Raw genomic sequence first — 53,875 nt, forward strand, 5'->3', positions numbered from 1 at the left:
TCACGAAGGATGTCGAGACAACAATCTCGTCATCCTGCGCATGGTTGATGATTGCCCATATCCGCAGAGTTCTGCGAAAAATCAATCAAACCGCTTTCTGATTCAGGCTCTTAGATATCTACTCATGCTTAACAAAAAGCTCCTCTTTCTGCGACCGTTACGCGATTTTTACCCATAACTCGCCGCCAGTCCCATTGTGATCTGGAATCTAGACTTTCGCAATGACCGGGATATGTTTACAGAGACCGTCACATATAGTTGAGTGAACGGCAGGAAACATCGTTTAGGCATTCCAAAGCGGCTATACTGCTCCGCCCCCTGAACTGCCTGTCAGCTCAGTAATATGGAACCAGACAGGCGGCAGTCGCCTCGTGGCTGTCTTTCATCTCACCTGTAACTTATTGCCAAAGCAGAAATTGAATGGCTCACCGCTAGAGAACAGAAAGATAAACAGTAAATTCCGTTAGGTTGGCCGGCCACAGATTATTTCTTATCTTTCCCATAGTCTATTATTTTACTTCATATTTACTGTGGCACGATCAGGTTCTGTGTGAACGAGAGGTGTGAGTATCAGACGATCTTGAAAAAACGCATCAGAAATTAGCTAAATTCCTTTTTTCACTGCAGATGGAACAACATGTGCCATAGCAGCGATAGCGTCTCGTGCCATGGCGCTAAATGCCTTGTCATTAGCAGCCTCGCGTCGGACAAGGTCGTGATAGATTGCTCGCCGAGCGGCGAGCGGGATGTCTGTCCTCAACACTTTGGAATAAATGCTCATTAGGTATTTTAGCCGATCTCCACGCTGTTCTATTAAAGCTGGCCGATCAAGGTCTAAGATGGCCTTTGTTGATTCGCCTGCGACTGTGCCACGTGGAACCGCAAAAGCTCCCAGAAAAACAATGTGAAGTTCTGGATCTGTATTATATGGATCGATGATTTGATTCGCGTTTGGATCTAAATTAGATTTATTTTGATTGCAGACCTCGCATGCTAAAGTTAGATTAGTCCATACGACAGTCTTCGATAGTTCTAATGATTTCGGCATAATATGCTCGACGTCGCCATGATGAATATGTTGCAGCTTACTCTCACAATAAGCACATTTATTGTTTGTCTCAGCTACTAATGCTGCCTTGATATCCGGATGTCGATAACGTGTTTTCTCAGTTTGAGTGGGCTCCGTGTTGGCAGCTGCTTTATCTAATAGTAGCTGGGTCCATTCCGCCTCATAGTCCACGAGAATTTGGGGCTTTGCTGATTTTTCTAGCGGTATCATGTTTGTCTTGCAACCTGGCTCAGCGCTTCAGGATAAAACTCCTCAAGCCCCGCTTCTTGAAGCCGTTGGCGGAGTTCACCGATGCTGGCTTCGGTTAGATCATTAATTCGGAAATCCAACGCTATTCGGTGCAATTCTTCTTCTGCCCACATTGGCATGGTGACAGGAACTCCCAAGGCCTCTCTAAGAATGTCACTTGCCGTTCCGGCCCGACTGAATTGATCAAGCAATAACGAGCTAACGGTACGCACGTCTCGACTTGACTCTACATCGTATCGCAAAACGTATACGAAAGCGTCTTTTACCGATGAAACTACAAATGGACTATGTGTGGCTATGATAAACTGAGCACATGGAAACGCGGTTACAAGACTCTGTATTATACTTCGTTGCATCGATGGATGCAGATGATTTTCTGGTTCGTCGAGAACGACTGTAAATTCTGACTTTCCCCTCGAATAGAGAAAAATCTGCCATACCAAATCTATTAAGGACATGATCCCGCCCGAGGAAGCATCCAAAACAAATTCGCCAGATACCGTAACTAATATTATGTCTGGAATTTTAACAATTAATCTCTGAAAGCCAAGGCTTTCAGGTAATACAACACGAAGCGCATCTTCAAAATCGCAAAATGTTTTTTCTAGTTCGGGATTGCCTGCCAGGTTTCTATTCCCAGGCCCGAATGTAGCCATCGATATGATAGCTTCTTTCATTCTATAGGTAGCACTGTACTGGGTATAGCCGGAATTATATCTCTGAAGTGTTTCTTGATGATACTGCTGGTATGCTTGCTGAGCGCCTATTGACGAAGTTGGAATATTTGTAACGGGCTGATAGCCCACAACAGGCCGGTGGGAACCTATAAATAGGCCTTCTACCGCTCGCTGTCGCGCAATTTGGACTTGATAAGTCGCGCCGCCGGAAGTGGGAACGCTAAGAACTGCCTCTTGGCCATCAGAGTAATTCAAATTACCAATTGGCGTTACAGTGGCCCGCCCTCCAACTTGTTGCGGAGTAGCAGGTATCTCCTCATCATCCCAGTCACGATACCAATAGCGAGAGGTTCCGCTTGCGTCGCGGCGAGGAGTGCCGAGAAGGGACGTCGCCCATCCAAAATGTTGCGATAGTATCCTCAGAAGCGTACTTTTGCCGGCTCCGTTAGCACCAGTGATAATCGTGACCCTCGAATGGAACTCGAGATCCACCTCATTAAACTGGCGCCAATGAGAAACCGTGAGCTTCGTAAACTTCATATCTGGCCGTTCCAGTCGCAAAAAAAGCGCGTCGTTAGGGACAGGCTGCCGCACGCTGCTCGTGCGATACAATCTGTTCGAAGAACATAATTGGGTCAATTGAATTTGGATGAATGGCTGCTTTGCTTATGTCTGTCGCCATAAGCCGACCAGCTGCCCCCCCCCCAACCCAGACATCACGTTACAAGATTGTCTTTCGGGTCAGGGGCATCCTGCCCCTGCTCACCTAGCCCCACGTCCAGCCTCACCTCGTCGTCCAGCGTCTTCCCTCTGGCGAGCCTGCGCCCGACTGCCTCAATGAACCCGTCATACCGCTCCCGCCCCTTGCTCTGCGCTGCGGCAAGGGCCGCATCCGGCAACGGCGGCGTACTGGTCAGCCAGAACCGGACGAACACGGCCAGAGACTCGTTGGCGATCGTCACCCGTCGCTCCATGCGCTCCAACTGCCGCGTCATCCGGTCGAGCCGCCGGGCGAGCGCCGCTTCCAGCCGTTCGGGCCCGTCTGGTGACAGGAAGGACGCCAGCGCCGTCTCCACGATCAGCGCCTGCGATACCTTCTTCCGGGCGGCGTAATCGGCTAGCCTGACACTGAGATCGGCGGGTAGCCGGATCGTGTGTTTGATCCGCATCCTGGTCATAGCCCCATCCTGTCGCCGGGATCGAGCGACACCTGCCGCGCGAGAGCCCGCTCCGCGTGTCGCAGGATTTGCCCCCGCGTCGCGTCATCTTCGGGCTCATCCTCGGGTGGGTCGAATTCATGGACCGGCTTCCTCGGCGCCTGCACCACCTCTTCCTGTTCCGGCAGTTCCGGCTCACGACGGATGCCCGCATTGGCCGGGTCGTCGTCTCCGTTATCCTGTGTCGCCGGCTGCACCACGTCGGCCCAGTCGCCCGACGGCTGCGGTCCGAGGGGCGGCGTTCCCTCTGGAGACGGCGGCGGCTCGAATCGGGGTGGCGGGAGAATGCGCGCGGCCAGTTCGGCATCCTCGAAATAGCGCGCCTTGCGTCCCCGGATCGGCGGGCAACCAGACACCAGCACCAGTTCCTCGTCAGGGGGAAGCTGCATGATCTCGCCGGGCGTGAGCAAGGGCCGTGCCGTCTCATGGCGCGTCACCATCAGATGCCCGAGCCACGGCGACAGACGATGCCCGGCATAGTTTTTTGCGTCGCGGATCTCGGTCGCGGTGCCGAGCGCGTCCGAAACCCGTTTGGCGGTTCGTTCATCGTTGGTCGCGAAGCTGACCCGGACATGGCAGTTGTCGAGGATCGAATTATTCTGGCCATAGGCTTTCTCGATCTGGTTCAGGCTCTGGCCGATCAGGAAGCTCTTGATGCCGTAGCCCGCCATGAAGGCCAGCGCGCTCTCGAAGAAATCCAGCCGCCCCAGCGCCGGAAACTCGTCGAGCATCAATAGCAGGCGATGGCGCCGCTTCGCCTCCAGTTCCTCGGTCAACCGGCGGCCGATCTGATTCAGCACCAGCCGCACCAGCGGCTTGGTGCGGCTGATATCCGAGGGCGGCACCACCAGATACAACGTTGCCGGATGGGTGCCGGCGACAAGGTCGCGGATCCGCCAGTCGCAGCGGCGCGTCACATGCGCCACGACCGGATCGCGATAGAGGCCAAGGAACGACATGGCGGTGGACAGCACGCCCGAGCGCTCATTGTCGCTCTTGTTGAGCAGTTCTCTCGCCGAACTGGCGACTACCGGATGCACGCCCTTCGCCCCGAGATGGGGCGTGGTCATCATGGCGCGCAGTGTGGTCTCGATCGCCCGTTTCGGGTCGGAGAGGAAATTGGCCACCCCGGCCAGGGTCTTGTCTTCCTCGGCATAGAGGACATGCAGAATGGTGCCGACCAGCAGGGCGTGGCTGGTCTTTTCCCAGTGGTTCCGCTTCTCAAGGGCGCCCTCGGGATCGACCAGCACGTCGGCGATGTTCTGCACGTCGCGGACTTCCCGCTCGCCGCGCCGGACCTCCAGCAGCGGATTGTAGGCGGCGCTGGCAGGGTTGGTCGGATCGAACAGCAGCACCCGACCAAAGCGGGAGCGCCAGCCGGCGGTCAGCGTCCAGTTCTCGCCCTTGATGTCATGGACGATGACGGAGCCCGGCCAGGTCAGCAGCGTCGGCACCACCAGTCCCACCCCCTTGCCCGAGCGGGTGGGCGCAAAGCACAGCACATGCTCCGGCCCGTCATGGCGGAGATAGGTATCAGCCGAACGGCCTAGCACCACGCCATCGGGCGCGAGCAATCCGGCGCGCCGGATCTCGCGCGGGTCGGCCCAATGCGCTGAACCATAAGTGGTGGCGCGTTTCTTCTCGCGGGCACGCCACACGGACATCGTGATCGCGACGATCACAGCAACAATCCCACCTGAGCCCGCAATGTAACCGCCGATGGTGAAGATGTCCGGAGCGTATGCGTCGTAGGCGAACCACCACCAGAAGAACTCCGGCGGATAATAGACCGGCCAGCCGAGCAGCGTGAACCACGGAGCACCAAGCTGCGTCTGGAAGCCGAGCCGCCATGCAGTCCACTGCGTCGCGGCCCAGGAGAAGGCGAGGATCACGGTGCTTACCGCACACACCGAGCCCCAGAGGATCTTGGTCTGGTTCATGACAGGAACCGACCAAACGGCTCGCTTCGCCAGCGTTCAAGATCTAATTATGACGTCTCGGGCCGCCGGATAGGCGCGGACAATAAACGGACGGCCTGCCTGTCCGCCTGCACGGCGGCAAGAATATCGAGAATCGTGCGCCTGCTGACGCCGCTTCGCTCGCCCTGTTCCAGCAACTCGACAAGCGTGCGCTCATCTTGGCGAGTGGCCGGATAACAGGTCGATGGCACCTTATTTCGCCCTGTCATGCTGAGAAACTCCGATCGCCTTGTCGTCGCATGTGGAGAAGAACCCGGTACGGTAAAAATGCCTCCGCCTGATGATCGCCTCCACGTTCTGATCGTCGTGATGGCGGCGAAGTTCATTGTCACTGGCGACGGCTGCGCGCGATCCTATGGGAAACCCCTGATTTTATGAGTCGAACACCTGCGGCAGATCCCGTGCGCCATGAAGCACACGGACGATGCGTACCTCGTCGGCCAGTTCACGGTAGAACAGCAGGTAGCGGCCGTGAACAATGACCCTCAATCCGGGACTGATCTCATCGCGCGCCGGAAAGCTCCCCGGATGCTCAGCCGCAACGGCGGCCTTCGCTTCTAGCTCGGCAACGAAACTCATGGCCCGATCGGGATTGTCTTCGGCGATATAGAGCGCAATCTCCAGAAGGTCGGCACGCGCTGCCGGAGCGAAGCCGAGCCGTTTCATCCCTGCGCGCGACGGCGAGCGATCACGTCACGCAATTCGGCGAAGACGGTCTCGGCCGGGATGCTCGACCCGCTCTCGTCGCCCATCCTGATCGCCTCGCGCAAGGTGTCGAGATCGCGGCGGTCGGTATCGCGCCGGCGCATCCATTCGCGCAATGCCTCCCGCACCACCTCGCTGGTCGAGGCATATTCGCCGCCATCGACGGACTGGCGCAGAGTCGCCGCCATCTCGGACGGCACGGTGATGGTTATACGTTCGATTGTGGACATAAGGCGGCTCCTCCCAAGCGAGCATATTTTATCATACTTATGAAGCACCCGCTTTGTCAGCCGAAAACCCGCAGGCGAGCCAGCCGACATCAAATCCCGAGCCCGCGCTTACGCCCGAAATTCCAGTCGACACCGCCGCCCGGCGACATAGTGCCGGAGATCTGCCGCCCGAGCTTCTGCTCCAGCGCCGGACGCCACGGCACGAGCTGGAAGCCCAGCCCGTCATCGACCATGGCGAACCGCCCCGAGGACAGGGCCACCCGCTGGCGATAGACCCCCGAGACGATCTCGCCTTCCTTCGCGGGCCGGTGTTCCAACCCGGTCTGCGCTGCCAATCTGGCGACCGCCTGATCGAGATCGCGCTGGCGCAGGGTACCGATCAGGTCGGGTGCAAACACCACACGCTCGCCCTGCCGCCGGACCAGCCCCTCGGAGGCGAGATGATCAATTCGTTGCGCCATCGCCGCGCGGACCTCCGCGCCGAAGCCCCCATTGGCTAGTGCCGGCTCTTTGGCGAGTAACTGGCGATCGAGCCAGGTTGCACCGGGTGCCGTCACCTGCTCGGCCAGCGTGAAGTCCGAACGCGTCGCCAACGACAGACGCTGCATGCCCTTCGTGTCTTCCCAACTCCGGGTCTCGACAATCGCGCCGATCCTGGCATCGCCGGTCAGGTCCAGATCAGGGAAGCGGACATGATGCGTCCGCCCATCGGTGCCGGCGATCACCACGTAACCGGAGCCCTTGAGTTCATCATCCAGTCCGCGCTCGACCAGCCGACCAAGAACGGGATCGGCCAGCGTCTCGCCATGGATCGCGAAACCCGCGACATCGGGTTCCGCCCCGCGGCCGGACATAGCGCGGTGCATGGTTTTGATGATGTCGCCCCGGATGGAAAGATCGCGCAGGGTCGCCTCCAGCCCCGGCTTGAGGGTCCAGCGTGCCACCCCGACCCGTTCGGCGAGGCCAAGCCCCTCCAGCTTGGTCGCCCGGCCGACCAGCAGGCGCCGCAGTTCCGGGTCTTCGGCACCCGCTCCCGGCCGCAGATCGACGATACCTCCGCCCTCGTCGCTGAGATCCTGCAACGCGCGATCGAGGCTGGTCCAGCGGTCGGCGGCAATCTCGCTCTCCAGGGCGGTGCGGATTTCCAGCTCGCTGCGCGGACCCAGTTCCAGCGTCACCCGTTCGGCGGCGCGGTCGCGCACGCCCTGGCTGATATAGGCACGACTGATCACCAGATCCTTGCCGTCATCGGCCGCCCCACGCACCAGGATATGGACATGCGGATTGTCCGTGTTCCAGTGATCCACCCCGACCCAGTCCAGCTTTGTGCCCAGGTCGCGCTCCATGTCCTGCATCAGTTCGCGCGCGAAGCCCCGCAGATCCTCCATCCGCGCTGCGTCCTCGGGCGAGACGATGAAGCGGAAATGGTGCCGGTCGTCTTCACAACGTTCCGCGAAGGCCTTGCTGTCCGCTTCGTCGGACCCGGCATCGAACAGATGGGCCCTGGCACCGTCACGGGTGACGCCCTCGCGCCTGAGGTAGGCGATGTGCCGGGAGAGCGGTGCGGAACGAAAGCGCGTGCCCTGCTGACGAACAACGCGCGCCTTGACCACGACCCGACGGGCATTGCTGCGCAGCCGCATGGACAGCGCCGCGCGTCGGCCGCGTCCGAAACGGGAACCACCGCCGCCTCCCCTGCCCTTCGCACCGAACCGGGTGCCGGTATGACCGGCCTTCTTCGCGGCCCGCATGACCTCACCGACGAAGGATTTCGGTCGTGCGCCCTGATTGCCATGCTGGATGCGTCCGGGCCGGACAGTCAGACTGTCATCGCGCGTCGCCATGGCCGGCTCTCCGCATCGATTTACGCCTGACGGCGCCCGGATCGTTGAAAAGATTAGGAAAATGGCACGGGCCGCCGCAGGCGGTGCGTGGTGAGAGGACAAATTCCCCAATCAAACCAACCACATGCAGCCCCGAACGGGCGCTGCTTTTACCTTGCCGTCCTTCCCTCCGTTGCCAGCCTCCCCCCAGCGCCCCCTCCCAAAGGCACCCATGGCCCGCCAACGCCCGATGGACCGGAACGGGGGTCATCGACGTGCTTCCCCATGCCCTGAGGCGATGAACAGCCCGACCGACTGCGGTGCGAGTGCCGTCCAGTCTGTCGGGCGAGCGTCATCGGCATGCACCGGATCATGCGCGCTCTCGCCATGCCGAGGGGCATTTCCTGTGCGCAGGAATGACGCCGGAAAGAGTGAAGATCTCTGCCAGGACGGTGTCTCCGAAGCACCGATCACGATGTCATCGGCAGGCGGAAGAGCCAGCCGCGCGCTGACCGATGCAACGTAATCCCGCGTCTCGGCAGGCAGTGGTCGGCCGGTTGCGAGATGCTCGTCATAGCGCGCGGGACCGGCATTATAAGCAGCCAGAAATCCGGCTTCGCCATAGCGATCCCGCATCCAGCGCAGATAGGTCGCACCAGCCAGAATGTTGTCACGCGGGTCGAACGGATCGTCGCCGAGGCCGAGCGACGTACGCAGGCTGGCCCATGTTCCGGGCATCACCTGCATGAGCCCCATCGCACCCGCCGACGACACGGCATGCGCATCGCCCCTGCTCTCCGCGTGCAGCACGGCAGCAATCCATGAGGCCGGAATCTGCGCGCGCGTGGCGGCTTCCGCGATCATGTCGGCGTAGGGATCGGCAACCGCATTATGCGTCGGCACCGTCAATGAAACGACGGCCGGAAGCACGACACCGAGCAGACGGAGCGCCGCCTTACCGCCGGTCATCACGCTTCACCGGGCGGCTCCAGACCAGATGGAAGGCACGCCCCTGACGATCGGACTGGAACAGATTGGCGCGGATCGGCTGCGCCAGCATGGGGTCGTCGAGAACCAGCGAGAGATAGGTGCCCGCCTTCTCGCCGGTGCGTTTCCAGGCCGCGCCGACCTCTGGTCCGGCATCGGCGTCACCGAGATGGACGCGATAATCGGGCGCATGCTCGGCGTCCGACGATGTCGCCGGCACGATCGTTAGTTCGACGTCGAGGGCGAGCGTGCGCAGCCGACCGGCGAAGCCGTCAGCCGTGCGTGTAAAAGTTCCGATCTGGGCCATGTCAGCCTCGTTTCTGCTTGGGGGTGGGAGACATCGGTGACGGCACGAGCCACAGCGGCTGCGCGCGGCCGAGCACCGCAGCGACCGGCAGGATGCCGAAATAGCGACCGTCAAGACTGGTCGGGACTGCTGCGTTCATGACGAAAATCTGGCCGGGCAGGACGTGCCGACAGCCTTGCCAGATCGGCAGCGGACGACCGCGATGATCGTAGGCGAGTGCCTCGCCAAGCGCCTTGCCGTCGACCGAAACAGCAGTACCGATCCGGCAGACCAATTGCCCCGGCAGTGCGGCAACCGGCTTGAGCAGCGGCACACCGAGGGGCAGATAGCCGCCGTGCGCCAGCATCGTGGCAATGTCGGCCGGTGGTCGGATCGCGATCAGGTCGTCGACATGCAGGGTGCTTACCGATTGCAGGCGATACAATCCGACCGGTGTACTGGCGGTGGCATTCCAGATCAGCCGGGGCGCCGGATGAATCGCCACTGACGTGCCAACACCGAGTATTGCGAAATACGTGGTGAAGAACCAACCAAGGCGCGTCATGACACCGCCCTCCGGCGCAGCCAGGCCTGATGGCGGTCGCGCGTGTAGGAGCGTGCCGCCTGCCCGGAGAGCATCCGATTGTGCAGATGCCGCCAATGCTCGGGCGCCACGTCGACGGGGTCGATGCCGATAGCTTCGATACGATCGACAGCTTCGAGCACCAGACGGACCTTCGGCCAACCGCTCTGGCGCAACAGGCTCTCCCCGCCGGGGCGCACGAACGGCACCGTCTGATACGGCTCGCCGGGACGGGTGACGCGCACGATGTCGATGCAGGACACCACCGTGCCGTAATCGTTCGCTGCCCAGCGCAGGAAGGCGAATACGGTGTCCGGCGGAAAGCTCAGTATCCGCCGACGACGATCGAGAATCTGCTCATGGGCGACAGAGCCGAAGCGGATCCAGTGCTCGATGCGCTTCTCGATCCAGGTCAGTTCGACATGAGCGAGGGTGTCGGTCATGGCACATCTCCAGCAGTATCGGGGAACTCGCGGGCCAGCAGCGCGCGCAGCATGTCGGCGACCGTGATGCCGCGCTGGAACGCCGCGACCTTGAGCCGCGCGCGCAGCGCCGGCGTGACGTCGATGGTCAGCCGGGCGGTAAAGCGGTTGATGGTCGAAGGCTTGTCCGGCGCCCTGACCCAGCGTTCGGGATCGGCGGGACGCGCCGCGAAGCCGGGCGGCGTGCGACGTTCCGTCATGGCGAAATTCCTTCGCCGAGCGGCAGCACGGAGGCGATGCGGTCGCGCGCCTTTTGCGCCATGACAGGATCGATCTCGCAGCCGACATAGCGCCGACCGGCGAGCCGGCAGGCGACACCGGCCGCGCCCGAGCCGGCGAACCAGTCGCCCACCAGGCCACCTGGTGGGCAGCTCGTGCGGATCAGGATCTCCAGTAGGGCTACCGGCTTCTCGGTGGGATGGATGGCGCGCCCATGCGCATTGCGGACCGGAATCACGGAGCGCATCAGGCGCGGGCCGCCATCCTCGCTCACGTAATGGCCGGCATCGATCCGGCCCATGTGGGGCGGCCGGTGTCTCCGCCTTACCGTGCGCGCCCGCGCATCGGACGTGGTGGGAACAACATTGTAGACGGCGCGCCAGGGCGTATCGTCGCGATAGAACTGGACGATCAGTTCATGCACGCGGCGGAAGCGATCGGCATGGAAGCTGGAACCGTTCTGCTTCTCCCAGACCAGTTCCTGAGCATATTTCCAGCCCGCATTCCGAAATGCCGCGTTGGATGCGAGAAAGCTCCGCAGGGAGCCGAAGACCCAGAGCGAGCCGCTCGGTTTCAGGGCGGCGAGTGCCTTGCCGGGCCAGTCCGCCACGCGCCGGTCCCAGGCGAGCGACGTATCGCCATAGGGCGGGTCGACCAGGATCATGTCGTAGGGGCCGTGCCAGGGCATCAGGAGCGCGCTGTCGCCGGTCAGGAGGGTCATGGCACCAGCCCCCCGATCTCGGCCGTCAGGGCGGCGATTTCGCGGGCGGCAATCCCGTGCGGGCGCAGGTCGCAGACCAGGCGGCCGGTGCGCGCGGCGTCGGCGAAAGCAACCCGCTGGCCGATCCGCGCCGCTAGAGCGGCAGGCTCATGCCCCATCAGCGCCAGCCGGGTTTCGCGGGCGATGACCGTGCGCGCGGCGCAGCGGTTGAGCACGAAGCGGGCCAGCAGGCCGGGACGGAAGAAGCGCGCGTCCTCCAGCAGCCGCAGCATCTCGGCCGAAGCCCATCCGTCGAACGGCGAAGGCTGCGCGGGAATCAGCACCAGGTCGGCAGCCAGCAGAGCGGAGCGCAATAATGCCGCCACCCGAGGCGGACCGTCGATGACGACGTGATCCACCCCCTGAGCTAGTTGGGGCGCCTCGTGGTGGAGTGTGTCGCGTGCCAGCCCGATCACGCCGAACAGCCGGGGCAGTCCTTCCCGCGCGCGCTGCGCCGACCAGTCCAGCGCCGAACCCTGCGGATCGGCGTCGATGACCGTCACGCGCTGGCCTTCCCGAGCCCATTGGCCGGCGAGATGCAGCGCCAGAGTCGTCTTGCCGACGCCGCCCTTCTGGTTGAGGAAAGCCACGATCATGGCCCCTCTCCGGGGGTTTTCCACGGATCGGCAGGGGGGCCAACATCCTTAAAGTTAGACTCTTTTAAGTTAGAATCTAAGTTAAGGGCGTCGTAACCAATTGATTCAATGTCATGATTCGGCGTTTTCCGCAAACGATAGCACGGATGCCGTGGCAGTGATGGCACGGATAAATCCACAACTGATAGCACGGATGAACTCACAGCTTGTCCACAGACGCCTGTGGATAATTTGACAGGTGCAAAGGCCAGCGTGTCATTGCCGTTGCGGTCGGGACGCACCGACAGCCGATAGCCGGCAAAGGGCTGCCGCTTCGCCATGTCGCGCAGTTCGAAGGCAAAGCGCCGATAGGGGGAAAGACTGGCGGATTTTTCGTAGAGATGGCGCAGGCCGAAGGCCCAGCCCGCACGCTGGCGACCGCCATGCTTGCGCACGATGCGATAGAGCCAGCGCTCCAGACCGCCGGTGAGGCCAAAATAGGCCGGGTCGATGGTCAGCACGAGCGCGTCATCGAGAACCGCCTGGTAGAACCAGTCGGGCAGGATCAGTTCGATCACGCGGGTGCGCCCTTCCCGCGCGGTATGCCGTTTCCATTCGTTGATCCAGGAAAAGCGGTGCAGTTGCCCCTTGCCGGTCTGCCGCAGCGACGTCTTGATCGTGGTGGATTGCAGCCGGTCGAAGGCCGCTTCCAGCCGCTCATAGTCCCGCGCGCTGTCGCCCCGACCGATGAAGGTCAGGATCTCGCGCGGGCTGGCCACCATCAGCCGCGACGTGCGCCGACCGGCGTCACGCGCGGCAACGAGATGGCTGGCGGCCCAGATCAGCACGTCAGCATCCCAGATCGTGGCCATGCCATGTTCGGCAGACGCCTCGACCCGGATGGTGACGTCCGGGGTCCGGTAATCGATCGGGACCATGCGGGGGGATTTGGCGAGGCTGAAGAACGGAAACGCCATCAGATCCTGTGCGTCACGAGGAGCGAAATCTCCCGCGATAGCGTGGAAGAGTTCCAGTTGCTCGCGCTCGGAGCGCGCCCTGCCGGGCGGAGGCATCAGCGACGGCTCCCGCGTGATGTCGGCGGAATCAGCGGACTTTGCCGCGCGGCCGCCGGCACGACGCCGGCAGTGGTGTCCGAGGTATGGGCGCGGGCACCACTCTCGACCCAGGCCTGCAACTCATCCACCCGATAGACCACGCGGCCACCGAGCTTCGAGTAGCGCGGTCCGGTGCCGTAGATCCGGTGTTTCTCCAGTGTGCGAATAGATAGTCCGACGAAGCGCGAGGCGTCGGGCGTGCGCAGATAGCGCGGCGGCAGATCGCTGTAATTGGCGGACATGAGGTGGCTCCGTGGTCGCTGGCTGGGGCCGCGGGACAGATGCGGCCAGCAGGGATCAGCGTGGCGGAGCGAGGTCTTCCGGGACTAGGACCGATCTCATCGGGGGGCGAGATCGGTCCTTGACTGGCGGGAGATGGCGACGCGGCCGCCTCGAACCGGGCGACCGAACCAACTGGATTTCGGCTTTCGCCCTCGTCCCAATCATACAAAGTTCTGCTGAAGGTTTCGGTAAGCGGACATCATGCTGCGATGACACGAGCCAGTCTGCCAGTTTCTGAACCATAACCCATGCCATATGGTCTGCTCTCAGCAAATTGCGAACTTAGCCCATGCCGGGCCCCATGACCCAGTAGCCAAGGACATGGGGCCTGGACCGCTTACTGCATCGTGTCGCCGTCCGGTTCAGCCAACAGAGAAAGAAAGCCGGGTTCAACAGTGGGGCAGCGGTCTACAGTCCATACGTTCTGGGACGTTGGGATGTCGGTCCTCACAAGACGATCACGCCATTGCAGCAGTCAACGTTGTGTTGGCTGGTCTGTCTTCTCGGGTTGCATCGACCTCACGACCTGACTACCCTGCAAGCACCATTGCCGCGTCGGGCCACAATACGACGAAACCTTATTGAGCGTGCTTACTACCTAGAGAGGTTTCGAAAAAACGCCATGAACTTTGCGACTTATCGGTCGCAGTGGGCTTATAACCCGCTGCGCGAAGTGCTGGCCGGAATGGTCGGCACCTTCGCCCTCATTCCCGAGGTCATTGCTTTCTCCTACGTTGCCGGCGTCTCTCCCGCCGTCTCCCTTTTCGCGTCATTTGTCATTAGCGTCGCCATTTCCATCACCGGTGGCCGCCCGGGAATGATCTCAGGGGCGGCGGGTTCCGTGGCCCTCGTAGCCGCGGCCCTCGTGCATAGCTACGGGCTTCAATACCTTCTCGTCGCGACATTACTGGCTGGCGGACTACAGATCATTTTCGGTGCGCTTGGCTTTCAGGTCATTATGCGCTTCGTATCGGCTGAGGTCCGCACCGGCTTTGTGAATGCTCTCGCGATCCTGATCTTTTCGGCACAGTTACCACAAATGCTTCATGTGACGTGGCACACGTATGCACTGATTGCCCTTGGGCTTGCCATCATCTATCTCATGCCACGGATATCAACCCTGATACCGTCGCCCCTGATCTGTATCGTAGTTCTGACAGGCATCACGATGTGGTATCCAATGCCGGTGCACACTGTCTCTGATCTGGGCACGCTGCCGACAGGCCTTCCTGCTTTTACGATCCCCCACGTACCATTCAATCTGGCCACACTGAAAATTGTGTTTCCCTATGCCCTTGCGATGGCATCTGTGGGCCTCCTTGAATCTCTAATGACAGCAGGTGTCGTGGATGATGAGACCGACACGCACGGTGATCCCAGAATGGAATGCGTAGGTCTTGGTGTCTCGAATGTGTTTGTAGGACTGTTCGGCGGCATCGCCGGGTGCGGTATGGTAGGGCAGACAGTCGGCAATCTTCGGTACGGCGGCCAAGGACGTCTGTCGACCTTTACTGCCGGCGCTTTCCTGCTGTTTCTGATGGTCATGCTGCATACTTATGTCGCCCGCATTCCAATGGCTGCCCTTGTCGCCATTATGTGCATGGTCTCAATCAGCACATTCTCGTGGTCATCCCTGCGTGATCTTGCGCGTTTTCCAAAGCTCTCAAGCCTCGTCATGGTCGTAACCGTTGCCGTGACTGTCGCATCCTCGGATCTGGCTCTAGGTGTGCTCGTCGGTGTTCTGCTCAGTGGTGTGTTCTTTGCCTGGTCTATGACGCATTTGATGCACGTCAAAAAGATCAGAGAAGAGGGTACGGATATCTACGAGGTTGAGGGACAGGTTTTCTTTGCTTCGTCTGACCTTCTTCACGATCAGATCGACTTCAGGACCAATGCGCGCCGGGTCGTCATCAGGCTGAACAACGCCCATTTCTGGGACGTGACCTCGGTGGCTATGATTGAGAAGATCGTATCCAAACTCAAGGCTCGCGACATTGAAGTTGAAATCGAGGGCTTGCATGCGCTCCGGCATGGCATCGTCATGCGGTTGACCAGTGAAAAGCTCCTGACCACCTGATAAACTTCGAATAAATGTCCGGAAAAATTCGCCGTCAGGCCAATTTTTCCGGGCAGGTTTTCCATATCTGGGTTGCGGTATTCGATTACAAAATAACTGCCCCTGCAGAAACATTCCCGATGCAAACATGCGATGGCTCGTGTCAACGTTATCTTTTGACGTATAATGTTCAGGAATGGACTATTTTCTCCTTATGTATCTGAAGCCTCACTTCTTCTTTTCAACGAACCGTCACGCGTCTCCAATAGCGGACCATTTTCGGTTTTCCTCGACACAAAGCACCGGAGCGGCCAGCAGTGAGGCCATGGATACTATCAGCCTCCTTGTTCTGTTCTTCCGGCCCTACAAGACATTCATCATCCACTATCGTCCCCGAAACGGGTGCAGTAGCAGGCGCCGATATCCTCCGTCAGTCAGTCCCCGCGCAAAACGCACCAGCCGTTTCATGCGGAAATGCAGATCATGGGAGAGCCAGTCCCCTGCGGAAACCTCCCGACCGAACAGGACGCCGGCGATCTCGCGCTGCGACACCCCGTCGTCCAGGCCATCGAGCGTCCGGAGCGCCAGGATCAGCCTGCGGATGCGATCGGATGACAGGCAGGCCGGATCACGACCGGGACGCCGATCCATCAGCACGCGCCAGAGCCGCAGGGCGGCCTGGACACGCACCTCGAACAGCGCGTCGAGCGGCAGGAGCACGCCGAGCTGAGCCCCGTCAGGCGGCAAGACGTACAGCCGCAGGATCATCTCCCCCTGCTCGACCAGCACTTCTCCCGCCATATCAGGCGGCAGTTCTGCCCGAGCGAGGGAGACCGGATGATACGCCGCGTCAGCCAGTGCTGTCGGCAGGCGGACAACCGCAATCACGGCCGGCGATACCGCAACAGTCCAGCGGGCGGTACGCGGATTGAGGGCCGTGCGGACACTCTCGAAATCGCAACCCCCAGCGCCGGGCGAAGGCTTCGGCGTCTGACGTGGACAGCGCGGCCCGGAGCGCGGCGCGCTGAAGGGCGGCACGATCACGGATAAAGTCCCGATTGCGACTGACAAACTGCAAGGCAAAGGCAGGAGCGTCGAGCGACCGCAGGCCCTCGTACGCGCCCGCCGACCGCCAGTTGGCGCGGCTCATGGCGTCGTCTCCGATGCGTAACGGGTGGGAACAGGGCAAGTACTTGCTCGCGAGAGTATGCCAGACCGTCCCGTTGCCCGCTACGCCCCGCACCTGCAACAGGTCTTGCAGGTCACGCAACGATTCAGGGTGTCAGTGGGGCGCGCCGCCGCGCAGCAGATGCTGGTAGCCATGCTCGGTCATCCAGTGCGCCCGCGCCAGATGACTGTGCCAGCAGCGGTGGACGCCCTCGGGGTCAACCACCGGGTCGCGGTGGAGCACGATGCGGGCGACCTCGCGCCAGTCGGCGCCGTCGGCCTCGGCATCCAGCAGGCGGAGATAGGTAATCAGATGCTGTTCGTCGTAGCCGGTGAGACAGGACGCTTCCGGAGCGCTGTCGGCGACAGACGGGTCGAGCGGGGGCTTCTGCATGATGGAGTCGATCAGGTCGGAGAACGAACGCGACGCACCCTAGCCTGCCGCGTTTCGATGCCGGAAGTCTCGTTAAGAAACATGACGCCACGCCCTTGTCCGGACTCGATGAACAGGATGCCCGCCGCTTCCAGCGCGCGGCGAACCTGGTCGGTCGTGCCCTCATGAACGCCGAGACCGCGTTCGGATTCAAGGCGCTTGAGCGCGGTCAGTGCTACGAGGGCTTTTTCAGCGAGCATCTCCTGTGTCCAGTTCAGGAGTGCCCGTGCCGCCCTTACCTGTCGGCCAGTGATCATCCATGATCACATCCGACACGCGGGGCATGCACACCAGTAATACGACTATAATAGTCGTGTTAGAGAGATTCAACAACGTTCTTTCAGGAGGATGGCAAAGTGGAATCGGCGCCTGGATATCCGATGGCACGGGCGACCATACGAAAAGCCCCCCGCTCTATGCGGGGGGGGGTCTCGTCGTATCGGTCCGCCGCGAATTGCGCGCATGCCAGCTTCAGTTCTCGTTCGATCCGTCGGCGCTCCCCGTGGCTCAGGTAAAAGCTGGTCAGTTCGGCGCGCAGCATCTGGATATGGTCGTGTAGCGTGGTCATCGTCCTGCTCCTTTCGTTTCTCGAAGACAGGACTCCGCCTCATGCACGCGGGAGCCGGGTCAGGGATCGCCGCAGGCGACCGCGCCAGCGGCGCCCGGGGGAGCCGATTTTGTCCGGTGTGCCCGTAGGGTGCGCCGGGCAAAATTGGGGGGACCGCGCGTCCTTGAGGCGGTTCACGCCGGGCATGGTATAATGGGAAGACTGAGGGAAGCCCTGTTCCCCTTTCTTGCCCGCACCCCGGCAGATCGAGAGGAGCGCGACTGCTGCGCACGCCCGCTGGTTTCCAACCGGTCATGCGAAGGCCCCGCCCGGACCGGCCGGGCGGGGATCGCGGGCACTTCAGTCGCCGTTGCGGCGACCATTGGGGCGGGACCAGATCAGGCTGTAACCCTCGCCGTCCTCGTCATCGAAGAGATTGGCGAAGATCGGGGCGTTGAAGCTCGGATCGTCGAGCTTGAGGCTCAGATAGTCGCGCCCCTCGTTGGAGCGCCGGGACCAGGCCGCCCCGATCTCCACCCTGCCTACGAAGACGCGGTGGCTGGGGGCGTTGTCGTTCGCGCGCGTGGTCTCGGGAGCGATACGGACGTTGGGGGTCTGGAGCGAGAGGGTGACGATCTCGCCGTTATACCCGTTGCCGACTTTCTTGAAGGTGCCGATGGTGGCCATGATACTCTCCGTGATCTCTGTTATCGAGCCCGCACCATTGCGGCCTCGATGGCGATCGGACAGACGGAGGCGAGCGGCGGCGCATCCCTTGGGGCCGAAGCGCAGCGGAGGACGGCGGGACAGAATTTTCTTGGTGCGCGAGGAATGACGGCGCAGCCGGCAGGGGAAGAAAATTATGGCCCGTTGTTGCGCCATAGCCGATCGAGGCGTAGCCGGCCTTCGGCTAGATCAGCCATCTTGAGAGGCAGCATGCGTGCGCGGCCCGACAGAGCACACATCACGGAGACTATGGCGACCGGCACAGCGCACGAGATCCGGCGGCAACCAGAATGACGGCGTCATCCTCCCTCCATACCAGCCCACCGAACCGGCCCGTTCCGGGACTGCGCCTCACCGGACATGCCCGGCTTCCCCGTTGCGATCGGCCTGCGGGAAATCAGAGCGCCAGTTCGTTTGCTTCAACAGGCGGACCGTATCTGGAACAGCGCGTCGCATCCGCGCTTCGCTGCCCATCGCTCCCCGCCTCTCGATGACGTGGAAAGACAGGCAGGTACCTGATCCATGCCTGCCCGCCGGCTGCCGCGCAGGCGGTCAGACCCGCGCGACGCTCCCGTTGGCCGGTTCGGGCGGGGCCATGCCGGTAAAGCGGACGAACGCGGTGATGCCGACCGCAATGGCGCCGATGACCGAAAAGAAGAGCTGCCAGACGACGGACGGCATCATCATCTCGGCGAGACCGTGCGTGGCGCTATAACCGGCAATGATGGCGGGCACGGTATAGAGCAGGACGATCAGCCCTCTCAGCCAGATCCACGGCGCGCAGGCGAGTGCGATCTGACCGGCGACGAAAGTCGCTATCCCCGCCACGACGCCGACGATCAGGGCGCCAATCACTCCGGCACCGGTATGAAACGCCCAGAGCCCGGCATACAACCCGCCAGCAAACGGCAAGGCGAAGACCGCGAGCGTGAACATGAGCCAGCAGAAAAATCCGATGCCGGCGACGATCAGGAACGGTGCGAAGATCACCATGGTGGCGGCTCCCGTAAAGATGACATGATCTGACGGTCACGCCTGCCACCACCACCACGGCGCAATCCGCATCATAGAGAAAACGATGTATCGACGGAACGAGAATCGTACTGACGTCCGCCAAGCGGACGTGCATCGTGGGGCTGCTCAGGGAGACAACGTCATGGCGGACATCACGGGACGCGAACTGCATCTGGTCAAAAAGGCGCTCGCCATTGCAGTGCTGGCCATTGAACAGCAACCAGGGCCGTTTCAGTCCTATTCGGACATGCAGGACATGAAGGGCCTGCTCGACCTTCTGGCGCCCGGCGATACCGAGCTGGCCTTCTATGCCCGTTCCGCGCGGATCGCCGTCACGGGTAATCCGGACTGAAGACGGCGCTCACGCGCCGCCTCCGAACCGCAGGACCGGGATACCGAGGCGCTTCGCCTTGTCGGCCAAATTCTCCTGGATACCGGTTCCGGGAAAGACGATGACGCCAATCGGCAAGGTATCGAGCATGGCGTCGTTGCGGCGGAAGGGCGCGGCCTTGGCATGCTTCGTCCAGTCCGGCTTGAAAGCGATCTGCACGATCTCGCGGTGATCAGCCCAGCGAGACGCGACGAACTCCGCGCCCCTGGGCGAACCACCATGCAGCAGCACCATGTCGGGATGCTTGGCACGGACCTTGTCCAGCCGGTCCCAGATCAGGATATGGTCGTCGAAGTCCAGCCCCCCGGTCACGACGACCTTGGGGCCGGGCGGGACCAGCAATTCGCTCTCGGCGCGGCGTCGGGCGTTGAGAAAGTCACGGCTGTCGATCATAGAGGCCGTCATGGTCCGCCGCGATACCAGCGAGCCGGTCTTCGGCCGCCACGCGCTCAGGGTCAGCCGCTCGAACTGCTCCTGCGCCTCGTCGCGGAAGATCTCGTAGGCGTTGCGGCGTTCGATCAGTGTCAGCCCTTCGGCGATCAGTCGCTCCAGTTCCACCGAGCGGATCTCGCTGCCATCCTGATCCTGCTGGCTGCGTTTCTGCGCCTGCTCGTTGCGGTCAAGCTCACGCTCGACCTGGCCGACCATGCGGTGGAAGATGTTCACGGTGGACCAGAGCAGCGCTTCGAGGTCCGGTTCCAGCCGTGTGTCAGTCAGCGTCGCGGCGACGGCGTCGAAGATGTCGGCCACAGCACCCCCGATGCGCGGAGCTTCGGGCAGCGGCCTTGGATCAGGCTCGTCCTCGAAGGGACGGTAGCCATACATCTGAAGTTCAGCCAGCACATGGGCGGTGGATGAAGCGGCGTGCGGCGGTTCAAAATCATCGGTGCGGGTCATGATGCGGTCCTCCCAGGTCTCCGGCCGCGCCCTTCGCGGCCTTTCCGGGGGCGGATAGCGGCAGACCAGGGACGGGCCGGAACCGCGCGCTCGCGCGCGGCCGCAGCACAGCGAAGGATGGCAGGGGGCCGGCTATTTTGCTTCGCGATGTAAAGCGCCCCCAAAGGGGCGCGACGGAAAATAGCTGGCTCACGCCATTGAAGGCCCGGCCCGGCTGACGCCCGCTCCCCACCTGAAAGGCCGGGGCGCGAACCTGCCGAACGGGAGGCACGACAGGACCGCCGATAGAAGACGGAAACCGCCCGCCCCTCTTTCCGGCCCGCTCATGTGCCGGCAGTCTCCAGAAACCGTGCCACGTCCGGTGGCGCAAGTTGCGGATGCAGGATCGCCCGCAGTGCGCCGCGTCCGAGCGCCCGGAGATCATCGTTGAAATCGCCCAGCCGTGGCGACAGCCCGATCACCTCGATCCCGGCGTCATCCGCGCGGGCGTGCAGCGTCGCCAGCGCCTGATCCCCGGCCGGATCATCGTCGCGCAGCACGTAGAGCCGGCGCAGCAGCGGCGGAAAGATCAGGGCGGCGAGATGCGCCGAGGACAGGCATGCGGCCAATGGCAGATCGGGCAGAACCTGCCGCAGCGACAGCACCGTCTCGATGCCTTCCCCGGCGGCGAGCACATCGGATGCCACCCCAAAGCGCACGGCATGGCCGAGCAGCCCGCCCAGGGCGCGACGCGGATGATCGACCGGCGCCTTGCCGCGCCCTTCCGCCGCCAGCCAGGTGCGATGCACACCGGTCAGAGTGCCGTCGAGATCGGTGACGGCGGCGATCATGGCGGGCCAGGTCTCGGTCGGACTGTCCTCGTCCGGGCGGTAAAAGCAGCGCGGATGGAAGCGCAGGGCGCCGGCTCCGTGCAAAAGCGTAATATCGCGTCTACGGAGATACGCTTCTACGGATGTACCCACGATCGGCCCGGACATGGCCCAGAGCCGATGTGCGGCTTCAGAAGAACTGGCAGAGCCACGCTCACGGGCCGGACGGTCCTGTGACGACGGTACCGGATCGGGACGCGGCAGGCTGAGAAAGGCGCGCGCCTCGTCGGCCACGTCGCGGAAATCCACCAGGCCGAGGCTTTCGCGGATCACGTCCAGCAGGTCGCCATGTTCAGCGGACTGCGCGTCCGTCCATTTTCCCGCCCTGCCGTTGGCGGTGTTGTGCAGCCGGACAAACAGCGACCGGCCGGGCGTGTTGCGTACGTCACCGACCAGCCAGTAATTGCCGTGACGACGACCAGCGGACAGATACCGACGGCACACCGCCTCTGCGTTCTCCGCCAGACGGCGGGCCAGATCGCCCGCGTCATGCAAGGTCATCGCCCTGCCCTCCTGTGTCGGGATTGCCTCCGTCCAGGGCGATCGCCAGCCAGCGATCGGTGGTCATCCATGAAATCGTCTTGCGCCTGCCAAGGTCAAGCAGATGCGCGCCTCCGCTGAAGGCGCCGATCCGGGGACGTGAACAGCTATTGGCCCACTGGAACCCCCATCGCCCCCGCAGCCGGAATGCCCGCGCACAGCGTAGCACGAAATCCACCACCTGATGCGGATCGCCGGTTGTCTCATCGTGCATCCAGAGTTTCGTGCCACCATATTCAGGCACGATCGACAGGACAAAACCGTCAGAGGGCGGGTCTTCCGCCGCCAGTTCGTCGATGAATTCATTGTAGAGGTCGAGCGCCTTTGCGGCATTGTCCACTGTGCCCACATCGAGAACGCAGGAAAAATGCGTGAAGAAATCAGCCATCGGAAAACTCCCGAAACGAAAAAGCCCGGCGCGGTGGCCGGGCTCGTAAAAACGTATTGGCGGAAAAGCGTGCAGTCGGCTTTCAGGAAGCCCGTTCCATCAGCCTGCGGGCCTTCTCTTCCAGATCCAGCCGCGTATCCTGATTGGCCCTGGTGCGGGCCAGTGCGGTAATCCCCTGCACGAAATCGAACACGCTCTCGGGCTTGCGCCCTTCCTCATGCAGCACGGTTTCGATGATCTTCGCCGTCTCTGGCTTCGAGAACCCGCGACGACGCAGGAAACTTTCGCGGTCCTCATCGGTTCTGGCCACCAGCGCCTTGCGCGAAGCCTGAATGCCGGAGACGAACGAGGCCGGGCTGGCCGTGGCGAAATTCCGTAGCGCTGGTGTCGCCTGATGCACGAAACGGGATGCTGCAAACTTGCTATGCCGGATCGTGATCTGTTCGAAATTTTCCACGCCCCAGAGCATGCGGTTTTGACACACTCCGCGCAGGTAAAAGGAGGCGATGCCGAGGCTCTTGCTGCCGACTTCGGAATTCCAGGCGTAGAAACCCCGGAAATAGAGATCGGGATCACCGTTGGGCAGACGTCCCGCCTCGATCGGATGCGTATCATCCACGAGGAATAAAAAAACGTCCCTGTCTGACGCGTAGAGTGTCGTGGTTTCCTTCGTGATGTCCACGTACGGATTATGGGTCATGGTCGCCCAGTCGATCACACCCGGCACCTTCCAGTTGGTATCACCTGTGCCATCGCCGGCGATCTTGCGCACCGCCCCAACCAGCTCATGGTCCCAGATGCGGCCGTAATCCGGCCCCGTGACGGCGCGCAGTTCCACACGCCCGTCCTCGGTTTCCAGCGTCTTGACCAGTTCGGCCCGGTGCGACAGCAACCCGTGCTGCAGGTTGATTGCCGCCAGCGGAGCCGGAAGATTGCGCAGGTACGACGAGGGGGCACCAACCAGGCTGCACATCTGGCCAAAGGACCAGTGTGTGGGAGCAATCGGGTCATTCTGCCCCGGCACGGTCAGGGTCAGGCGCTCGGCATTGTCGCGGCTCGCCTCCACTCGGATGGCGCGGCTTTCTACCGTGCGGGCCGTGGCGCGCTCGGCACGGCCAAGAGTGGCCGCGTGCAAATCAGATAGGGACAGATACCGCTCGTCATCGGGGCGCGAGAACCATTCGGACGAGACGCGGGCACTACGCTCCCCGCGCGAAGGATCGATCCGGAAGCCGCCGGACGCCGCACCACGGAACGCAGGGGGCAGGATGGTGGTTGTGGTCATGGAAAACTCTCCTCTGATACCGGTTATTCGGCACCAGAGGCGAAACCACCCTCTTCCTCCTATGACTACTTCCCGCGCGGGACCCCATCCGACCACGGAGACACCCTGCCCCTCGTTCCGCAACACGGCGAGGCCGCAGCCTCGCCGAAATCACGACGGCAACGGGGGGAGAACGGAACGTCCGTTTTGCGACTATGCTCTCATATATCGGACATTCAAGCGATCCTGTTTTCCTCGCAAACTGCGTCACGCAGGGATGGGTATTGAGGCTTTTACTTCGAAGGTGCCGAGGGGATGGACCTCGCCATTGATGATGGCGTCGATCCGGTGGTACCCGGGAAAATGACGGCGTGTCGTCATGCTCGCCAAAGACACCGTGGTACTGAGCGCGACTTTTTCTCCTGGCTGCATCGTGAGGGTACGAAGCCTGAAGACCTTTGCACGTGTACTCCCATTGGCCTTCACGAAATGCACGGCATAGCCGGTCAGCAGGTGCTGGCTCTGTTGTGCGGTGCTTTCGACTTCAAAAGATACGCGCGTGGCTTCACCCGGTGTGATGCGCTGCGGCGTAATGATTATGCCTGATAGACGCACCGATGGATTTTGGGTTCCTCCCAGAACGTGTATTGCATCCCGATTGCCGGCGGCGACGAGTGAACGAAGTGCATGGCGAATAATCCAGGCGCGTTCCGCAGGCGCATCTTTCAACCAGCGCCGGCCGGTTTCTATGACCAACGCCGGATGGTCTTTGGCAATATCGTTCAGATTGTTTGCGACCGAACGCCGCACATAGAGCACAGGATCGTCTTTGAGACGTTCCAGCAATTCAAGCACAGGGCGCGGATCCTGCTGAAACGCGCGCAAGCGAGGCGCCCATGGCAGACGCGGGCGCATCCCCTCCGAAGCCAGACGACGCAGATGCGCGTTGTCGTCATCGGCCCATGCCAGCATCTGCTCGTAGGTTCGTTCGGGATACTTCACCAGAAAGGCACGGATGCTGAATTCGGCGGTAAACCGCTTGGTGAGCCCGGCCTGAACCCGCATGGCTGCCTCGTAGTCGTCAAGGCCGTATTTCTGGACATATATGACATGCGGCATGTAACGGAGCGCCGTGCGCCCGATTTCGCCGATCGGTGGCAGTTCCTGGCCAAGCGATGATTCGATGACGGCGGCGGCTTCAATAAACCGCTCAGGCAGATATTCATGCAAGGCGTCCGCGATATGTGCAGCACGGCCGGTAAGTTCCAGACTACTTAAACCATCCATCGAACGCGCAACGAAGGCATCGACATCAAAACACGTATCCGCGGCACGAAGTTCGGCGGCAATCTCGCGCACGAGCGCCAGACTGAATATGTCTTTCATGGCTGGGGTGCTCATACTGTCTTTGCTACCGCGTCGTCGTGGGTGAGGTGAGTGTCCACGCGATCCAATACCGACAACAGGCGCCGCATAAAATGATCATGTTGCTGCCCTTTCGCGGCAGATGTAAAATTTCATTCCTGCTGCTGCGCATTGGGTCAATGAAAAAGATTTAGTCGTGAACAAGAAGAATATACCCGTAAGTGAATATCAAAATATTCGAGAAACCCTTGAAAGATATGTCGAAGCCTTGCGCGTCGGCAATGTCGATATGCTGTCCGGTATCTTCCATAAGGATGTCGTGACGCACGGCATTGTCGATGGTGAACTTGTGGGGGGAACAGGCAATCTGGCGGCTGAATTTATCAGGATCAACGGAGCGTCCCCGGACATCGCATCTCATATCGATATACTCGACATAACGCCTGTCACAGCAGTCGTGCGCATTATCATCGAAAATGACGCCATTGGCTCCGACTGCTGTGAATATCTCAATCTGATCAAAACAGGCGGAATATGGTCGGTCTTCTCCAAAGCTTTTCTTCAGTTCGATAAGTGAGCAACGTCGGAAGGCACCCGTCATACACCTGATCCAATGGGATAAGAGGGTGAGCCCGACGGGAATCTCAAACCACAACGGTATGGCAACGAGCGGCACACCATCTTCTACAACAAGACCGCCGCTCACAGTCGACTGATTTCATCATTCTTTTCATATAACTATGCATCATCCGAACGGATGTAATGCTTATGTCCTCTTCGGGCGAGGTGAACCGATGCCATCTATGTCCGACATGAGGCGGAAACTGCCAGTCTCCTATCTTCTATTCCCGAACATTACCGTCTGGAGGTCATTGGACGATGCGGCCAATCAGACCGCCTTCTTGAGATTCGGACTAGCCTTGAACCGCACGGTCTTGCCGGCGTTGACCTTCACCGGCTCACCGGTGCGGGGATTGAGCGTCTTGCGGGCCTTGGTCTTGTGGACGGAAAACGTCCCGAAGGACGGCAGCGTGAAGCCACCCTCCTGCTCCAGTTCGGCGACAATGGCACCAACCAGATCATCGGCGGCCTTGGCGGTGGCAACGCCGGTGCAGGCAAGGGAGTCCTGAAGAACGGCGGCAATGAAGGCTTTGCTCATGCGGGCGCAGGTCCGTGTCGTGGTCGATTCCGCAAACGGTAGCAGCGCCCTTTCGCCCCGTCACCGCTGAAACGGCGACACACCCCTATGCAAGTTCTTCTATCCCAGCGCCCTACACCCATCAGACACTTGTTGCGCTTCCGTGTTCATGGCTCTTTCTAATCGACCCCGCTGATCCACCGCCTCCCTCGGGAGGTCAAATGCGGGGTTTCCTGTGTCCGTCGCTCCCTTCCGCTCCGAAGCCGTCGCCCGTGGCACGCGCATGCTGCGCACCGCCCTGGGGTCGGCGATTGCCGGGCATCTCGACGATCCGTCGATCGTCGAGGTGATGCTTAATCCCGACGGCCGGTTGTGGATCGACCGGCTGGCCGGCGGGATGGAGGACACCGGCACCCGGATCGCGCCAGCCGACGCCGAGCGGATCGTCCGCCTGGTCGCCCACCATGTCGGGGCCGAGGTCCATCCGGGCAGTCCGCGCGTCTCCGCCGAACTGCCGGGAAGCGGGGAACGGTTCGAAGGACTGGTGCCTCCGGTGGTGGTGGCACCCTGCTTCGCCATCCGGCGCCCGGCCATCGCGGTGTTCTCGCTCGACGATTATGTGGCTGGCGGGATCATGACCGCCGCACAGGCCACGTTTCTGCGCCGCGCCATCGCCGAGCGGAAGAACATCCTGGTTGCCGGCGGCACCTCCACCGGCAAGACCACCCTGGTCAACGCGCTGCTGGCCGAGATCGCGCAGACCGGCGACCGGGTGGTGCTGATCGAAGACACCCGCGAATTGCAATGCGCGGCCCCTAATCTGGTCGCCCTGCGCACCAGGGACGGCGCCGCCTCGCTCTCCGACCTGGTCCGCTCCTCGCTGCGTCTGCGCCCCGACCGGATTCCGATCGGCGAGGTGCGCGGCGCCGAGGCGCTCGACCTGCTCAAGGCCTGGGGCACCGGCCATCCCGGCGGCGTCGGCACCCTGCATGCCGGGTCGGCGATCGGCGCCCTGCGCCGGCTGGAGCAATTGATCCAGGAAGCCGTCGTCACCGTACCGCGCGCCCTGATCGCCGAGACCATCGACGTCATCGCGGTGCTGTCCGGGCGCGGCAGCGCGCGTCGGCTGGCTGAACTCGCCACCGTCCAGGGCCTGAGCCCGGACGGGGACTACATCCTCGCACCCGCCGGAGATCCGTTATGACCCACATGATCGCTCTGCGCCGTCGCTTTGTCGTGGCCGGCGCAACCCTCTCGCTCGCCCTGCTGTCGGCCCCAGCCTATGCCGCCGGTTCGAGCATGCCATGGGAGGAACCGCTCAACCAGATACTGGAAAGTGTGCAGGGGCCGGTGGCCAAGATCATCTCGGTGATCATCATCACCGTGACTGGCCTGACCCTGGCCTTCGGCGAGACCTCGGGCGGGTTCCGCCGTCTGATCCAGATCGTCTTCGGCCTGTCGATCGCCTTTGCCGCGTCCAGCTTCTTCCTGTCCTTCTTCTCCTTCTCGGGCGGGGCGCTGATCTGATGGAGCCGGACGCCATCCCCGGCTTCACCGCCCCGGTGCATCGCGCCCTGATCGAGCCGATCCTGCTCGGCGGGGCGCCGCGCACGGTGGCGATCGTCAACGGCACGCTGTCGGCGGCAATCGGCCTCGGGCTGCGGTTGTGGATCGCCGGCGGGATCTTCTGGCTGGTCGGCCATCTCGCTGCCGTCTGGGCCGCCAAGCGCGATCCTGCCTTCGTCGACGTGGTGCGTCGGCATCTGCGCTATCCCACCCATCTGGTCGGGTGAGGGCGCCATGCTGAACCTCGCCGAATACCGTCATCGCCGCGACCGGCTGGCCGATTTCTTGCCCTGGGCGGCGCTGGTCGCCAGGGGCGTGGTGCTAAACAAGGACGGTGCCTTCCAGCGCACGGCCCGGTTCCGCGGTCCCGACCTGGACTCCTCGACCGCTTCCGAGTTGGTCGCGATCACCTCCCGCCTGAACAACGCCCTGCGCCGTCTCGGCTCCGGCTGGGCCATTTTCGTGGAGGCGCAGCGCCTTCCAGCACGGGGCTATCCTTTCAGCCCGTTCCCCGATCCTGCCTCCGAACTGGTCGACGCCGAACGTCGGGCGCAGTTCGAGGAAGAGGGGGCGCATTATGAAAGCCGTTATTTCCTCACCCTGGTCTGGCTGCCGCCAGCGGACGACGCCGCCCGCGCGGAAGCCTGGCTCTACGAGAACCGCGCCCGTGGCGGCTCCGACTGGCGGGCGGTGGTCGCAGGTTTCATCGACCAGACCGATCGGGTGCTGGCGCTGCTCGACGGCTTCATGCCGGAGGCCGACTGGCTCGATGATGGCGAAACCCTGACCTACCTCCATTCCTGCATCTCGACGCGCACGCAGCGGGTCCGGGTGCCGGAGATCCCGGTGCATCTCGACGCCATCCTGGTCGACGAGGAACTGACCGGTGGCCTGGAGCCCCGATTGGGCGACGCCCATCTGCGCACGCTGACCGTCACCGGCTTCCCGACCCAGACCTGGCCGGGTCTGCTCGACGAGCTGAACCGGCTGGCCTTTCCTTATCGCTGGGCGACGCGGGCGATCTGCCTCGACCGCACCGACGCGACCAGGGTGCTGGGCCGGATCCGGCGGCAATGGTTCGCCAAGCGCAAATCGATCATGGCCATCCTCAAGGAGGTGATGACCAATGAGGCCTCGGTGCTGCTGGATTCCGACGCCGCCAACAAGGCGGCCGACGCCGACGCGGCGTTGCAGGAACTCGGCACCGACCAGGTCGGGCAGGCCTATGTCACCGCGACCGTCACGGTATGGGACGAAGATCCCACTATCGCCGCCGACCGGCTGCTGCTGGTGGAGAAGACCATCCAGGGCCGCGACTTCACCTGCATGCGCGAGAGCGTCAATGCGCTCGAAGCGTGGTTCGGCAGCCTGCCGGGCCATGTCTACGCCAATGTCCGCCAGCCCTGTGTCTCGACCCTGAATCTCGCGCATATGATTCCGCTCTCCGCGGTATGGGCCGGGCCGGAGCGGGACGGGCATTTTGACGCTCCGCCGCTGTTCTATGCCCGCACCGAAGGTTCGACCCCGTTCCGCTTCGCACTTCACGTCGGCGATGTCGGTCACACGCTGATCGCCGGGCCGACGGGTGCGGGCAAGTCCGTGCTGCTGGCCTTCATGGCGATGCAGTTCCGCCGCTACGCCGGTGCCCGGATCTTCGCCTTCGATTTCGGTGGCTCGATCCGCGCGGCTATCCTGGCGATGGGGGGCGACTGGCATGATCTCGGCGGCGCGCTGGCGCAGGACGGAAACGATCCCGTCGCGCTGCAGCCGCTGGCGCGGATCGACGAGCCGGGCGAACGGGCCTGGGCGGCAGAATGGGTCGCGATCCTGCTGGAACGCGAGGGCGTCACCGTTGCCCCCGACCTCAAGGAGCATCTGTGGTCGGCGTTGACCTCGCTGGCTTCGGCACCCGCAGGAGAACGCACCCTTACCGGCCTGTCCGCGCTGCTCCAGTCGCTGGCGCTGAAGCAGGCGTTGCAGCCTTACTGCGTTGGTGGCCCGTGGGGGAAATTGCTTGACGCCGAACATGAGCGTCTTGGTGTCGCCGATATCCAGGCCTTCGAGATCGAGGGGCTGATCGGCTCGGGCGCCGCGTCCGGCGTGCTGTCCTATCTGTTCCATCGCATCGAGGACCGTTTTGACGGCAGCCCGACGTTGCTGATCATCGACGAGGGCTGGCTGGCGCTGGATGATCGCGCCTTCGCCGGGCAGCTCCGGGAATGGCTGAAGACGCTGCGCAAGAAGAACGCCTCCGTCATTTTCGCCACCCAATCTCTGGCCGATATCGACGCCAGCCCGATCGCCCCCGCGCTGATCGAAAGCTGCCCGACCCGGATCTTCCTGCCCAACGACCGGGCACTGGAGCCGCAGATCACCGCGATCTATCGCCGGTTTGGGTTGAACGACCGCCAGATCGAGATCCTCAGCCGGGCGACGCCCAAGCGCGACTATTACTGCCAGTCCCGGCGCGGCAACCGTTTGTTCGATCTCGGCCTGTCCGAAGTGGCGCTGGCCTTCACCGCCGCGTCGTCGCCCGACGACCAGGCCGCGATCGACCGGATCTTTGCCCGGCACGGCCGCGACGGGTTCGCGGCCGCGTGGCTGGCGCACCGGGGCGTGGACTGGGCGATTGAAATGCTCAGGCCGGGAGAACCATCATGAGAAATTCGTCGATCTGCAAAGCAGCGTTCGTGGCTGGGTTTGGCGCCCTGTCATCCATCGTCGTGAGCGTCCCGGCCCATGCGCAATGGGCGGTCTATGATGGCGCCGCCCATGTCCAGACGGTGCTGATCGCGGCGCGGGAATTGCAGCAGGTCAACCAGGAGGCGCAGAGCCTGCTCAACGAGGCGACCATGCTGGAGAACCAGGCCCGCAACCTCGCCAATCTGCCGCTCTCGGTGCTGGCACCCTTGGAGCAATCAATCGAAGCGACCGAACAGATCGTCGGCCAGGCGCAGGGGCTATCCTATAACCTGACCAGCATCGATCAGGCCTTCAGCCAGACCTATCCGCAGGCGCTGGCGAGCCCGAGTTCGGCGGCGCAGATGACCGCCGACGCGCAGACGCGATGGCAGAACGCGCGGGGCGCCTATCAGGACGGGCTGCGCGTGCAGACCGGTGCGGTGCAGAATCTCGACGCCACGCGCAGCCAGATCGACAGTCTGGTCACCTCGAGCCAGGCGGCCACCGGCGCCTTACAGGCCGCGCAATCGGGCAACCAGCTGACCGCGCTGCAGACGCGCCAGCTTGCCGACCTCACCGCCGTCATCACGGCGATGGGCCGCGCCCAGGCGCTGGAAGGCGCGCGTCAGGTCGAGAGCGAGGAGCAGGGCAGGGCACAACTCGCGAATTTCCTGAATTACGGGGCCGGTTACACGCCCGGCACCGCGCAGATGTTTCACTGATGCGCGGGTTACGTCTCTCCCCGCCGATCGTCTTCCGGCTCGTTGCCCTCGGGCTGGTCGTTTTGATTCTGGTTGTCGCCAGCCTTCATCTCCGGCACATGCCCCATGACGTGGGGGTGCCGGATCTCGGGCCGCCGGGATCGCGTGACCGGCTGGCCGCCGGTCTGGCGCATTGTCAGGCGCTCGGCATGAAGGCCGACGGCGATCCGGCCTGCGAAGCGGTCTGGGCCGAGAACCGCAAGCGCTTCTTCGCGCCCGACGCGGCACGGTGACGCCATGCAGCAGGGCACCGGCGTCATCGACAATTTCCTCGCCATCTTCACCCAGTATATCGATTCCGGTTTCGGTCTGGTGCAGGGCGACGTCCATTGGCTTGCCGGTGTGCTGATTACCATCGACATTACCCTGGCCGGGCTGTTCTGGGCGTTGGCGCCGGATGAGGACGTGCTGGCGCGGCTGATCCGCAAGACCCTGTTCATCGGCATGTTCGCCTTCATTATCGGCGACTTCAACGGGCTGGCAAAGATCATCTATGAGTCCTTCGCCGGGCTGGGCATCGAGGCGGGCGGTGGGCATCTTACCCAGGCGCAATTGCTCCAGCCGGGGCGGCTGGCGCAGGTCGGCATCGATGCCGGCAAGCCGATCCTGACCTCGATCTCCTCACTGGTCGGCTTCGTCGCCCTCTTCAACAACGCGATCCAGATCGCGGTGCTGCTGATTGCCTGGCTGATCGTGGTCATCAGTTTCTTCGTGATGGCGATTCAGCTCTTCGTGGCGCTGATCGAGTTCAAGCTGACCACGCTCGCCGGGTTCGTGCTGGTACCGTTCGGCCTGTTCGGCCGCACTGCCTTCCTCGCTGAGAAGGTGCTGGGCAACGTGGTGTCGTCCGGGATCAAGGTGCTGATGCTGGCGGTCATCGTCGGCATTGGCTCGACGGTGTTCGGCCAGTTCACCAGCGGCTTCAATAATCCACCCACCATCAATGACGCGCTGACGCTGATCCTGGCTTCCCTGACTCTGCTGGGCCTGACCGTGTTCGGCCCGGCATTGGCCAATGGGCTGATCGCCGGTGGTCCGCAGTTGGGCGCCGGGTCCGCTGTCGCCACCGCAGCCGGGGTCGTCGGTGCCGGCGTGGCTGCCGCGTCTGGCGCCGGCCTGGCTGTGGGAGCCGCGGCAGCCGCGGTGCGTGGCGGGGCCTTTGTCGCGGGCGGCACGACCGCCGCCTATCAGGCCGGAGGTGCTGCAGGCGTCGCGAAGGCCGGACTGTCCGCCGCCGCCAGCCCGTTGCGCCGCGCCATGGCCAGTGTCCGCACCAGTTATCAGGCCGGCGGAGCCGCCGCGACTGGCGGTGCGGGAGGTGCGACCGCTTCTGGCGCTGGCGGAGCTTCTGCCGGCAAGCCGCCCGCCTGGGCCAGCCGGATGCAGCGCAACAACCGGATCAGGGGCGGGGCGGATGCGGCCGCACAGGCGATTAAGGGCGGCGACCGGCCCAGTGGCGGCCACGACGTCGATCTCTCGGAGGGAGAATAACCATGTTCCGCCGCCCCAATGTGCGTTTCGGCCGGACGCCGGAACCCGAGACGCCCTATCACAAGGCCGGACAGGTCTGGGACGATCGCATCGGCTCGGCCCGTGTCCAGGCCCACAACTGGCGGCTGGCCTTCTTCGGCTGTCTCGCTTTGAGCGGCGGGCTGGGCGCCGGGCTGGTCTGGCAGTCGCTGCGCGGCACCGTCACGCCGTGGGTGGTGCAGATCGACCATCTCGGTCAGGCGCAGGCCGTCGGTCCGGCGACCGCCGCCTATCGGCCGACCGATCCGCAGATCGCCTGGTATCTGGCGCGCTTCGTCTCCGAGGTACGCGGCATCCCGGCCGATCCGGTGGTGCTGCGGCAGAACTGGCTCGACGCCTATAACTACGTCACCGACCGCGGCGCGCTGGCCCTGAATGATTATGCCCGCACCAACGATCCCTTCAGCCGGATCGGCAGGATGCAGGTTGCGATCGAGATTGCCAGCGTCATCCGCGCTTCCGACGACAGCTTCCGGGTGGAATGGATCGAGCGCCGCTATGTCGACAGCGCGCTGGCGTCCACCGAGCGCTGGAGCGCGATCCTCACCATCGTCGTCACCACCCCGACCGATGCCGAGCGGCTGCGCAAGAACCCGCTCGGCATCTACATCCACGCCCTCAACTGGTCTAGGGAACTCGGCTGATGCGCACCCTCAACACAATCGCGCCGTTCATGATCCTGCTGGCGCCGCTGGCGGCCTGCTCCTCATGGAAGCCGCCTGCCATCAGATACGACGATACGCCCCGGCAGGCGGTCCTCACCCCGGAACCGCCCAAGCCGGTGCAGGTGGTGGAGCTGCCGGAGCCCTTGCCGTTGCCGGGGCAGCTCAAGCCGATCCCCTATCGGCATGCATCACCCGAGCCCGCCGATCCGCATGAGCGGGTCGAGCGCGCCAACAGTGTGGCGCGGATCCAGCCGACGCGGGCCGGCTATCTCAATGCGATCCAGGTCTATCCCTTCTCCGAGGGTGCGCTCTATCAGCTCTATGCCGCACCCGGCGAGATCACCGACATCGCGCTGCAGCCGGGCGAGAAGCTGGTCGGTGCCGGTCCGGTCGCTGCCGGCGATACCGTACGCTGGATTATCGGCGACACCGAGAGCGGGGCAGGGGCGTCGAAACGGATTCATATCCTGCTCAAGCCGACCCGCCCGGACCTGACCACCAACCTGGTCGTCAATACCGACCGGCGCACCTATCATCTGGAACTGCGCTCCGATGAGCGGACCTATATGGCGTCGGTGTCCTGGGATTATCCGCAGGACCAGATCGTCGCCCTGCGCGGCCAGGATCGTGACGCGGATCTCGCGGCTTCGGTCGTGACCGGCGTCGATCTCGACGCGCTGAATTTTCGCTACCGGGTCGAGGGCGACGAGGCGCCGTGGCGGCCGTTGCGGGCCTTCGATGACGGGCGGCAGGTCTTTATCGAATTCCCGACCGGCATCGCCCAGGGGGAGATGCCGCCATTGTGGGTGGTCGGCCCGCAGGGCGACGGCCAACTCGTGAATTATCGGGTGCGCGGCAATCGGATGATCGTCGATCGCCTGTTCGCGGCTGCCGAACTGCGACTGGGCGCGAAGCACCAGCAGGTGGTGCGCATCGTGCGCACCGATGGAGCGCGTCGGTCGTGAGCGGGAGCACCGGAGCGGGGGAGGCGGACAAACCAGTGCCTCCCGTCAGGCCGCCGGGCGAGATGCGGTTGCGCGTGACGCGACCGCCGGTCACGCGGCTGTCGCGCAGGGTGATCATGGGGCTGACGCTGGTGGCGGTGCTCGGCGTCGGGGGCGCGCTCTATGTGGCGCTGAAGTCCGCACCCCGAACGGGCAAGGCCGAACTCTATAATACCGGCAATCGCACCACGCCGGACGGGCTGGCGAATCTGCCGGGAGACTATACCCACCCGCCGCGCCTCGGGCCTCCTTTGCCCGGCGATCTCGGCAGGCCGTTCCTCAAAGCAGGTGTGGGTGTCCCCGGCATGGCGACATCGGCGGCACCCGCCGATCCCGAAAAGCAGCGTATGGCTCAGGAGCAGGAAGCAGCACGGGTCAGCCATCTCTTTACCCAGACGCAGGTCGGGCGAAACAGTGCTGCCCCGGTGACAGCTGGTGCCACCCCGGTTCCGGCTGCCGGTGCTGCCACTGATCGCAACCAGGCGTTTCTCGATGGCCCGGTCGACCAGCGTACCGTCAGTGCCGCGCGTCTGACTCCCGCTCCCAGCCCGTATATAATCCAGGCGGGATCGATCATTTCCGGCGCGCTGATTACTGGCATCCGCTCCGACCTGCCCGGCGAGGTCACGGCGCAGGTGACGGAGAATGTCTATGACAGTCCGACCGGGCATATCCTACTGATCCCGCAGGGCGCGACGCTGATCGGCCGCTATGACTCTCAGATCTCCTATGGCCAGACCCGTGTGCTGCTGGTCTGGACCCGGCTGATGCGCGGTGCCGGGGGTTCGATCGTGCTGGAGAACGAGCCGGCCGCTGATCCGGCGGGCTTCGCCGGGTTGCAGGACCAGACCGACAACCATTGGGGCGAGGTGTTCAAGGCCGCCCTGGTCTCGACGATGCTGAGCGTGGGCTCCGAGGCCGACATCAGCGGCGGCAATGGCATCGCCCAGGCCTTGCGGACCGGCGGCTCGCAGGGCTTCAACCAGATCGGCGAGCAGATCGTCGGACGCTCGCTGAATATCCAGTCGACCAATATCATCCGGCCGGGCTTTCCGGTGCGGGTCATGGTGCATCGTGACCTGGTTCTCGCCCCCTACGGACAGGAGGTTTCCCGATGATGAAGCTCAGGCTTGGGCCAATTGCGGATGACAGGCCGATACGCGTGACCGTCGAGCTTCCCGCCGCCGTGCATCGCGATCTGGTTGAATACGGGCGGCTGCTGGCGCGTGAGAGCGGTCAGGCCGAGATCACGCCAGCAAAGCTGATTGGGCCGATGCTCGCGCGCTTTATGGCTGGCGATCGAGCCTTTTCCTTGGCAAGACGTCTTCTCGCCGGTCGTCCGGAACTAGATCACGGACAAAAGCCACGAACCGACCCGTAACGGTGTCCTGATTATTGGCATCCCAACCGAGGCGAATTTGCAATTGCGTATTCCTCTCCCGTAGTGGCCGGAAAATGACACCCGGAAAACCCTGTTCCGCCTGACTCTGGACGGCAAGGGTCATGCCATATCCAGATCCAACAAGCGCAAATACGGACTGCTTTCCCGCCGGATGACTTTCAAGGGTGATGTCGCTGCCCAAAATTTCTAGGTAACGACGTCGCACACTATAATCACCTCCCCAATCCTGTAGTAGAAATGTTTCGTTCTGCAATTCCTTGCGTGTCACGCTTTCATATTGACGTAGTGGATGCTCGCTCGGCATGGCTAACATCAGATTTTCAACGCAAAACGGAAGTGACTCAAGGTAGTCGGACTGAATGAATGGAGTGAAGAAAATCACATCCACACGATGCCGAAATAGAGCGGATTGGAGGTCAAAATCTCCCATTTCGTGAAAAGAAACTCTGATATCGGGATGTTTTTTTCGCCATGCTGATAACGCCAGCCTGATGCGTTGGCCGACGAGGGGTAGTAGACTGCCAATCCGAATGACCCCTCGGCGGCCCGTTCCTAGAATTTGCGACAAGGCTCTTATTTCGTCCCAATCATCAAGCAATGAGCTGATTCGATGGAAGAGGACATCGCCAGCCGCAGTCAGTCGAATGCCGCTGTGGGTTCTTTCCAGCAGGGTAACGCCAAGCTCATCTTCAAGCTTATCGATTGCTCTGGTCATTGTCGAAACTCTGACACCATGAAGCCAGGCCGCCCGTGTCAGGCTACCGGCCTCAACGGCAAACCTGAAGTATTCGAGATTTGTACTGCGCATGGTACGAGCGAACCTGTGTCACTATCGCCAAAATCTCGCTCACATGAGGTTTCCAGCAGCTTCCTCATGTGGCCCGAGATAATGCAGAATGCCGCGTCTCCGCTTAAGCCTGCTTTCCGGCCTCTTCACGGAATCAGCAGGAGCTTGCCGGTCGTCTTGCGGCTCTCCATGTCGGCATGAGCGCGGGCAGCGTCGGCCAGCGGGTAGGTGCCGCCGATATGGACCTTCATCTTGCCTTCGATGATCCAATTGAAGATCTGCGCCGAATGGGCGCGTAGCAGGTCCGGCGTATGAATATGGTCCACGAAGACCGCATAACCGATCTTGATGCTTTTTGGGATGCTGGTGATCTCGATTGGGCCGGGGCCACCAAGCACCGGGCCGAACCAGCACAGCGTGCCGGAGCGGCGCAGAGCATTGAGCGATGCCCGCCACGTCACAGGACCCGTGCCGTCATAGGCGACATGCACGCCTTCGCCGTCAGCCACGCGGACGACTTCTTCGGCAAAATCGCCGCCGGCATCCACGATGACATGATCGGCACCGGCCCCACGCGCGATCTCGACCTTCTCCTGCGACGACACCCGGCCGATGACCTTGCCGCCCCGGATCTTGATGATCTGCGTCAGTAGCAGGCCGAGCCCACCGGCCGCCGCGTGGACTAGGGCAAATTCTCCCTGCTGGACCGGGTAGAAATCCGTCGCGAAATGGCTGGCCGTCAGGCCCTGCATCATGACGGACGCAGCTGTCTGGTCGTCAATCGCGTCGGGAACGGGCACGAGTGCCCCTGCCGGAATGACGGCGCGACTGGCATAGCTGCCGGGGGAGTAAACCCAGGCCACGCGCTCGCCCGGTCGGAAATCCTCGACATCTTGGCCGACGGACAGGACGCGGCCCGCGCCCTCGACGCCGAGGATCTTCGGATCGGCTTCCATCCAGAACATACCGCGCCGGACGCCGGTATCCATGAAGTTGACGCCGGCCGCGGCCACATCGACCAGAACTTCGCCGGGACCCGGCACCGGGTCGGGTCTCTCGACCAGTTCAAGAACCTCGGGGCCGCCCGGTTCGCGCATTACGATAGCGTGCATGCCAGTCTTCCTTGGAATGGTTAGTCAAAGGGGGTATGCGTCAGGTCACGACTGCGGCGCCGCAAGCGGCTTCGTGGCGTTCAGGGTCTCGCGGGCGGACTGGCCGTCGCTGTAATCATGCCAAAGCACGATGCGGCCATTGCGGACTTCATAGGTCGCCATGTTAGGGATGGCGGCGGATTCACGACCGGGCAGGGCCAGGTGATGGATCTGTTCGGCCAGCACGATCGCGCCGTCGACGGCCTGACGGATCGTCTCGAAGCGCACCTGCGCGAATGCCGTGAAGACCCGCTTCCAGATCTGCACGACGTTTTCTTTCCCGCGCACTTCGGGATCGCCGTGGTTGGAAAACACAATGGCGTCGTCAAGGAATGTCTTGAGCAGCTCCGCATCCCTCTTTTCGAAGGATGCGACGAACTGCCGGACTGTTTCTCCTGCATCTGACATCTGGACTGTCCTTTGCTGGGAATGGTTCCGGTAGGCCGGGATCAGGCGGAGTAACCGCCGTCGATCGTCAGCAGGGAGCCCGTGATGAAGCTGGATTCAGGGCTGGCGAGATAGGCCACGAAGCTCGCGACTTCCGTATCCGACCCCAGGCGGCCGAGCGCCATGCGGGGACGCAGCATGTCGCGCATCGCGTCGTTCCTGATGTTGTCGGTTTCGGTCGGGCCGGGCTCGATCGCGTTGATCGTGATTCCGCGCGGCCCGAGATCGCGGGCAATGGCGCGCGTCATGGAACTGACGGCCCCCTTGGTCATCGCGTAGGCGAAGGAGCCGGGGAACGCGGTGTAATGCGCGACCACGCTGCTGTTGTTGATGATCCGTCCGCCTTCCTTCATGTGCGGGACGGCTGCCTGAATCGCGACGAAGGTGCCGCGCACATTGAGGGCGAACATCTTGTCAAAGGTGTCGAGCGCGAACTCGTCCACCGGTCCACCGAGCACGATGCCGGCATTGTTCACCAGAATGTCGAGGCCGCCCAGCTCCGCGACCGTGCGCGACACGGCAGCCTTGATTTCATCGGCACTGGTGTTGTCCGCCTTGATGGCGAGGGCCTTGCCCCCGGCAGCGGTGACTTCGGATGCAACCTTGTTGGCTTCATCGGCCGAGGCCGCATAGGTGAAGGCCACGGCCGCGCCGTCTGCCGCGAGGCGACGGACAATGGCAGCGCCGATACCGCGCGATCCGCCGGTAACAAAAGCAACTTTTCCGGTCAGTGAAAGGCTCATTGTTGAAAACTCCTGGTCGATCTGCTGACTGTTCGTTCAGTTTTCTGGAACGAACAGTCAAATAAAGAACAAAAAAAGGGGGGAGAGCTTTCCCCCTAGCCAAGACAGCGCAGGGCCATCTGTGCGGTGGCGCGCAGGTCGTCGTGTGTTGCGCCCCCGCGTGCCATGACTTTCAGCCCGATGAACGTTGCATTGATGAACCGTGCGGCATCCTTCGGGTCGATCTCCGGCGGGATTTCGCCGAGATCCTTGCCGCGCTGGATCGTTGCGGCAAAAATGTTCTGCATGCTTGCGGCAGATGATTTACCGATTGCGGTTACTTCCCGATCGCGTCGGCCAAATTCGCATATTGAGCCCACGCCAAGACACATGCTGTCATCCTGAATGCGGGCCGCGAATCCCAACAAGGCGGCTTCGATTGCGGTCAGAGGAGAGCCGGTCGCCTGAAGCGTTACCGCGATTTGTCCCACACTTTCGAAGCAGTAATGTTGTAAAGCCTCAAGATATAGTGCGCGCTTGTCCCCGAAAGTGTCGTACATGCTCTGGCGACCGATCCCCATGCTTTTCACGAGGGCCTCGGTCGAAGTCCCTTCGTAACCGTAGGTCGCGAAGGTCTTCGTCGCTGCAGCCAAGGCCGCTCCCCGGTCAAATGCTTTCGGTCTTGCCATCGAATGACACATCGCAATTATGGAACGAATTGTCAAGAACTGTGTAAGTCTTCATATTTTTCATGTGGCTGTATCATGCCGGTTATCACACGCATCCTGTGGATGCAGTTCTCGGACTGACATGCAAACGCCTTCACTATCATGTGAAGATACGCATGACGCAGCGGTCAGGTACTCCAGCGCGATGTGCGGATGATTGAGCAGAAGTTTCCTTTATGAAAATGAGGCTCTTTATCAGCGATCACATCCGCCTTTACGTTACCGAAGGTCGTGTCCGGCTTATGGCGGATACCGTCGTAGAATGCCTGGATGATGTCTTCCTTAAAATGCGGTGTCCTTGGAAAGGCGGCAACAACTGCCTCGCGGACCGTGTCGGGATACTGGTCGTACGTAAGGCCGAGAACGTCCATTTCGACGCCGGCCGTGGTGAGCGCGATCACGGGATGCATGAATTCTGGCACGCCAGGGGTCGTGTGGAGGGCGATGCCCGTCCAGACCTTTTCGATGTCAGATGGGTCGACATCGTGACTCTTGAGGAAATCCCGTGCGGCATTGGCGCCGTCAACTTCGAAACGAAGAGTCTCGCTGCTGTGCGATGGCATCAATCCGATATCGTGGAACATCGCGGCAGCGTAGAGAAGTTCGGGATTGAAGATCAGTTCGCGCTGCTGCCCGGCAAGCGCGCCGAAGAAATAGACGCGGCTCGAATGATTAAAGAGCAACTCGCTTTCGGTATCACGAATAAACTCCGTGATCGCGCGGCCAAGAGAGGAGTCCGGCACAACGATGCCATTGATGCTCGTCCCAGAACGAAGCGTATCTATCATGACGTAAGCTCCTTTTTGTTTCCGGCTCCGACAATCCTGACAACGATGTCGCGACCATCCGGCGACCTCCTGCCTCATGAGGCCTGTCGTTTCATGCGGATTTTATTCTCTGTCACGGGTGGCAGAAATGACATATAGACCTCGTATTCTGCCATAGGGTGACAGATGATGCCGGCTCCCTCCGATGCCCTTGCCATCTGGTTCGTCGTGTTTCCCGGGTTCGAACTCCTCGACGTAAGTGGTCCGCTATGCGCGTTTAATCTGGCGCGCGACTTTCATCGGACGGCCTATGACATCCGGACCGTCTCGGTATCGGGTGGGCTCGTGGCCAGTTCGTCGGGAGTGACAATCGACACCATCCAGCCACCTGTGCCCAGGCGCCTCGATACGCTTGTGGTCGTGGGGGCTCCCGATACAGAGATGCTCTCCCAGCAGAATGATCTGATTGCACTTGTGCGCATGCTGGCGCCTCATGCGCGGCGTAGCGCCAGCGTCTGCACCGGAACGTTCGTTCTGGCGGCAGCAGGGCTGCTAGACGGACATCGCGTGACGACCCATTGGCGACATACGGCTGATATCCAGCGCCGCTATCCCTCGCTCAAGGTCGAGGCCGACCGGATTTTCATTCACGACGGTGCGATCTGGACCTCGGCGGGCATTACCGCCGGCATCGATCTTGCGCTGGCGATGATCGAGGAGGATTTCGGGATCGAAAATTCCAAGGCTGTCGCGAGGGAACTTGTGGTTTATCATCGCCGCAGTGGTGGCCAGTCTCAGTTTTCGACTCTTCTCGACCTGGAGCCGCGCCCAGGGCGCATTCGTGATGCTATTGCCTATATTCATACGCACTTGCGGGAGCCATTGTCGGTTGAGCGGCTGGCAGATGTCGCGAGGATCAGTCCACGCCAGTTCGCCCGGCAGTTCGTCGTGGAGACGGGGGAGACACCGGCTCGCGCAGTCGAGCGCCTGCGGTGTGACGCCGCTCTCCCACGTATCGAAAATACGAGCGAATCGCTCGGCCAGATCGCCTTGCATGTTGGCTTTCGCGATCTCGAACGCATGCGTCGCGCGTGCCTGCGCGTATACGGACAGCCGCCACAGGCTCTACGTCGGCGGAATCGTAACAGGTAATCCCCCCATAAAAAGAGTGACTTTTGAATGAGAATTTTCTCAGCGTAAGAATTGAGGAGATTCTGATGAAGAGTGATCGCTTTACTGACGCCCAGATCATGGGTGTGATCCGCCAGGCTGAGGGCGGTGTCCCGGTTCCTGACCTGTGCCGGGAGCATGGGATTAGCAACGCCACGTTTTACCGGTGGCGCGCGAAATATGGCGGCATGGATGCTTCGATGATCAGTCAGATGAAGGCTTTGGAAGAGGAGAACCGTCGGCTGAAGCGCATGTATGCGGATTTGAGCATGCAGACGGATATCCTGAAGGAAGCCCTTGGAAAAAAATGAAGCGGCCAGCCCAGCGCCGGGAACTGGCCGCACAAGCTGTGGCGCATCATGGGGTCAGCATTGCGCTGGCCTGTCGGATTTTTGGGATATCCGAGACCTGCTTTCGCTATCGTCCGCGACTGGAAGCGGAGAACGACAGGATTGCCGCTCTTCTGGTGGGACTGACCCAGGCTCACAGGAGATGGGGATTTGGTCTGTGTTTCCTGTATCTGCGCAATGTGCAGGGACAGCTCTGGAATCATAAGCGGGTTTATCGGATCTATCGGGAACTGGAACTCAACCTGCGGATTAAACCCCGCAGGCGTCTGGTTCGCGAAAAGCCTGAAAAGCTGTCGGTTCCGGCCCTTCCCAACAGGGTCTGGTCCATGGATTTTATGGCGGACAGGCTGATGGATGGACGTGCTTTTCGGCTCCTGAACATTCTGGATGACTTCAATCGTGAAGGACTGGCGATCGAGGTTGATTTTTCCCTGCCAGCCTGTCGGGTTGTCCGCTGTCTGGAACAGGTTATGGAGTGGCGTGGCAGGCCAGAAGCTATCCGAATGGATAATGGCCCTGAATATGTCAGTCATACGTTGGTTTCATGGGCCGAAAAACAGGGGATTACCCTGATCTATACGCAACCGGGTAATCCGCAGCAGAATGCCTATATTGAACGCTACAACAGAACTGTACGGCAGGAATGGCTGGAGCAGTATTTGTTTGAAAGCATTCAGGACGTGCAGGAGGTCGCAACACAATGGCTCTGGACATATAACCATGACAGATCCAACATGGGGAACAGCGGGCTAACCCCCGCCCAGAAACTAAAAACAGCTGCCTGAATTCTCATTCAATGCCCCACTAAAAATGGGGGGATTACCAACAGAGCATAGTTGCGTCGACTAATTCGCTTCGTGTGTTGACCCTAGTGATGTTCCGCGACTTTTTGAAATTAGCCTGTATGAGTAAGCTCTTGACCGCGCGCATGCTGAGGCGCCTGGGGCAAAAAACGAGAATATGGTTGGAGAGCATTTCTCGTGAGACTGCGGCACATGAGAGATGTTTTCCGGCAACCTCGAAACAGGCGATCCTGACCCGCAAACAGAAATCTTACTGCCATGGGGCCACGCGGCATCGTCAGGACGCGAACTATTTTGCGTCTTATTGCTTTTGCTTTGTTCCTCCTTGCGGTGATCTCTAATTAGTTATTGCTGAACTGCACATGGGCAAGTTGTTCGGAGATATCCCACAAGCGCGCGGCGGCCTGCCGGTCGAGCGCTGCGGGGGGTATTTTGGCGACAGTCGGATACCCGCGCGTCTCACTCAGTCTGTCAGGGCCATAATAGCCACCGCCCTTTGCCTCCGATGATGTCGCGGCGAAAAGGGTCGGCAGTGCGCCCTGTGCGGCTGGCTGGAAAAGAAACCACAATATCCGCCGTGCGAGGCCAAATACGCTCAAAGCGCCAGCTCCGTTCGGAAGCAGATCGGTACGCGAAATACCGGGATGGGCGGCGATGCTGGTTATTCCCCAGTTTTCCGCTTCGCTGCGACGCTGAAGTTCCAGCGCGAACATCAGGCAGGCCAGCTTAGACTGACTGTAGACTGGCATCGGCTTGTAATTATGTGTCGCCTGAAGATCATCGAATGCGATCCGACCGTCACGCGCTGCGATGCTGGAGAGTGTGACAACGCGCGGATCATGACCCTTGCGAAGCAGGGGCAGCAAATGCGCAGTCAGTGCGAAATGCCCGAGATAGTTGGTTCCGAACTGCAGTTCGAAACCATCCGAGGTCACTTTGCGTGTGGGGGGCGTCATCACCCCGGCATTGTTGATCAGCACGTCGAGATGGTCGCGCTGGCTGCGCAGGCGCTCACCAAACGCGGCAATTGACGCAAGGTCAGCCAGATCAAGAACTTCGAAGCTGATGTCTGCCTCGGGAGTGTCTCTTTTGATCCGGGCAACGGCTTCCGCGCCTTTGCTTGGGTTTCGTCCGGCGAGAATGACCGTTGCTCCGGCGCGCGCGAGCGCTAGTGCGTCCTCAAACCCGAGGCCGCCTGTTCCGGTCACGACGAATGAGCGGCCACGAATGTCTGGAATGTTCGATGTCGTCCATTTTCTCATATTTGGTTCCTGTCCACGCAAGAAATTCCTTTGGGGGGATGGCTGACAGTTCGACGGCACGCGCCATTGATCCCTGCTGATATCTGGTATCTAGCTGCGTACGCCGATGGACCGAATGCCCGAACTGCCAAACTTCTTGCCCGATCCTGCAATGGTCTGGCTTAGGCGGTGCGCCACGTGTAGACGGGAATAGTTAGAATTTTGGCTGGAGCAAGGAATGTCGTCATCTCTCGCCAGAGCTGTAACCCGCTATCTGGACGCGCAGGGTTGTGGCACGAGCGGGCTTTTCACGACGTCGTTCGACGGTCTGAATATCATCAGGCTGAGTGAAAAGACGCCGCCAAATGGCATGGTCTACAAACCGTCACTCTGCATCACCTTGCAGGGCGCTAAGGCGGTGGAGTTTGGGGATACCATTTTCGAGTATGGGGCCATGGCGTTTCTGCTGGTCAGCATCGAAATACCTGCTCTTGGTCGTGTGACGGAGGCGAGCCCTGAATGTCCCTATATCGGCATTACCCTGGATCTGGACGCAGGCATCCTGCGTGAGGTCATGGCGGAACTTGCTCAGCCCCCTTTACCGTCGAATGATCAGGGTATCGGGGTATTCGTCGCCGATCTATCCGAGGATCTGGCCGACTGCATCAGGCGGCTCATACGACTGCTCGATAATCCGGCGGCACCCCAGATCCTCTGGCCGGCGATCATGCGGGAAATCTGTTTCTGGCTGTTAACAGGGCCGCATGCGGGCGAAGTCTGTAAACTTGTTCTGCCCGACAGTCACATGCGACGGGTCGCGGAGGCCATTCATCTGCTGCGTGCCAACTTTGCGAAACCGGTGAGGATCGAGCATCTTGCCGCTGTCGCACGCATGAGCCTCTCGTCTTTCCATCAGCATTTCAAAATGCTGACCTCCATGACGCCGCTCCAGTATCAGAAGCAGTTGCGCCTGCTTGAGGCGCGTCGCCTGATGGTATCAGAGGACGTCAACGTCTCGCACGCGGCGTTTGAGGTCGGTTATGAAAGCCCGTCGCAGTTCAGTCGGGACTATGTTCGCAGGTTCGGGATAGCGCCCAAACGCGATGTGATGGAACTTCGGTCTTTTGTCATTTGACCATGCGGAACCGTGTCCGGGGCTCTGTTAATCTGTCTGTGTCACATTTCTAATCTGTCTGTGTCACATTTCCTGTTTTTGGAAATTGCGATCCCCCGGCCAACGCGGTCTGTCCATCGAATAGGATGCGCAGACAGGCAGAAGACGCCTTCATCTCGGCCGTTCCGCCGTCTCACCGGACGTCCCGAAACCGGCCGTCTGGACACAAAGCACTTTTCTCATTTTCCCCGTCTGCCTGGAAAGCTTAGCCCGGACTGTGCCTGGCAGGCCTTGCCCGCGCGTTTCGGGCTTTGCATTCGTTCTTGGAAGCGCCCGAGGGTCACTGCTGGCGCCGAGTAATAACCTCCCTTGGCCCATGCCTTTGTTTTCTCGTGTCAGCCGTAATCGGCGGACTGGGCGATCTCCTGTCGCAACTGGTCGACCTTAGCACCGACCCACTCCCGGGCGTCGGTGCCGAACACGAACCGCGATGGCACCTCGTCTTGGGAAGCAAGCTCCACGATCCGCGCGGCGAGGAGCTTCGGATCGCCTGGCTGGTTACCGCTGGCCTCGTCCACGAACGCGCGATACTGCGCGATCGCCTCGGCATAATCTGGAATGTCGATGCTGCCGAAGCTCGCCGACCTGCCATCCATGAAATCTGTGCGCAGCATCCCCGGCTCGACCAGGAGCGAGCGGACGCCCAACGGTGCCAGCTCCTGCGCAAAGCCCTCCATCCATCCCTCGACCGCGAACTTCGACGCGGAATAGACCGATCCCCCGCCGTTGGAGACCAGCCCGCTGACCGAGGAGATGGTGACGATGAGGCCTGAGCGACGCTCACGCATGTGGGGAGCGACCGCGCGTGCCACGTTCATCGTGCCGAACAGGTTGACCTCGAACTGACGCCGCACCGCGGCATCGGTGAAGGTCTCGAAGAAACCCAGTTCGGCATAGCCGGCGTTGTTGACCAGCACGTCGATCGCACCCAAGCGTTCGATGGTCTCGGCAGCGACGGAGTTCGCGGCTTCAGCGTCGGTGATATCGAGCGCAAGGACGTGCAGGCGATCGTGTTCGCCCTCGAAGGCATCGCGCACGGCGTCGGCGGACCGCGCAGTTGCCACGACCGTTTCGCCCGCATCGAGCGCCGCGCGCGTGATCTCGAGTCCAAGTCCCCGGCTTGCGCCCGTCACCAGCCAGATCTTGCCCATCGCCTGCTCCTCGTTTCTTCCACTGTTGCTGTCTAAGTAGTCATGTTAATGGATCGAGATAAGCGCCTAATCAATAATGGGCCCTAGTAGCAGAGATTATCAATGCGCCCGGATCAGCTTGGCGACCTCGCCGCCTTCGTTGCGATCGCCTCCGACCGCAGCTTCACGCGTGCCGCGAGGCGGCTCGGCGTTACGCAGTCGTCGTTGAGTCAGACCATGAAGCGGCTCGAGGGCCAGCTCGGTTTTCGCCTGCTCTCCCGCACGACACGCAGCGTCGCCCCGACCGCGGCCGGCGAGCGCCTGCTCGCTACCCTCTCGCCAGCACTGGCCGAGTTGGACGACGAGATCGAGACGCTGTCGCAGACACGCGGGGCAGCGATCGGCACCGTCCGGATCACGACGGGCAAACACGCCGCGGACACCGTGCTGTGGCCGATGCTCCCAACCTTCATGCGCCTGCACCCCGGCATCGAGGTGGAGGTGTGCGTGGAGGACGGGCTGACCGACGTCGTGGCGGGCCGCTACGATGCGGGCATCCGGCTCGGCGAGCGACTGGAGAAGGACATGATCGCGCTGGCGGTCGGGCCTCCGCTTCGCGTCGCGGTGGTGGCCGCTCCCGGCTATTTAAGCAACCATCCGAGGCCGATGGAGCCCGCCGACCTCACGGCGCATCGTTGTGTCGCCTACCGCAACGCGCATGGCGAGCTGTCTCCCTGGTCGTTCGAGCGCGACGGTCGTGCGGTAACGGTCACGCCGGGCCGCGGGCCGGTGTTCAACGACGCCGATCTGCTGGTGGCCGCCGCCCTTGAGGGGTTTGGCATCCTTTACATTCTGGAGGATCTGGTGGCGGCGCCGATAGCCGATGGCCACCTCATCCGCCTGCTGGAGCCGTGGTGCGAGCCTTTCGCAGGCTACCACCTCTATTACCCCGATCGGCAGGGGACGACGGCCTTCGAACTGTTCAAGAAGACGCTTCGAGCAAGCAGGGCCGCATAAAGGGTTGGCCAGGCGTCGGCGTCGATTCTCGAAACTCGATCTTTTTTTCCGGAAAGCGGAGCATTTGGTTGTGGCACCTTTCGGCATCGGTTCGCCCGAAAGCCGCCATTTTGTCATTTCACTCTCCAGTCAGCTTACGCCCATGACGCTGCAGTTGTGGGCAGTCGCCTCTCATCATCAATGACGGTTACGCGGGAGGGCGGACTGTCTGACCATGCCCAGAAGACGAGGTTTCTGTCGTTTTCTGTTGCTCCAGGGGCAAAGCTCGGCACGATGATGCCCGCCGCTCCGTCGGCTCTGAGTGCCCTTGCCAGTTTCCATGAAGGCGGCGTCTTGCCTTGGTCAGCAAGGTCTTCCCAGGAACAGGCCAAGGTGGCGGGGGAGAAGCCCAGATCATTAAGACTGGATAGATCGGTCAGATCGAGGACGGGTTCGCTATCGACATCATAGGCACAGACGGTCAAAGGTTGCGGCTTGAATGGAAAACCCTGCTGGGCTTCGAGCCAGGCCGTCTCCATCCGAAGTGATGTGTAAAGGGCAGGTGTGCCGACCGGGTTGAACCGGCCTCCATGAAGCGTCGCACCGTCGCCTGATAATGGGGTGAAAGACCAGCGTGGATTATGAGCCCGGAATACCCGTCCGGTGAACCTCACGCGTAGCCGCCGGTGGCAATCCGATCCAGGTAGCGTCGGACGGCATTGGCGCGTCCCTCACGGACGAGCGCCTCGGCAGTCTGATCACCGAAGGAGGGCAGGGGCTGTGACCGGTACCATGCGAAAGCCTGTTGGGCTGAGCCCGCCCAAGGCCGGACGCGATTGAGGATCTCGACCATGTCGCGCAGCCTCGCCTGGGTGGCGGGACGGCCGAGGCGGGCGCTTTTGGAGACGGCGTCACGTGACAGGCCCAGAGTGGTGGCCAGTTCACTCCTTGTGATGTGTAACATATTGCTCAGCCGTTCTGCCGCGATCAGCCCTGACGGATCGAAGGCGTCGGCGAGGAATGTGGTCTCAGACATGATGGAGTGCCCCATATATTGACCATGATATGGGATTGTATATGAGGCGGATTGCCTATGACAAGGATTCTAGTTGGATATGTTCATGCACGCTGGCATGTTCGCACTGTCATGCGGCGAGGCGGGGTATCTCGCAGTCTACCAATCGCAAGTATCGTTGGTTGTCTTCCCCCGCAACCAACGACGCTTGCGAATGACCATTCGCCACATTTCGCCGTGATCGTAGTGTGCGGTTCCCCGCAACCACTGAATTCCACAAAGGCCCGGCATCCGCCCGGGCCTTTGTCGTTTCAGCCAGGGAAACATATATGTGGATATTTCGGGCTCTATAAAAATAAAATTATAGGTTTGTACGAAAATTTAACAGAAGATTGTCATATTCATTCAGACATAATAATTTTAAAATAGAAATTCGAAAAACAGACAAAGGTAGTCGAGATGGGTAGACGTGCACGACCAATACTCGATAATCCTTCAGAAGATAACAAATCCGATGTTAAAAAACGGTCGGAACGGCTGAGAACAGCTGTTCAGTCGGCCGGAGGGAATAATCGGGTTGCAACCCGTGCCAATATTCCGCTGGCAACGTTGAATAATTATATTGCGGGTCGGGAAATGCGGGTTGGCCCGATGATTGCCCTCGCGGAGGCTTGTGCCGTATCGCTTGACTGGCTGGCAACGGGGCGGGAAGCTTCTGACGATAATGCGATGATTACTGTGTCTGATATCGCGGAGATGTCAGATGAAAGTGGGCTGAGGCCAGTTCGCTATTTTCATGCCGAGCCACAGGCTGGTGCCGGCAGCATGGTTGACCAGTGGGAAGGCTATGAGGTCGTTACATTTTCAGATTATTTCATACGGTCTGTTCTCGGAGTGTGGAACAGCAATGTTTTTATGGTGAAGGTGAGTGGCGACAGTATGCGACCTTCCATAGAAAATGGAGATACAATTTTCGTCGATCCGACACCGGAAACACTCCGGGAGGATGTGTATGTCATGACGATGCAGGATATGTTTATTGTTAAGCGATTGCTGATCAGAAGCTCAGATTCATTTACGATTTCAAGCGATAATTCTGCATTCCGATCGTTTGATGTACCATCATCATCTGTCGCCTGGGCTGCCGCAGATGAAGGGGGGGCTGATTTAAGAATCGTCGGACGAGTTCTTGGGCGGATCCATCTGGGACTTTAATACGAAAAAGACTGCTGACGCGTCTGTATCAGTGGCGGGCGTAGAATGGACTCGGGACCAGACGATGTGCTTTCATTGATATATCGTAACTTTGTAGATGCATCAGGTAATGTGGTGGTTCGAAGTTATCTGTCACAACACAGTGGTATCGGAACAGATTTCCCCCGGTATCAAGGATTTTGAGGGAATATTTTCCACGATGAAAAGCAACTGGCCCGAGAACTGGGATACCGCTGTCGCCGCCGATCGTGCGCATGTATGGCATCATATGACACAGCATAAGCCATATGAGACGACTGATCCGACAGTAATGGTCGAAGGCCGGGGCCTGCGTCTGTGGGACGCGGCAGGGAATGAATATCTTGATGCGCTATCCGGCGGGGTCTGGACTGTTAACGTCGGATATGGGCGGAAATCGATTGCTGATGCGGTTCGCGATCAGCTCATAAAGCTGAATTATTTCGCCGGAAGTGGCGGGACGGTGCCCGGCGCAATATTTGCGCAGAAGCTTCTTGAAAAAATGCCCGGGCTCAGTCGTGTCTATTATTCGAACTCAGGTTCTGAGGCGAATGAGAAAGTCTTTAAGATGGTGCGCCAGATTTCAGCTCAGCATTATGGAGGCCGAAAAAGCAAGATACTGTATCGTGACCGGGATTATCACGGCACGACAATCGGTGCGCTGGCAGCCTGTGGACAGCAGCAGCGTGCCGAATCTTACGGTCCGTTCCCGGATGGTTTTGTCGAGATTCCGCATTGTCTTGAATACCGCCGGACAGATGGCACAGATGCCCCATTTGGCGAAGTTGCTGCCCGACAGATCGAAGAAATTATTCTGCGCGAGGGTCCGGACACTATTGGCGCGATGTGTCTTGAGCCAATCACAGCGGGGGGCGGTGTTGTTCTGCCCCCGGAGGGCTATTGGGATAACATCCAGGCACTCTGCAGAAAATACGATATTTTATTGCATATCGATGAAGTCGTTTGTGGTGTCGGACGTACCGGAACCTGGTTTGGATACCAGAATTACGGGATTCAACCAGATTTTGTGACCATGGCTAAAGGTGTGGCATCAGGATATGCGGCCATCTCCTGTACAGTCACAACGGAAGCTGTTTTCGATAAATTCAGGATGGCACCTGACGATCCTATGTCGTTTTTTCGGGATATTTCAACTTTTGGCGGTTGTACAGCCGGACCTGCGGCGGCAATTGAAAATATGCGGATCATTGAGGAGGAAAACCTTCTTACGAATACGCTGGAAGAAGGCGCTTATCTTGGAGAAAAGCTGGCCGCCCTTCAGGATGAATTTTCGATCATTGGCCAGGTTCGGGGAAAGGGGCTGTTCTGGGGAGCCGAACTGGTGACGGACCGGATAACGAAAGAGCCCGTTCCGGAGGTGATCATGAAACAGATCATAGCATCCTGCCGAAAACAGGGCGTTCTGGTAGGAATGACCAACAGATCGCTTCCCGGCTTTAATAATACCCTTTGTTTAAGCCCCGCATTGATTGTCGGGAAGGCTGACATTGATGAAATAGTGAATGCGATCGGAGTGGCCCTGAGAGATGTGAAAATCTGATTTTCATCGATAACAACAGGAATGTCCGGGAAAGAATATGTGCTGACAAAATTCTTTTCCCGGTGTCCGGGATAGCGACTTGCCAAGTGTGGTCGTCTCGGCTAGAACCCCCCTCGCAGCGCACCCGTAGCTCAACTGGATAGAGCACCAGACTACGAATCTGGGGGTTAGGAGTTCGAGTCTCTTCGGGTGCGCCAGCTTCCTTTTTAAATATTGTAATCGATAGCTCTCGTTTAATATACAGAGTCAGTTTTCCGGAATCTGTTCACAATATTTGCCGGCCGGAATACTTCAGCCGATAACGGTTATCCTCATTTCATCCGGTGATATTCATGCCAGAGTTTACTTTCTGATTGCTCCTCCATGCTCAGGGCCTCTGGGTAACTATTCATTTATACTCGCTGTATCGCCGGATGGGAGATTGTCTCGCGTGAAACGCCTGCCCGGCGTAAAAAGGCGGAACAGAGGACCTGTCAGTACGGTTGAAATAACCGCGAGAACCATCAGGGAGGCGAATGCGAATTCTGAAAGCATGCCGTGTCCGTGCAGAATCGTGGCTGCTACGATTTCCATTAAGCCTTTACACTGAAGGAGAGCCCCGACACTCAGAGCCTGTCTGTTGCTGAGACCGCTTGCGGGAGGGAAGACCCATACTGCTGCAATCTTGGTGATGACCGAGATGACGACAAGCATCAGGGACGCGATAACGGAGGGCCAGGTGAGCGCGTCGCCGTTGATGTGCAGGCCACTGTGCCCGAAGAACATCGGGGCGAGCCAGATAAGTGAAAATGTGCCGACCCGTTCTACCGGAAGTCTGCGGACCCAGGCCGGAGGCATGATCGCACCGGCGAAGTAGGCGCCGATCAGTTCATGCAGACCGAGTTGCATACTCGCCCACGATCCGGCCACGAGATAGACAGGGACTGTGGCCCAGATGATCCATAGTGGTGGATTTTTGACATGCCGGGTGGCCAGGTTTCCTGCCATGGCAAGGCCCGCGAGAAGTGCTACGGCGAGGAACTCCAGTCCACTCCATCCATGCAGGGCAGCGGAGCCACGAGCAGCAAACTGCAGAATGGCCAGGCCAATCCAGAGTGCCGCATCGTCAATCACGGCAAGTTTGAGAGCCAGTTGCCCGATGGGCTGCTGTGCAGGTTCCAACTCGCGGACAATTCCGATGAGAACGGGAAGCGCGCTGACCGCAATACACAGGCCAATCGATGCAGCCGCAATCAGAGGCGTGGCATTCGGAGCCTGCCAGCCGTGCAGCGGAAGGAAGAACCACCAGACCAGCAGAGAGCCAATAAAAAACGGGGCACCTAATGCGACAACAGCCCCGGCAAGAAGACGTCCCAGAGAAGGAGACGGAAAACCACTTCCGGCACTCTGATTCTGGCCGGGATGTTGCCACATTTCCAGCCCGGCAGTGAATGCGAGGACAAGCACGGCAACCCAGCCGATTTCATCGCCATAGAGCGAGGGAATGCCAAGGTCTTTGACCGGTGCATGCACGACGGCGAGCAGTATTCCGATCAGTATAGGAAAGACGACAACAGGTATTGTCCGTTGCATTAGCCGCCAGAGCAGCCAGGGAAGAAAAACAAAAATACCTGCGTCGGCGAGAAGTCCGGTAATATTCGTCATTCATTGCGTCCTCTCGCTTAATGGTCCGGGATAATACGTGTTTCTGGCTTATATATGCAAATTGTGTATATGAACAACACGTAATACATTGAAGTCAGCCGTATTTTAGCGGTATGATCCGGTCTCGCTGCGGATCAGGTGTAATGAGTTTTTGTCATCGGAGAATTTAAGAAACAGGCTGACCCGATGGCCACCGGTCATCCCGGACTGGATAACGGACCAGCTATCCGGTTATTGTGCCCATCTGTGATCCGGACAGGACGGTTACCTGATAATATTATGATTTCTTATGAAAAAATACGTCGTGCTATCCTCGAAGAATGGATCATGAACGATGACTGGCTCGCCCGCTTCCGGTCCGGTTTGGATGGCATTGATGTTGTCTCGATGGACGTGTTCGACACCGCTTTGACACGCATTGTGGAGGCGCCGGTCGATGTTTTCGCAGCGACTGAAGAGATACTGACACAGAAATATGGTTCATTGTTTTCAGGTTACGCGGTCCGCCGGGAAGTAGCTGAAGAGAAGGCACGTGAGATCGCCGGACGCACAAACAGAAGTGAAGTTTGTTTCCCGGAGATTATCTCTGCTCTTATTCTGGCTCATCCGGACTATAAAACATTCGAAAATCATCTGATCGGGACAGAGTTGGCCGTGGAACAGGCAATGTGCTTCGCGGTTCCCGAAATCATGGAGGCGGTGCGTATCTGCGACGAGCGCGGAATCCGCGTTATTTTCGTATCCGATATGTATCTGTCCGGAGAAGAAATCCGCAGTCTGCTGACCTCAGCCGGATATGCCGGTGCGTATAGCCTTCTTGTTTCGTCTGAAACTGACGGAACGAAGGCGAATGGACGGCAATGGCCCGTTGTCCGGGAGTTATGCGGTTCGAGAGTCCGAATTCTCCATGTGGGCGACAATGAGTGGAGCGACGTGATCATGCCCCGGCAGGCAGGCCTGAAAGCACTGCCTTTTTACCGTGTTCGCTCCGATCTGCGTCGTGGAGGTCCGCTGACACCCGCAGTGCTTCCGGTTTCATGTATCAGACGGGCGGCAATGCTCAGGGAGTTTTCCGGAACCGGCAGTGTTCATCCGGCAAGTCAGATGATGAGCATATCAGGTGCATCCTGGGGCACTGTCGTTGCGGGCAGTTTTGTGCGCTGGCTTGCTCAAAGGGCTGAAAAACTGGGACTAAAACATCTTTTTTTCTGCGCGCGCGACAGCTGGTTATTTTATCAGCTGTGGCAGAAACTCGATCTGGATACGAAAACGGGAATTAAGTCTTCTTATCTGCATGTATCACGTTGTTCTGT

General features: G+C 60.7%; 63 protein-coding genes, 1 tRNA gene and 2 pseudogenes (1 of these 66 cut by a window edge). 24 read left to right on the forward strand and 42 right to left on the reverse strand.

Features of this window, described 5'->3' with window-relative positions:
• A pseudogene (locus GOB90_RS01250) lies at positions 1–101 on the forward strand (IS5/IS1182 family transposase); the annotation flags it as partial.
• Positions 102–604: 503 nt separating this feature from the next.
• On the opposite strand, the gene GOB90_RS01255 reads toward GOB90_RS01250, so the two are convergent.
• From GOB90_RS01255 to GOB90_RS01275, 5 genes are all read right to left on the reverse strand, one after another.
• Complete coding sequence (locus tag GOB90_RS01255) at positions 605–1,279, reverse strand: HNH endonuclease (protein WP_146892836.1); 675 nt, start codon at positions 1,277–1,279, stop codon at positions 605–607.
• Positions 1,276–2,535, reverse strand: coding sequence for an AAA family ATPase (locus GOB90_RS01260; protein WP_146892838.1), 1,260 nt, complete (start codon positions 2,533–2,535; stop codon positions 1,276–1,278). Before GOB90_RS01260 ends, GOB90_RS01255 begins: the two co-directional genes overlap by 4 nt.
• 176 nt (positions 2,536–2,711) lie before the next feature.
• On the reverse strand, positions 2,712–3,164 hold the full coding sequence (locus tag GOB90_RS01265; protein WP_173571179.1) for a CopG family transcriptional regulator: 453 nt from the start codon (positions 3,162–3,164) through the stop codon (positions 2,712–2,714).
• 5 nt (positions 3,165–3,169) lie between these two features.
• A complete protein-coding gene (locus tag GOB90_RS01270) occupies positions 3,170–5,152 on the reverse strand; it encodes a conjugal transfer protein TraG (protein ID WP_146892843.1) in 1,983 nt (660 codons plus the stop codon).
• Between the two features lie 47 nt (positions 5,153–5,199).
• Entirely contained in the window at positions 5,200–5,400 is a 201-nt protein-coding gene (locus tag GOB90_RS01275) for a hypothetical protein (protein WP_146892845.1), read from the reverse strand.
• Between GOB90_RS01275 and GOB90_RS18920 the strand changes: the two genes are divergently transcribed.
• On the forward strand, positions 5,399–5,569 hold the full coding sequence (locus tag GOB90_RS18920) for a hypothetical protein (RefSeq protein ID WP_206752460.1): 171 nt from the start codon (positions 5,399–5,401) through the stop codon (positions 5,567–5,569). The genes GOB90_RS01275 and GOB90_RS18920 overlap by 2 nt on opposite strands.
• Here GOB90_RS18920 and GOB90_RS01280 read toward each other — a convergent pair.
• From GOB90_RS01280 to GOB90_RS01335, 12 genes are all read right to left on the reverse strand, one after another.
• The gene (locus tag GOB90_RS01280; RefSeq protein WP_146892847.1) at positions 5,564–5,857 is read right to left on the reverse strand and encodes a type II toxin-antitoxin system RelE/ParE family toxin; all 294 of its coding nucleotides are present in this window, start codon (positions 5,855–5,857) and stop codon (positions 5,564–5,566) included. The genes GOB90_RS18920 and GOB90_RS01280 overlap by 6 nt on opposite strands.
• On the reverse strand, positions 5,854–6,126 hold the full coding sequence (locus GOB90_RS01285) for a ribbon-helix-helix domain-containing protein (RefSeq protein WP_146892849.1): 273 nt from the start codon (positions 6,124–6,126) through the stop codon (positions 5,854–5,856). Before GOB90_RS01285 ends, GOB90_RS01280 begins: the two co-directional genes overlap by 4 nt.
• An 89-nt stretch (positions 6,127–6,215) precedes the next feature.
• Positions 6,216–7,970, reverse strand: a complete 1,755-nt coding sequence (locus GOB90_RS01290) for a relaxase/mobilization nuclease domain-containing protein (protein WP_146892851.1) — start codon at positions 7,968–7,970, stop codon at positions 6,216–6,218.
• Between the two features lie 246 nt (positions 7,971–8,216).
• Positions 8,217–8,918: a lytic transglycosylase domain-containing protein gene (locus tag GOB90_RS01295; protein ID WP_003618774.1), complete on the reverse strand. Its 702-nt coding sequence runs from the start codon at positions 8,916–8,918 to the stop codon at positions 8,217–8,219.
• Positions 8,905–9,243 carry a DUF736 domain-containing protein gene (locus GOB90_RS01300; RefSeq protein ID WP_003618772.1) on the reverse strand — a complete coding sequence of 113 codons (339 nt, stop codon included), beginning with the start codon at positions 9,241–9,243 and terminating at the stop codon, positions 8,905–8,907. The genes GOB90_RS01295 and GOB90_RS01300 overlap by 14 nt, the downstream gene beginning before the upstream one ends.
• 1 nt (position 9,244) lies before the next feature.
• Positions 9,245–9,787, reverse strand: coding sequence for a S26 family signal peptidase (locus GOB90_RS01305; protein ID WP_003618770.1), 543 nt, complete (start codon positions 9,785–9,787; stop codon positions 9,245–9,247).
• The gene (locus GOB90_RS01310) at positions 9,784–10,248 is read right to left on the reverse strand and encodes a DUF2840 domain-containing protein (protein ID WP_048858930.1); all 465 of its coding nucleotides are present in this window, start codon (positions 10,246–10,248) and stop codon (positions 9,784–9,786) included. The genes GOB90_RS01305 and GOB90_RS01310 overlap by 4 nt, the downstream gene beginning before the upstream one ends.
• The gene (locus GOB90_RS01315; RefSeq protein WP_003618765.1) at positions 10,245–10,487 is read right to left on the reverse strand and encodes a ribbon-helix-helix protein; all 243 of its coding nucleotides are present in this window, start codon (positions 10,485–10,487) and stop codon (positions 10,245–10,247) included. Before GOB90_RS01315 ends, GOB90_RS01310 begins: the two co-directional genes overlap by 4 nt.
• Complete coding sequence (locus GOB90_RS01320; RefSeq protein ID WP_003618763.1) at positions 10,484–11,227, reverse strand: DNA-methyltransferase; 744 nt, start codon at positions 11,225–11,227, stop codon at positions 10,484–10,486. Before GOB90_RS01320 ends, GOB90_RS01315 begins: the two co-directional genes overlap by 4 nt.
• Positions 11,224–11,862 carry a ParA family partition ATPase gene (parA, locus tag GOB90_RS01325; protein ID WP_003618761.1) on the reverse strand — a complete coding sequence of 213 codons (639 nt, stop codon included), beginning with the start codon at positions 11,860–11,862 and terminating at the stop codon, positions 11,224–11,226. The genes GOB90_RS01320 and parA overlap by 4 nt, the downstream gene beginning before the upstream one ends.
• Positions 11,859–12,914 (reverse strand): replication initiator protein A, encoded by a 1,056-nt coding sequence (locus tag GOB90_RS01330; protein WP_048858929.1) that lies wholly within the window; start codon positions 12,912–12,914, stop codon positions 11,859–11,861. Before GOB90_RS01330 ends, parA begins: the two co-directional genes overlap by 4 nt.
• Positions 12,914–13,198, reverse strand: a complete 285-nt coding sequence (locus tag GOB90_RS01335; RefSeq protein ID WP_003618758.1) for a helix-turn-helix transcriptional regulator — start codon at positions 13,196–13,198, stop codon at positions 12,914–12,916. Before GOB90_RS01335 ends, GOB90_RS01330 begins: the two co-directional genes overlap by 1 nt.
• Positions 13,199–13,860: 662 nt before the next feature.
• Between GOB90_RS01335 and GOB90_RS01340 the strand changes: the two genes are divergently transcribed.
• Positions 13,861–15,315: a SulP family inorganic anion transporter gene (locus tag GOB90_RS01340; protein WP_003618757.1), complete on the forward strand. Its 1,455-nt coding sequence runs from the start codon at positions 13,861–13,863 to the stop codon at positions 15,313–15,315.
• A gap of 363 nt (positions 15,316–15,678) precedes the next feature.
• Here the strand turns inward: GOB90_RS01340 and GOB90_RS19620 are convergent, their stop codons facing one another.
• From GOB90_RS19620 to GOB90_RS01370, 7 genes and pseudogenes are all read right to left on the reverse strand, one after another.
• Positions 15,679–16,338: a DUF2285 domain-containing protein gene (locus GOB90_RS19620; RefSeq protein ID WP_261766023.1), complete on the reverse strand. Its 660-nt coding sequence runs from the start codon at positions 16,336–16,338 to the stop codon at positions 15,679–15,681.
• A pseudogene (locus tag GOB90_RS19625) lies at positions 16,304–16,444 on the reverse strand (transcriptional regulator domain-containing protein); the annotation flags it as partial. The pseudogene GOB90_RS19625 and the gene GOB90_RS19620, both read right to left, overlap by 35 nt.
• Positions 16,445–16,576: 132 nt before the next feature.
• The gene (locus GOB90_RS01350; protein ID WP_010669065.1) at positions 16,577–16,855 is read right to left on the reverse strand and encodes a DNA -binding domain-containing protein; all 279 of its coding nucleotides are present in this window, start codon (positions 16,853–16,855) and stop codon (positions 16,577–16,579) included.
• 11 nt (positions 16,856–16,866) lie between these two features.
• Entirely contained in the window at positions 16,867–17,151 is a 285-nt protein-coding gene (locus tag GOB90_RS01355; protein ID WP_026200050.1) for a helix-turn-helix domain-containing protein, read from the reverse strand.
• Positions 17,152–17,234: 83 nt separating this feature from the next.
• Positions 17,235–17,462: a hypothetical protein gene (locus tag GOB90_RS01360; RefSeq protein ID WP_146892208.1), complete on the reverse strand. Its 228-nt coding sequence runs from the start codon at positions 17,460–17,462 to the stop codon at positions 17,235–17,237.
• A 339-nt stretch (positions 17,463–17,801) separates the two neighbouring features.
• Positions 17,802–18,128 (reverse strand): DUF736 domain-containing protein, encoded by a 327-nt coding sequence (locus tag GOB90_RS01365; protein WP_034931914.1) that lies wholly within the window; start codon positions 18,126–18,128, stop codon positions 17,802–17,804.
• 591 nt (positions 18,129–18,719) lie between these two features.
• A complete protein-coding gene (locus GOB90_RS01370) occupies positions 18,720–19,160 on the reverse strand; it encodes a hypothetical protein (protein ID WP_003618753.1) in 441 nt (146 codons plus the stop codon).
• Positions 19,161–19,323: 163 nt separating this feature from the next.
• On the opposite strand from GOB90_RS01370, the gene GOB90_RS01375 reads away from it, so the two are divergent.
• Complete coding sequence (locus GOB90_RS01375; protein WP_003618751.1) at positions 19,324–19,533, forward strand: hypothetical protein; 210 nt, start codon at positions 19,324–19,326, stop codon at positions 19,531–19,533.
• A 9-nt stretch (positions 19,534–19,542) separates the two neighbouring features.
• Here the strand turns inward: GOB90_RS01375 and GOB90_RS01380 are convergent, their stop codons facing one another.
• From GOB90_RS01380 to GOB90_RS01400, 6 genes are all read right to left on the reverse strand, one after another.
• Positions 19,543–20,469, reverse strand: coding sequence for a DUF2493 domain-containing protein (locus tag GOB90_RS01380; protein WP_048858928.1), 927 nt, complete (start codon positions 20,467–20,469; stop codon positions 19,543–19,545).
• The gene (locus tag GOB90_RS18925) at positions 20,453–20,740 is read right to left on the reverse strand and encodes a hypothetical protein (RefSeq protein WP_206752461.1); all 288 of its coding nucleotides are present in this window, start codon (positions 20,738–20,740) and stop codon (positions 20,453–20,455) included. Before GOB90_RS18925 ends, GOB90_RS01380 begins: the two co-directional genes overlap by 17 nt.
• A gap of 52 nt (positions 20,741–20,792) precedes the next feature.
• Positions 20,793–21,839, reverse strand: a complete 1,047-nt coding sequence (locus GOB90_RS01385; RefSeq protein WP_003618742.1) for a DUF7146 domain-containing protein — start codon at positions 21,837–21,839, stop codon at positions 20,793–20,795.
• Positions 21,826–22,266, reverse strand: coding sequence for a hypothetical protein (locus tag GOB90_RS01390; RefSeq protein ID WP_003618738.1), 441 nt, complete (start codon positions 22,264–22,266; stop codon positions 21,826–21,828). Before GOB90_RS01390 ends, GOB90_RS01385 begins: the two co-directional genes overlap by 14 nt.
• An 82-nt stretch (positions 22,267–22,348) precedes the next feature.
• Positions 22,349–23,551, reverse strand: coding sequence for a DUF932 domain-containing protein (locus GOB90_RS01395; protein ID WP_146892212.1), 1,203 nt, complete (start codon positions 23,549–23,551; stop codon positions 22,349–22,351).
• Positions 23,552–23,797: 246 nt separating this feature from the next.
• Positions 23,798–24,916 carry a DNA alkylation repair protein gene (locus GOB90_RS01400; protein WP_198912603.1) on the reverse strand — a complete coding sequence of 373 codons (1,119 nt, stop codon included), beginning with the start codon at positions 24,914–24,916 and terminating at the stop codon, positions 23,798–23,800.
• A gap of 175 nt (positions 24,917–25,091) precedes the next feature.
• On the opposite strand from GOB90_RS01400, the gene GOB90_RS01405 reads away from it, so the two are divergent.
• A complete protein-coding gene (locus GOB90_RS01405) occupies positions 25,092–25,472 on the forward strand; it encodes a nuclear transport factor 2 family protein (RefSeq protein ID WP_173571876.1) in 381 nt (126 codons plus the stop codon).
• A 312-nt stretch (positions 25,473–25,784) separates the two neighbouring features.
• Here the strand turns inward: GOB90_RS01405 and GOB90_RS01410 are convergent, their stop codons facing one another.
• A complete protein-coding gene (locus GOB90_RS01410; protein WP_146892221.1) occupies positions 25,785–26,054 on the reverse strand; it encodes an HU family DNA-binding protein in 270 nt (89 codons plus the stop codon).
• 214 nt (positions 26,055–26,268) lie between these two features.
• On the opposite strand from GOB90_RS01410, the gene trbB reads away from it, so the two are divergent.
• The 11 genes from trbB to GOB90_RS01465 are packed head-to-tail and all read left to right on the forward strand — an operon-like array spanning position 26,269 to position 35,622.
• Positions 26,269–27,237, forward strand: a complete 969-nt coding sequence (gene trbB / locus GOB90_RS01415) for a P-type conjugative transfer ATPase TrbB (protein ID WP_173571229.1) — start codon at positions 26,269–26,271, stop codon at positions 27,235–27,237.
• On the forward strand, positions 27,234–27,560 hold the full coding sequence (locus tag GOB90_RS01420) for a TrbC/VirB2 family protein (RefSeq protein ID WP_053323596.1): 327 nt from the start codon (positions 27,234–27,236) through the stop codon (positions 27,558–27,560). Before trbB ends, GOB90_RS01420 begins: the two co-directional genes overlap by 4 nt.
• On the forward strand, positions 27,560–27,826 hold the full coding sequence (locus GOB90_RS01425) for a VirB3 family type IV secretion system protein (protein ID WP_114726164.1): 267 nt from the start codon (positions 27,560–27,562) through the stop codon (positions 27,824–27,826). Before GOB90_RS01420 ends, GOB90_RS01425 begins: the two co-directional genes overlap by 1 nt.
• Before the next feature lie 7 nt (positions 27,827–27,833).
• On the forward strand, positions 27,834–30,260 hold the full coding sequence (gene trbE / locus GOB90_RS01430; RefSeq protein ID WP_146892227.1) for a conjugal transfer protein TrbE: 2,427 nt from the start codon (positions 27,834–27,836) through the stop codon (positions 30,258–30,260).
• Positions 30,257–31,003, forward strand: a complete 747-nt coding sequence (gene trbJ / locus GOB90_RS01435) for a P-type conjugative transfer protein TrbJ (protein WP_146892230.1) — start codon at positions 30,257–30,259, stop codon at positions 31,001–31,003. The genes trbE and trbJ overlap by 4 nt, the downstream gene beginning before the upstream one ends.
• Complete coding sequence (trbK-alt, locus tag GOB90_RS01440; RefSeq protein ID WP_129551473.1) at positions 31,003–31,275, forward strand: putative entry exclusion protein TrbK-alt; 273 nt, start codon at positions 31,003–31,005, stop codon at positions 31,273–31,275. Before trbJ ends, trbK-alt begins: the two co-directional genes overlap by 1 nt.
• A 4-nt stretch (positions 31,276–31,279) precedes the next feature.
• Positions 31,280–32,533 (forward strand): P-type conjugative transfer protein TrbL, encoded by a 1,254-nt coding sequence (gene trbL / locus GOB90_RS01445; RefSeq protein ID WP_129551472.1) that lies wholly within the window; start codon positions 31,280–31,282, stop codon positions 32,531–32,533.
• 2 nt (positions 32,534–32,535) lie between these two features.
• Positions 32,536–33,216, forward strand: a complete 681-nt coding sequence (gene trbF / locus GOB90_RS01450) for a conjugal transfer protein TrbF (protein ID WP_129551471.1) — start codon at positions 32,536–32,538, stop codon at positions 33,214–33,216.
• Complete coding sequence (gene trbG, locus GOB90_RS01455) at positions 33,216–34,202, forward strand: P-type conjugative transfer protein TrbG (protein WP_053323603.1); 987 nt, start codon at positions 33,216–33,218, stop codon at positions 34,200–34,202. Before trbF ends, trbG begins: the two co-directional genes overlap by 1 nt.
• On the forward strand, positions 34,199–35,359 hold the full coding sequence (locus GOB90_RS01460) for a TrbI/VirB10 family protein (RefSeq protein ID WP_129551470.1): 1,161 nt from the start codon (positions 34,199–34,201) through the stop codon (positions 35,357–35,359). The genes trbG and GOB90_RS01460 overlap by 4 nt, the downstream gene beginning before the upstream one ends.
• Positions 35,359–35,622 (forward strand): DUF2274 domain-containing protein, encoded by a 264-nt coding sequence (locus GOB90_RS01465; RefSeq protein ID WP_456303409.1) that lies wholly within the window; start codon positions 35,359–35,361, stop codon positions 35,620–35,622. The genes GOB90_RS01460 and GOB90_RS01465 overlap by 1 nt, the downstream gene beginning before the upstream one ends.
• Here the strand turns inward: GOB90_RS01465 and GOB90_RS01470 are convergent.
• The 6 genes from GOB90_RS01470 to GOB90_RS01495 form a co-directional block, all read right to left on the reverse strand.
• Complete coding sequence (locus GOB90_RS01470) at positions 35,528–36,451, reverse strand: LysR family transcriptional regulator (RefSeq protein WP_053323605.1); 924 nt, start codon at positions 36,449–36,451, stop codon at positions 35,528–35,530. The two genes, GOB90_RS01465 and GOB90_RS01470, sit on opposite strands and share 95 nt — an antisense overlap.
• 125 nt (positions 36,452–36,576) lie before the next feature.
• Positions 36,577–37,542, reverse strand: coding sequence for a quinone oxidoreductase family protein (locus GOB90_RS01475; RefSeq protein ID WP_053323606.1), 966 nt, complete (start codon positions 37,540–37,542; stop codon positions 36,577–36,579).
• Positions 37,543–37,587: 45 nt separating this feature from the next.
• Entirely contained in the window at positions 37,588–37,989 is a 402-nt protein-coding gene (locus GOB90_RS01480; RefSeq protein WP_053323607.1) for a nuclear transport factor 2 family protein, read from the reverse strand.
• 41 nt (positions 37,990–38,030) lie between these two features.
• Complete coding sequence (locus tag GOB90_RS01485; protein ID WP_053323608.1) at positions 38,031–38,771, reverse strand: SDR family NAD(P)-dependent oxidoreductase; 741 nt, start codon at positions 38,769–38,771, stop codon at positions 38,031–38,033.
• A gap of 95 nt (positions 38,772–38,866) precedes the next feature.
• Positions 38,867–39,403 (reverse strand): TetR/AcrR family transcriptional regulator, encoded by a 537-nt coding sequence (locus GOB90_RS01490; protein ID WP_198912161.1) that lies wholly within the window; start codon positions 39,401–39,403, stop codon positions 38,867–38,869.
• A gap of 203 nt (positions 39,404–39,606) precedes the next feature.
• The gene (locus tag GOB90_RS01495; protein WP_053323610.1) at positions 39,607–40,266 is read right to left on the reverse strand and encodes an HD domain-containing protein; all 660 of its coding nucleotides are present in this window, start codon (positions 40,264–40,266) and stop codon (positions 39,607–39,609) included.
• A 165-nt stretch (positions 40,267–40,431) separates the two neighbouring features.
• Between GOB90_RS01495 and GOB90_RS01500 the strand changes: the two genes are divergently transcribed.
• The gene (locus tag GOB90_RS01500; protein ID WP_242011725.1) at positions 40,432–41,397 is read left to right on the forward strand and encodes a GlxA family transcriptional regulator; all 966 of its coding nucleotides are present in this window, start codon (positions 40,432–40,434) and stop codon (positions 41,395–41,397) included.
• A 65-nt stretch (positions 41,398–41,462) separates the two neighbouring features.
• Positions 41,463–42,550, forward strand: a protein-coding gene (locus GOB90_RS01505; protein ID WP_146890094.1) for an IS3 family transposase whose coding sequence is annotated in 2 segments (ribosomal slippage) — positions 41,463–41,724 and positions 41,724–42,550 — 1,089 coding nt in all. Because the reading frame shifts where the segments join, the coding sequence is not laid out codon by codon here.
• A 359-nt stretch (positions 42,551–42,909) separates the two neighbouring features.
• Here the strand turns inward: GOB90_RS01505 and GOB90_RS01510 are convergent.
• Positions 42,910–43,830, reverse strand: coding sequence for an SDR family oxidoreductase (locus tag GOB90_RS01510; RefSeq protein WP_053323611.1), 921 nt, complete (start codon positions 43,828–43,830; stop codon positions 42,910–42,912).
• A 217-nt stretch (positions 43,831–44,047) separates the two neighbouring features.
• On the opposite strand from GOB90_RS01510, the gene GOB90_RS01515 reads away from it, so the two are divergent.
• A complete protein-coding gene (locus GOB90_RS01515) occupies positions 44,048–44,944 on the forward strand; it encodes an AraC family transcriptional regulator (protein ID WP_053323612.1) in 897 nt (298 codons plus the stop codon).
• A 374-nt stretch (positions 44,945–45,318) separates the two neighbouring features.
• Here GOB90_RS01515 and GOB90_RS01520 read toward each other — a convergent pair whose 3' ends face one another.
• The gene (locus tag GOB90_RS01520) at positions 45,319–46,134 is read right to left on the reverse strand and encodes an SDR family NAD(P)-dependent oxidoreductase (RefSeq protein ID WP_129551468.1); all 816 of its coding nucleotides are present in this window, start codon (positions 46,132–46,134) and stop codon (positions 45,319–45,321) included.
• A gap of 102 nt (positions 46,135–46,236) precedes the next feature.
• On the opposite strand from GOB90_RS01520, the gene GOB90_RS19450 reads away from it, so the two are divergent.
• The gene (locus GOB90_RS19450) at positions 46,237–47,130 is read left to right on the forward strand and encodes a LysR family transcriptional regulator (protein WP_146890097.1); all 894 of its coding nucleotides are present in this window, start codon (positions 46,237–46,239) and stop codon (positions 47,128–47,130) included.
• Positions 47,131–47,264: 134 nt separating this feature from the next.
• On the opposite strand, the gene GOB90_RS01530 is transcribed toward GOB90_RS19450, so the two are convergent.
• Together GOB90_RS01530 and GOB90_RS01535 are read right to left on the reverse strand one after the other, a co-directional pair.
• A complete protein-coding gene (locus GOB90_RS01530) occupies positions 47,265–47,783 on the reverse strand; it encodes an RES family NAD+ phosphorylase (RefSeq protein WP_010516056.1) in 519 nt (172 codons plus the stop codon).
• Positions 47,780–48,145: an antitoxin Xre/MbcA/ParS toxin-binding domain-containing protein gene (locus GOB90_RS01535; RefSeq protein ID WP_029329702.1), complete on the reverse strand. Its 366-nt coding sequence runs from the start codon at positions 48,143–48,145 to the stop codon at positions 47,780–47,782. Before GOB90_RS01535 ends, GOB90_RS01530 begins: the two co-directional genes overlap by 4 nt.
• A gap of 630 nt (positions 48,146–48,775) precedes the next feature.
• On the opposite strand from GOB90_RS01535, the gene GOB90_RS01540 reads away from it, so the two are divergent.
• From GOB90_RS01540 to GOB90_RS01550, 3 genes are all read left to right on the forward strand, one after another.
• Positions 48,776–49,339 carry a S24 family peptidase gene (locus tag GOB90_RS01540; RefSeq protein ID WP_173571877.1) on the forward strand — a complete coding sequence of 188 codons (564 nt, stop codon included), beginning with the start codon at positions 48,776–48,778 and terminating at the stop codon, positions 49,337–49,339.
• Positions 49,340–49,538: 199 nt separating this feature from the next.
• The gene (locus tag GOB90_RS01545) at positions 49,539–50,918 is read left to right on the forward strand and encodes an aminotransferase family protein (protein ID WP_146890167.1); all 1,380 of its coding nucleotides are present in this window, start codon (positions 49,539–49,541) and stop codon (positions 50,916–50,918) included.
• A 120-nt stretch (positions 50,919–51,038) separates the two neighbouring features.
• Positions 51,039–51,115 (forward strand) — tRNA-Arg (locus GOB90_RS01550).
• Between the two features lie 187 nt (positions 51,116–51,302).
• Here GOB90_RS01550 and GOB90_RS01555 read toward each other — a convergent pair.
• Complete coding sequence (locus tag GOB90_RS01555) at positions 51,303–52,562, reverse strand: cation:proton antiporter (RefSeq protein ID WP_146890103.1); 1,260 nt, start codon at positions 52,560–52,562, stop codon at positions 51,303–51,305.
• 279 nt (positions 52,563–52,841) lie between these two features.
• On the opposite strand from GOB90_RS01555, the gene GOB90_RS01560 reads away from it, so the two are divergent.
• On the forward strand, positions 52,842–53,875 hold the beginning of the coding sequence (locus tag GOB90_RS01560; RefSeq protein ID WP_146890106.1) for a hypothetical protein. Its footprint extends 1,051 nt past the window's final position; 1,034 of the gene's 2,085 nt are visible here — the first part of the coding sequence; its start codon is at positions 52,842–52,844; its stop codon lies off the right edge, out of view.

The organism is Acetobacter oeni (genome assembly GCF_011516825.1).
Classification (GTDB): domain Bacteria; phylum Pseudomonadota; class Alphaproteobacteria; order Acetobacterales; family Acetobacteraceae; genus Acetobacter; species Acetobacter oeni.

What these genes read in the sequence shown, in the direction of transcription:
- trbE (WP_146892227.1), top strand. Translation starts at nt 27,834, where the DNA reads ATGCTGAACCTCGCCGAATACCGTCATCGCCGCGACCGGCTGGCCGAT.
- GOB90_RS01370 (WP_003618753.1), bottom strand. Translation starts at nt 19,160, where the DNA reads ATGGTGATCTTCGCACCGTTCCTGATCGTCGCCGGCATCGGATTTTTC.
- GOB90_RS01300 (WP_003618772.1), bottom strand. Translation starts at nt 9,243, where the DNA reads ATGGCCCAGATCGGAACTTTTACACGCACGGCTGACGGCTTCGCCGGT.
- GOB90_RS01365 (WP_034931914.1), bottom strand. Translation starts at nt 18,128, where the DNA reads ATGGCCACCATCGGCACCTTCAAGAAAGTCGGCAACGGGTATAACGGC.
- GOB90_RS01260 (WP_146892838.1), bottom strand. Translation starts at nt 2,535, where the DNA reads ATGAAGTTTACGAAGCTCACGGTTTCTCATTGGCGCCAGTTTAATGAG.
- GOB90_RS01295 (WP_003618774.1), bottom strand. Translation starts at nt 8,918, where the DNA reads ATGACCGGCGGTAAGGCGGCGCTCCGTCTGCTCGGTGTCGTGCTTCCG.
- GOB90_RS01500 (WP_242011725.1), top strand. Translation starts at nt 40,432, where the DNA reads ATGATGCCGGCTCCCTCCGATGCCCTTGCCATCTGGTTCGTCGTGTTT.
- GOB90_RS01535 (WP_029329702.1), bottom strand. Translation starts at nt 48,145, where the DNA reads ATGTCTGAGACCACATTCCTCGCCGACGCCTTCGATCCGTCAGGGCTG.
- GOB90_RS01350 (WP_010669065.1), bottom strand. Translation starts at nt 16,855, where the DNA reads ATGCAGAAGCCCCCGCTCGACCCGTCTGTCGCCGACAGCGCTCCGGAA.
- GOB90_RS01475 (WP_053323606.1), bottom strand. Translation starts at nt 37,542, where the DNA reads ATGCACGCTATCGTAATGCGCGAACCGGGCGGCCCCGAGGTTCTTGAA.
- GOB90_RS01265 (WP_173571179.1), bottom strand. Translation starts at nt 3,164, where the DNA reads ATGCGGATCAAACACACGATCCGGCTACCCGCCGATCTCAGTGTCAGG.
- GOB90_RS01555 (WP_146890103.1), bottom strand. Translation starts at nt 52,562, where the DNA reads ATGACGAATATTACCGGACTTCTCGCCGACGCAGGTATTTTTGTTTTT.
- GOB90_RS01285 (WP_146892849.1), bottom strand. Translation starts at nt 6,126, where the DNA reads ATGTCCACAATCGAACGTATAACCATCACCGTGCCGTCCGAGATGGCG.
- GOB90_RS01310 (WP_048858930.1), bottom strand. Translation starts at nt 10,248, where the DNA reads ATGACCGACACCCTCGCTCATGTCGAACTGACCTGGATCGAGAAGCGC.
- GOB90_RS01465 (WP_456303409.1), top strand. Translation starts at nt 35,359, where the DNA reads ATGAAGCTCAGGCTTGGGCCAATTGCGGATGACAGGCCGATACGCGTG.
- GOB90_RS01545 (WP_146890167.1), top strand. Translation starts at nt 49,539, where the DNA reads ATGAAAAGCAACTGGCCCGAGAACTGGGATACCGCTGTCGCCGCCGAT.
- GOB90_RS01495 (WP_053323610.1), bottom strand. Translation starts at nt 40,266, where the DNA reads ATGATAGATACGCTTCGTTCTGGGACGAGCATCAATGGCATCGTTGTG.
- GOB90_RS01330 (WP_048858929.1), bottom strand. Translation starts at nt 12,914, where the DNA reads ATGCCTCCGCCCGGCAGGGCGCGCTCCGAGCGCGAGCAACTGGAACTC.
- GOB90_RS01290 (WP_146892851.1), bottom strand. Translation starts at nt 7,970, where the DNA reads ATGGCGACGCGCGATGACAGTCTGACTGTCCGGCCCGGACGCATCCAG.
- GOB90_RS01390 (WP_003618738.1), bottom strand. Translation starts at nt 22,266, where the DNA reads ATGGCTGATTTCTTCACGCATTTTTCCTGCGTTCTCGATGTGGGCACA.
- GOB90_RS01470 (WP_053323605.1), bottom strand. Translation starts at nt 36,451, where the DNA reads ATGCGCAGTACAAATCTCGAATACTTCAGGTTTGCCGTTGAGGCCGGT.
- GOB90_RS18920 (WP_206752460.1), top strand. Translation starts at nt 5,399, where the DNA reads ATGCTGAGAAACTCCGATCGCCTTGTCGTCGCATGTGGAGAAGAACCC.
- GOB90_RS01280 (WP_146892847.1), bottom strand. Translation starts at nt 5,857, where the DNA reads ATGAAACGGCTCGGCTTCGCTCCGGCAGCGCGTGCCGACCTTCTGGAG.
- GOB90_RS01400 (WP_198912603.1), bottom strand. Translation starts at nt 24,916, where the DNA reads ATGAAAGACATATTCAGTCTGGCGCTCGTGCGCGAGATTGCCGCCGAA.
- GOB90_RS01380 (WP_048858928.1), bottom strand. Translation starts at nt 20,469, where the DNA reads ATGACCCGCACCGATGATTTTGAACCGCCGCACGCCGCTTCATCCACC.
- GOB90_RS01305 (WP_003618770.1), bottom strand. Translation starts at nt 9,787, where the DNA reads ATGACGCGCCTTGGTTGGTTCTTCACCACGTATTTCGCAATACTCGGT.
- trbL (WP_129551472.1), top strand. Translation starts at nt 31,280, where the DNA reads ATGCAGCAGGGCACCGGCGTCATCGACAATTTCCTCGCCATCTTCACC.
- GOB90_RS01270 (WP_146892843.1), bottom strand. Translation starts at nt 5,152, where the DNA reads ATGAACCAGACCAAGATCCTCTGGGGCTCGGTGTGTGCGGTAAGCACC.
- parA (WP_003618761.1), bottom strand. Translation starts at nt 11,862, where the DNA reads ATGATCGTGGCTTTCCTCAACCAGAAGGGCGGCGTCGGCAAGACGACT.
- trbF (WP_129551471.1), top strand. Translation starts at nt 32,536, where the DNA reads ATGTTCCGCCGCCCCAATGTGCGTTTCGGCCGGACGCCGGAACCCGAG.
- GOB90_RS01425 (WP_114726164.1), top strand. Translation starts at nt 27,560, where the DNA reads ATGGAGCCGGACGCCATCCCCGGCTTCACCGCCCCGGTGCATCGCGCC.
- GOB90_RS01315 (WP_003618765.1), bottom strand. Translation starts at nt 10,487, where the DNA reads ATGACGGAACGTCGCACGCCGCCCGGCTTCGCGGCGCGTCCCGCCGAT.
- GOB90_RS01395 (WP_146892212.1), bottom strand. Translation starts at nt 23,551, where the DNA reads ATGACCACAACCACCATCCTGCCCCCTGCGTTCCGTGGTGCGGCGTCC.
- trbK-alt (WP_129551473.1), top strand. Translation starts at nt 31,003, where the DNA reads ATGCGCGGGTTACGTCTCTCCCCGCCGATCGTCTTCCGGCTCGTTGCC.
- GOB90_RS01360 (WP_146892208.1), bottom strand. Translation starts at nt 17,462, where the DNA reads ATGACCACGCTACACGACCATATCCAGATGCTGCGCGCCGAACTGACC.
- GOB90_RS01255 (WP_146892836.1), bottom strand. Translation starts at nt 1,279, where the DNA reads ATGATACCGCTAGAAAAATCAGCAAAGCCCCAAATTCTCGTGGACTAT.
- GOB90_RS01320 (WP_003618763.1), bottom strand. Translation starts at nt 11,227, where the DNA reads ATGACCCTCCTGACCGGCGACAGCGCGCTCCTGATGCCCTGGCACGGC.
- GOB90_RS01335 (WP_003618758.1), bottom strand. Translation starts at nt 13,198, where the DNA reads ATGTCCGCCAATTACAGCGATCTGCCGCCGCGCTATCTGCGCACGCCC.
- GOB90_RS01515 (WP_053323612.1), top strand. Translation starts at nt 44,048, where the DNA reads ATGTCGTCATCTCTCGCCAGAGCTGTAACCCGCTATCTGGACGCGCAG.
- GOB90_RS01340 (WP_003618757.1), top strand. Translation starts at nt 13,861, where the DNA reads ATGAACTTTGCGACTTATCGGTCGCAGTGGGCTTATAACCCGCTGCGC.
- GOB90_RS01375 (WP_003618751.1), top strand. Translation starts at nt 19,324, where the DNA reads ATGGCGGACATCACGGGACGCGAACTGCATCTGGTCAAAAAGGCGCTC.
- GOB90_RS01480 (WP_053323607.1), bottom strand. Translation starts at nt 37,989, where the DNA reads ATGTCAGATGCAGGAGAAACAGTCCGGCAGTTCGTCGCATCCTTCGAA.
- GOB90_RS01355 (WP_026200050.1), bottom strand. Translation starts at nt 17,151, where the DNA reads ATGATCACTGGCCGACAGGTAAGGGCGGCACGGGCACTCCTGAACTGG.
- GOB90_RS01385 (WP_003618742.1), bottom strand. Translation starts at nt 21,839, where the DNA reads ATGACCTTGCATGACGCGGGCGATCTGGCCCGCCGTCTGGCGGAGAAC.
- GOB90_RS01275 (WP_146892845.1), bottom strand. Translation starts at nt 5,400, where the DNA reads ATGACAGGGCGAAATAAGGTGCCATCGACCTGTTATCCGGCCACTCGC.
- GOB90_RS19450 (WP_146890097.1), top strand. Translation starts at nt 46,237, where the DNA reads ATGCGCCCGGATCAGCTTGGCGACCTCGCCGCCTTCGTTGCGATCGCC.
- GOB90_RS01510 (WP_053323611.1), bottom strand. Translation starts at nt 43,830, where the DNA reads ATGAGAAAATGGACGACATCGAACATTCCAGACATTCGTGGCCGCTCA.
- trbG (WP_053323603.1), top strand. Translation starts at nt 33,216, where the DNA reads ATGCGCACCCTCAACACAATCGCGCCGTTCATGATCCTGCTGGCGCCG.
- GOB90_RS01520 (WP_129551468.1), bottom strand. Translation starts at nt 46,134, where the DNA reads ATGGGCAAGATCTGGCTGGTGACGGGCGCAAGCCGGGGACTTGGACTC.
- GOB90_RS01410 (WP_146892221.1), bottom strand. Translation starts at nt 26,054, where the DNA reads ATGAGCAAAGCCTTCATTGCCGCCGTTCTTCAGGACTCCCTTGCCTGC.
- GOB90_RS01485 (WP_053323608.1), bottom strand. Translation starts at nt 38,771, where the DNA reads ATGAGCCTTTCACTGACCGGAAAAGTTGCTTTTGTTACCGGCGGATCG.
- trbJ (WP_146892230.1), top strand. Translation starts at nt 30,257, where the DNA reads ATGAGAAATTCGTCGATCTGCAAAGCAGCGTTCGTGGCTGGGTTTGGC.
- GOB90_RS01540 (WP_173571877.1), top strand. Translation starts at nt 48,776, where the DNA reads ATGATTGCCCTCGCGGAGGCTTGTGCCGTATCGCTTGACTGGCTGGCA.
- GOB90_RS01420 (WP_053323596.1), top strand. Translation starts at nt 27,234, where the DNA reads ATGACCCACATGATCGCTCTGCGCCGTCGCTTTGTCGTGGCCGGCGCA.